53 protein-coding genes (2 of these 53 cut by a window edge) are annotated in these 55,857 nt (G+C 71.4%); 31 read left to right on the forward strand and 22 right to left on the reverse strand.

What is annotated here, in order from left to right; all coding sequences use genetic code 11:
• Together A6A29_RS09575 and A6A29_RS09580 are read left to right on the forward strand one after the other, a co-directional pair.
• Nucleotides 1–482 carry the end of an ABC transporter permease gene (locus A6A29_RS09575; protein ID WP_073719565.1) on the forward strand. It extends 2,014 nt beyond the left edge of the window, so only the last 482 of its 2,496 coding nucleotides appear in the window; its start codon lies beyond the left edge, outside the window; it ends in the stop codon at nt 480–482.
• A 110-nt stretch (nt 483–592) separates the two neighbouring features.
• On the forward strand, nt 593–1,261 hold the full coding sequence (locus A6A29_RS09580) for a class I SAM-dependent methyltransferase (RefSeq protein WP_107468173.1): 669 nt from the start codon (nt 593–595) through the stop codon (nt 1,259–1,261).
• Here A6A29_RS09580 and A6A29_RS09585 read toward each other — a convergent pair.
• A complete protein-coding gene (locus tag A6A29_RS09585) occupies nt 1,182–2,141 on the reverse strand; it encodes an AfsR/SARP family transcriptional regulator (RefSeq protein WP_073719567.1) in 960 nt (319 codons plus the stop codon). The two genes, A6A29_RS09580 and A6A29_RS09585, sit on opposite strands and share 80 nt — an antisense overlap.
• The gene (locus A6A29_RS47490) at nt 2,142–2,276 is read right to left on the reverse strand and encodes a hypothetical protein (protein ID WP_274535793.1); all 135 of its coding nucleotides are present in this window, start codon (nt 2,274–2,276) and stop codon (nt 2,142–2,144) included.
• 937 nt (nt 2,277–3,213) lie between these two features.
• On the opposite strand from A6A29_RS47490, the gene A6A29_RS09590 reads away from it, so the two are divergent.
• Nucleotides 3,214–4,230, forward strand: a complete 1,017-nt coding sequence (locus A6A29_RS09590) for a sulfurtransferase (RefSeq protein WP_079182672.1) — start codon at nt 3,214–3,216, stop codon at nt 4,228–4,230.
• Nucleotides 4,231–4,363: 133 nt separating this feature from the next.
• Here A6A29_RS09590 and A6A29_RS09595 read toward each other — a convergent pair whose 3' ends face one another.
• Entirely contained in the window at nt 4,364–5,137 is a 774-nt protein-coding gene (locus tag A6A29_RS09595; protein WP_073719568.1) for a phosphotransferase, read from the reverse strand.
• Between the two features lie 275 nt (nt 5,138–5,412).
• Here A6A29_RS09595 and A6A29_RS09600 point away from each other — a divergent pair, with 275 nt between their 5' ends.
• The 3 genes from A6A29_RS09600 to A6A29_RS09610 all read left to right on the forward strand — a co-directional run bounded on the left by A6A29_RS09600 (nt 5,413) and on the right by A6A29_RS09610 (nt 8,469).
• Nucleotides 5,413–6,825 (forward strand): carbohydrate-binding protein, encoded by a 1,413-nt coding sequence (locus A6A29_RS09600; protein ID WP_073719569.1) that lies wholly within the window; start codon nt 5,413–5,415, stop codon nt 6,823–6,825.
• Between the two features lie 117 nt (nt 6,826–6,942).
• The gene (locus A6A29_RS09605) at nt 6,943–7,785 is read left to right on the forward strand and encodes a dioxygenase family protein (RefSeq protein WP_073719570.1); all 843 of its coding nucleotides are present in this window, start codon (nt 6,943–6,945) and stop codon (nt 7,783–7,785) included.
• A gap of 273 nt (nt 7,786–8,058) precedes the next feature.
• The gene (locus A6A29_RS09610) at nt 8,059–8,469 is read left to right on the forward strand and encodes a hypothetical protein (protein WP_073719571.1); all 411 of its coding nucleotides are present in this window, start codon (nt 8,059–8,061) and stop codon (nt 8,467–8,469) included.
• Between the two features lie 3 nt (nt 8,470–8,472).
• Here the strand turns inward: A6A29_RS09610 and A6A29_RS09615 are convergent, their stop codons facing one another.
• Nucleotides 8,473–10,197: a bifunctional 3'-5' exonuclease/DNA polymerase gene (locus A6A29_RS09615; protein WP_073719572.1), complete on the reverse strand. Its 1,725-nt coding sequence runs from the start codon at nt 10,195–10,197 to the stop codon at nt 8,473–8,475.
• A gap of 87 nt (nt 10,198–10,284) precedes the next feature.
• Between A6A29_RS09615 and A6A29_RS09620 the strand changes: the two genes are divergently transcribed.
• The 3 genes from A6A29_RS09620 to A6A29_RS09630 all read left to right on the forward strand — a co-directional run bounded on the left by A6A29_RS09620 (nt 10,285) and on the right by A6A29_RS09630 (nt 15,150).
• Entirely contained in the window at nt 10,285–11,199 is a 915-nt protein-coding gene (locus tag A6A29_RS09620) for an NADP-dependent oxidoreductase (RefSeq protein ID WP_073719573.1), read from the forward strand.
• A 408-nt stretch (nt 11,200–11,607) separates the two neighbouring features.
• Entirely contained in the window at nt 11,608–12,795 is a 1,188-nt protein-coding gene (locus tag A6A29_RS09625; protein WP_073719574.1) for a DUF2786 domain-containing protein, read from the forward strand.
• A gap of 36 nt (nt 12,796–12,831) precedes the next feature.
• Entirely contained in the window at nt 12,832–15,150 is a 2,319-nt protein-coding gene (locus tag A6A29_RS09630) for an FUSC family protein (RefSeq protein ID WP_073719575.1), read from the forward strand.
• Between the two features lie 9 nt (nt 15,151–15,159).
• Here the strand turns inward: A6A29_RS09630 and A6A29_RS09635 are convergent, their stop codons facing one another.
• Nucleotides 15,160–15,654: a hypothetical protein gene (locus A6A29_RS09635; protein WP_073719576.1), complete on the reverse strand. Its 495-nt coding sequence runs from the start codon at nt 15,652–15,654 to the stop codon at nt 15,160–15,162.
• Nucleotides 15,655–15,905: 251 nt separating this feature from the next.
• Here A6A29_RS09635 and A6A29_RS09640 point away from each other — a divergent pair, with 251 nt between their 5' ends.
• Nucleotides 15,906–16,148, forward strand: a complete 243-nt coding sequence (locus A6A29_RS09640; protein WP_073719577.1) for a DUF397 domain-containing protein — start codon at nt 15,906–15,908, stop codon at nt 16,146–16,148.
• 128 nt (nt 16,149–16,276) lie between these two features.
• Here A6A29_RS09640 and A6A29_RS09645 read toward each other — a convergent pair whose 3' ends face one another.
• A complete protein-coding gene (locus A6A29_RS09645) occupies nt 16,277–16,819 on the reverse strand; it encodes an ATP-binding protein (RefSeq protein ID WP_073719578.1) in 543 nt (180 codons plus the stop codon).
• 337 nt (nt 16,820–17,156) lie between these two features.
• On the opposite strand from A6A29_RS09645, the gene A6A29_RS09650 reads away from it, so the two are divergent.
• From A6A29_RS09650 to A6A29_RS09670, 5 genes are all read left to right on the forward strand, one after another.
• Complete coding sequence (locus A6A29_RS09650; protein WP_073719579.1) at nt 17,157–18,038, forward strand: helix-turn-helix domain-containing protein; 882 nt, start codon at nt 17,157–17,159, stop codon at nt 18,036–18,038.
• A gap of 58 nt (nt 18,039–18,096) precedes the next feature.
• A complete protein-coding gene (locus A6A29_RS09655; protein ID WP_073719580.1) occupies nt 18,097–19,554 on the forward strand; it encodes an aldehyde dehydrogenase family protein in 1,458 nt (485 codons plus the stop codon).
• Between the two features lie 156 nt (nt 19,555–19,710).
• Nucleotides 19,711–20,352: a PadR family transcriptional regulator gene (locus tag A6A29_RS09660; protein ID WP_073719581.1), complete on the forward strand. Its 642-nt coding sequence runs from the start codon at nt 19,711–19,713 to the stop codon at nt 20,350–20,352.
• Between the two features lie 76 nt (nt 20,353–20,428).
• Entirely contained in the window at nt 20,429–21,379 is a 951-nt protein-coding gene (locus A6A29_RS09665; RefSeq protein ID WP_073719582.1) for an ATP-binding cassette domain-containing protein, read from the forward strand.
• Nucleotides 21,380–21,528: 149 nt separating this feature from the next.
• Nucleotides 21,529–22,275: an ABC transporter permease gene (locus tag A6A29_RS09670; RefSeq protein WP_073719668.1), complete on the forward strand. Its 747-nt coding sequence runs from the start codon at nt 21,529–21,531 to the stop codon at nt 22,273–22,275.
• 95 nt (nt 22,276–22,370) lie between these two features.
• On the opposite strand, the gene A6A29_RS09675 is transcribed toward A6A29_RS09670, so the two are convergent.
• The 3 genes from A6A29_RS09675 to A6A29_RS09685 form a co-directional block, all read right to left on the reverse strand.
• On the reverse strand, nt 22,371–23,798 hold the full coding sequence (locus A6A29_RS09675) for a glutamate decarboxylase (protein WP_073719583.1): 1,428 nt from the start codon (nt 23,796–23,798) through the stop codon (nt 22,371–22,373).
• A 236-nt stretch (nt 23,799–24,034) separates the two neighbouring features.
• Nucleotides 24,035–25,315: an ion channel protein gene (locus tag A6A29_RS09680; RefSeq protein ID WP_073719584.1), complete on the reverse strand. Its 1,281-nt coding sequence runs from the start codon at nt 25,313–25,315 to the stop codon at nt 24,035–24,037.
• Between the two features lie 139 nt (nt 25,316–25,454).
• Nucleotides 25,455–25,820 (reverse strand): YbjQ family protein, encoded by a 366-nt coding sequence (locus tag A6A29_RS09685; protein ID WP_073719585.1) that lies wholly within the window; start codon nt 25,818–25,820, stop codon nt 25,455–25,457.
• Between the two features lie 146 nt (nt 25,821–25,966).
• Here A6A29_RS09685 and A6A29_RS09690 point away from each other — a divergent pair, with 146 nt between their 5' ends.
• Nucleotides 25,967–26,680: a DedA family protein gene (locus A6A29_RS09690; RefSeq protein ID WP_073719586.1), complete on the forward strand. Its 714-nt coding sequence runs from the start codon at nt 25,967–25,969 to the stop codon at nt 26,678–26,680.
• 156 nt (nt 26,681–26,836) lie between these two features.
• On the opposite strand, the gene A6A29_RS09695 is transcribed toward A6A29_RS09690, so the two are convergent.
• Together A6A29_RS09695 and A6A29_RS09700 are read right to left on the reverse strand one after the other, a co-directional pair.
• Nucleotides 26,837–28,567: a threonine/serine ThrE exporter family protein gene (locus A6A29_RS09695; RefSeq protein WP_073719587.1), complete on the reverse strand. Its 1,731-nt coding sequence runs from the start codon at nt 28,565–28,567 to the stop codon at nt 26,837–26,839.
• A 214-nt stretch (nt 28,568–28,781) separates the two neighbouring features.
• The gene (locus A6A29_RS09700; RefSeq protein ID WP_003968257.1) at nt 28,782–29,276 is read right to left on the reverse strand and encodes an inorganic diphosphatase; all 495 of its coding nucleotides are present in this window, start codon (nt 29,274–29,276) and stop codon (nt 28,782–28,784) included.
• Between the two features lie 86 nt (nt 29,277–29,362).
• On the opposite strand from A6A29_RS09700, the gene dacB reads away from it, so the two are divergent.
• From dacB to folE, 6 genes are all read left to right on the forward strand, one after another.
• On the forward strand, nt 29,363–30,862 hold the full coding sequence (dacB, locus tag A6A29_RS09705; RefSeq protein ID WP_073719588.1) for a D-alanyl-D-alanine carboxypeptidase/D-alanyl-D-alanine endopeptidase: 1,500 nt from the start codon (nt 29,363–29,365) through the stop codon (nt 30,860–30,862).
• A gap of 49 nt (nt 30,863–30,911) precedes the next feature.
• Entirely contained in the window at nt 30,912–32,048 is a 1,137-nt protein-coding gene (locus A6A29_RS09710; RefSeq protein WP_073719589.1) for a zinc-dependent metalloprotease, read from the forward strand.
• Nucleotides 32,049–32,233: 185 nt separating this feature from the next.
• On the forward strand, nt 32,234–33,343 hold the full coding sequence (gene tilS, locus A6A29_RS09715; RefSeq protein WP_073719590.1) for a tRNA lysidine(34) synthetase TilS: 1,110 nt from the start codon (nt 32,234–32,236) through the stop codon (nt 33,341–33,343).
• 99 nt (nt 33,344–33,442) lie between these two features.
• Nucleotides 33,443–33,982, forward strand: coding sequence for a hypoxanthine phosphoribosyltransferase (gene hpt, locus A6A29_RS09720; RefSeq protein ID WP_073719669.1), 540 nt, complete (start codon nt 33,443–33,445; stop codon nt 33,980–33,982).
• Between the two features lie 210 nt (nt 33,983–34,192).
• Nucleotides 34,193–36,250: an ATP-dependent zinc metalloprotease FtsH gene (gene ftsH / locus A6A29_RS09725; RefSeq protein WP_073719591.1), complete on the forward strand. Its 2,058-nt coding sequence runs from the start codon at nt 34,193–34,195 to the stop codon at nt 36,248–36,250.
• A 163-nt stretch (nt 36,251–36,413) separates the two neighbouring features.
• Nucleotides 36,414–37,019 carry a GTP cyclohydrolase I FolE gene (gene folE / locus A6A29_RS09730; protein ID WP_073719592.1) on the forward strand — a complete coding sequence of 202 codons (606 nt, stop codon included), beginning with the start codon at nt 36,414–36,416 and terminating at the stop codon, nt 37,017–37,019.
• 79 nt (nt 37,020–37,098) lie between these two features.
• Here folE and A6A29_RS09735 read toward each other — a convergent pair whose 3' ends face one another.
• The 6 genes from A6A29_RS09735 to A6A29_RS09760 form a co-directional block, all read right to left on the reverse strand.
• Nucleotides 37,099–37,581 carry a DUF3180 domain-containing protein gene (locus A6A29_RS09735; protein WP_073719593.1) on the reverse strand — a complete coding sequence of 161 codons (483 nt, stop codon included), beginning with the start codon at nt 37,579–37,581 and terminating at the stop codon, nt 37,099–37,101.
• Between the two features lie 72 nt (nt 37,582–37,653).
• A complete protein-coding gene (folK, locus tag A6A29_RS09740; RefSeq protein WP_073719594.1) occupies nt 37,654–38,265 on the reverse strand; it encodes a 2-amino-4-hydroxy-6-hydroxymethyldihydropteridine diphosphokinase in 612 nt (203 codons plus the stop codon).
• Entirely contained in the window at nt 38,262–38,621 is a 360-nt protein-coding gene (gene folB / locus A6A29_RS09745; RefSeq protein ID WP_003968268.1) for a dihydroneopterin aldolase, read from the reverse strand. The genes folK and folB overlap by 4 nt, the downstream gene beginning before the upstream one ends.
• 191 nt (nt 38,622–38,812) lie before the next feature.
• Entirely contained in the window at nt 38,813–39,286 is a 474-nt protein-coding gene (locus tag A6A29_RS09750) for a nuclear transport factor 2 family protein (protein ID WP_073719595.1), read from the reverse strand.
• A complete protein-coding gene (folP, locus tag A6A29_RS09755; protein WP_073719596.1) occupies nt 39,283–40,143 on the reverse strand; it encodes a dihydropteroate synthase in 861 nt (286 codons plus the stop codon). Before folP ends, A6A29_RS09750 begins: the two co-directional genes overlap by 4 nt.
• 30 nt (nt 40,144–40,173) lie before the next feature.
• Nucleotides 40,174–42,003 carry a phosphatidylglycerol lysyltransferase domain-containing protein gene (locus A6A29_RS09760; RefSeq protein WP_073719597.1) on the reverse strand — a complete coding sequence of 610 codons (1,830 nt, stop codon included), beginning with the start codon at nt 42,001–42,003 and terminating at the stop codon, nt 40,174–40,176.
• Between the two features lie 143 nt (nt 42,004–42,146).
• Here A6A29_RS09760 and A6A29_RS09765 point away from each other — a divergent pair, with 143 nt between their 5' ends.
• A complete protein-coding gene (locus A6A29_RS09765; RefSeq protein WP_073719598.1) occupies nt 42,147–43,268 on the forward strand; it encodes an alpha/beta hydrolase in 1,122 nt (373 codons plus the stop codon).
• Between the two features lie 14 nt (nt 43,269–43,282).
• Here the strand turns inward: A6A29_RS09765 and A6A29_RS09770 are convergent, their stop codons facing one another.
• Nucleotides 43,283–44,488 (reverse strand): ABC transporter ATP-binding protein, encoded by a 1,206-nt coding sequence (locus A6A29_RS09770; RefSeq protein WP_073719599.1) that lies wholly within the window; start codon nt 44,486–44,488, stop codon nt 43,283–43,285.
• Nucleotides 44,489–44,631: 143 nt separating this feature from the next.
• On the opposite strand from A6A29_RS09770, the gene A6A29_RS09775 reads away from it, so the two are divergent.
• The 4 genes from A6A29_RS09775 to A6A29_RS09790 all read left to right on the forward strand — a co-directional run bounded on the left by A6A29_RS09775 (nt 44,632) and on the right by A6A29_RS09790 (nt 48,381).
• Nucleotides 44,632–45,417 carry an ABC transporter permease gene (locus A6A29_RS09775; RefSeq protein ID WP_073719600.1) on the forward strand — a complete coding sequence of 262 codons (786 nt, stop codon included), beginning with the start codon at nt 44,632–44,634 and terminating at the stop codon, nt 45,415–45,417.
• Between the two features lie 3 nt (nt 45,418–45,420).
• On the forward strand, nt 45,421–46,095 hold the full coding sequence (locus A6A29_RS09780; RefSeq protein ID WP_073719601.1) for an ABC transporter permease: 675 nt from the start codon (nt 45,421–45,423) through the stop codon (nt 46,093–46,095).
• 65 nt (nt 46,096–46,160) lie between these two features.
• A complete protein-coding gene (locus tag A6A29_RS09785) occupies nt 46,161–47,132 on the forward strand; it encodes an ABC transporter substrate-binding protein (RefSeq protein ID WP_073719602.1) in 972 nt (323 codons plus the stop codon).
• Between the two features lie 196 nt (nt 47,133–47,328).
• A complete protein-coding gene (locus tag A6A29_RS09790; protein WP_079182674.1) occupies nt 47,329–48,381 on the forward strand; it encodes a hypothetical protein in 1,053 nt (350 codons plus the stop codon).
• 102 nt (nt 48,382–48,483) lie between these two features.
• On the opposite strand, the gene A6A29_RS09795 is transcribed toward A6A29_RS09790, so the two are convergent.
• Together A6A29_RS09795 and A6A29_RS09800 are read right to left on the reverse strand one after the other, a co-directional pair.
• Nucleotides 48,484–49,626: an NADH-quinone oxidoreductase subunit D gene (locus A6A29_RS09795; RefSeq protein ID WP_073719603.1), complete on the reverse strand. Its 1,143-nt coding sequence runs from the start codon at nt 49,624–49,626 to the stop codon at nt 48,484–48,486.
• A complete protein-coding gene (locus A6A29_RS09800; RefSeq protein ID WP_073719604.1) occupies nt 49,623–50,624 on the reverse strand; it encodes an SAM-dependent methyltransferase in 1,002 nt (333 codons plus the stop codon). The genes A6A29_RS09795 and A6A29_RS09800 overlap by 4 nt, the downstream gene beginning before the upstream one ends.
• Before the next feature lie 96 nt (nt 50,625–50,720).
• Here A6A29_RS09800 and A6A29_RS09805 point away from each other — a divergent pair, with 96 nt between their 5' ends.
• Both A6A29_RS09805 and A6A29_RS09810 read left to right on the forward strand, forming a co-directional pair.
• Nucleotides 50,721–51,923, forward strand: a complete 1,203-nt coding sequence (locus A6A29_RS09805; protein WP_073719605.1) for a sensor histidine kinase — start codon at nt 50,721–50,723, stop codon at nt 51,921–51,923.
• A 149-nt stretch (nt 51,924–52,072) separates the two neighbouring features.
• Complete coding sequence (locus A6A29_RS09810; RefSeq protein ID WP_073719606.1) at nt 52,073–52,747, forward strand: response regulator; 675 nt, start codon at nt 52,073–52,075, stop codon at nt 52,745–52,747.
• Between the two features lie 90 nt (nt 52,748–52,837).
• Here A6A29_RS09810 and A6A29_RS09815 read toward each other — a convergent pair whose 3' ends face one another.
• Complete coding sequence (locus A6A29_RS09815) at nt 52,838–53,950, reverse strand: DUF5937 family protein (protein WP_073719607.1); 1,113 nt, start codon at nt 53,948–53,950, stop codon at nt 52,838–52,840.
• Between the two features lie 103 nt (nt 53,951–54,053).
• Between A6A29_RS09815 and A6A29_RS45760 the strand changes: the two genes are divergently transcribed.
• Entirely contained in the window at nt 54,054–54,218 is a 165-nt protein-coding gene (locus A6A29_RS45760) for a hypothetical protein (protein WP_198953031.1), read from the forward strand.
• Between the two features lie 142 nt (nt 54,219–54,360).
• Here the strand turns inward: A6A29_RS45760 and A6A29_RS09820 are convergent, their stop codons facing one another.
• Nucleotides 54,361–55,515, reverse strand: a complete 1,155-nt coding sequence (locus A6A29_RS09820) for a threonine aldolase family protein (RefSeq protein ID WP_073719608.1) — start codon at nt 55,513–55,515, stop codon at nt 54,361–54,363.
• 166 nt (nt 55,516–55,681) lie between these two features.
• Here A6A29_RS09820 and A6A29_RS09825 point away from each other — a divergent pair, with 166 nt between their 5' ends.
• Nucleotides 55,682–55,857: the start of a Rossmann-like and DUF2520 domain-containing protein gene (locus tag A6A29_RS09825; RefSeq protein ID WP_073719609.1), read on the forward strand. 760 nt of this gene lie beyond the right edge of the window; the window shows 176 of its 936 coding nt (coding positions 1–176); it begins with the start codon at nt 55,682–55,684; the stop codon falls past the right edge of the window.

A 55,857-nucleotide genomic window follows, 5' to 3' on the forward strand; every position in this document is an offset into this window, starting at 1 on the left:
AGGCGGGCGCGGCCACCGGGACCGAGGTGCTCACGAAGAGCGCATGGGTGGACGAGCACTACCCGCGCTCCAGCGAGAACACCCGGCTCGGGCTGCTGATGATCCTGGGCATCGCCCTCGTCTACACGGGCATCGCCCTGGCCAACACCCTGGTGATGGCCACCTCCGACCGGGTCCGCGACCTCGCGGTGCTCCGCCTCTCCGGCGCCACCAAGGCCCAGGTCCTGCGCCTGGTCGCGGTGGAGGCGCTGGTGGTGGTCGCGGTGGGGGCCGTGATCGGCGGTGCCGTCGCCGGGCTCAATCTGCTCGGGGTGTGGGGCGCGCTGGGACTGCTGGACGTGTGGTCGGCGGTCGTCGTGCCCTGGGGGACCGTCGGCGCGGTCGTCGCGGCCAGCGCCGTACTGGCCACCGTGTCCGCCGTCCTGCCCGCCTCCTTCGCGCTGCGCGTCCGGCCGGTCGAACTGGCCGGGATGCGCGAGTAGTCCGGGCTCCGGCAGGGCCCGGAGCGGTCCGGGGCCGACGGCGGCCCCGGGCCGTCCGGGCCCGGGACAGCGAGCGGCCATCACCATACGAACCTGAGAGGCAGAGCACGTTGACGAGCGACACCGGGGTGATGCTCCATGAGTTTCTGCGGTCCCCCTTGCAGGTCGGCGCGGTGGCGCCGAGCTCGCGCAGGCTCGCTGCGGCGGTCACGGCACCCGTACCCGAGGCCGGTGACCCCGTGGTCGTCGAACTCGGCCCGGGAACCGGCGCGTTCACCGGAATGATCCAGGAGTTGCTGGGCGGACGCGGTCACCATGTGGCCGTGGAGATCAACCCCCGGCTGGCCGACTCCCTGCGCAGACGCTTCCCACGGGTCGAGGTGCTCACCGCCGACGCCTCCCGGCTGCCCCGGCTGCTGGCCGAGTGCGGCCACGGCACGGCGGACGTCGTCATCAGCGGTCTGCCCTGGGTGTCGCTGCCCGGACATGTGCAGCACGAGACGCTCTGCGCCGTCCGCGATGTGCTCCCGGTGGACGGGGCGTTCACGACCTTCGGATACGTCCACGCGATGCGGCTCGCGCCGGCCAGGCGGTTCCGCCGGATGCTCGGCGTGAACTTCGAGGAGGTGGTGGCGGGCCGCACCGTGTGGGGCAACCTGCCGCCCGCCTTCGTCTACCACAGCAGGCGTCCGCGCGACATCAAGCCGATCCGCCGGCTGTACGGGCCGGAGGGGCACGGCTGCACCTGCGTGGCCACGGGCGGCACGGGGCACTGCTGACCCCGTACCCGGCCCCGCCCCCCCGGGGCGCTGTCTGTGCGGGGGCGGGTGCGGGGGCCGGGGTGTGCGCGGGGGTGCGGGCCGGGGTGTGCGCGGGGGCGGCCGACATGCCCCGGTCCGCGTTCGTGTCCACGGTCGCGTCGGCGGGGGCGGGAGCGGGCGCGGGGGAGGCGGCGCGGAAAGGGGCGAGCGAGGGGAACAGGAGGGCGGCGGCGGGGGGTGCGGTGGCGGCGGGCCGCTCGCTGAACCCCTCCAGCTCGTTCGCGTCCTGAAGGATCTGCTGGTGCAGTTCCTGGAGCGCGGGTCCCGGTTCGATGCCCAGTTCGTCGACGAGGGCCCGGCGCCCCTCCCGGTACACCTGGAGAGCCTCGGCACGCCGTCCCGCCAGGTTGTGGGCGTGCATGAGGTGGGCCCTGGCCTGCTCGCGCAGGGGGTGCTCCTTGACCAGAGCGGTGAGCCGGGTGATGACCGAGTGGTGTCCGCCCAGGCGCAGTTGCAGTGCGGCGTATTCCTCGTTGATGTCCAGTCGAAATTCGGACAGTTGCGTGACCGTGTCGTCGATCCGGTCGCCCGCCAGTCCCTCCAGTACGGGCCCCCGCCACAGGGCCAGGGCGTGCTCGAAGAGAGCGGTGGCCTCGTCGAGGCGTTCGTCGTGCGCCGAGGTCAGACGGGCGCGGGCGACGGATTCGCTCAGATCCTGAAGATCGATATAGCAGTTCTTCGAATGGAGGATATAACCAGGATGCCGCGTCTCGATCAGATCTTCGACCGAAGCCTTTTCCCGGAAAAGCTTACGAAGCGTAGTAATGCAAATGGCGATTTGGTTACGTGCGGTGGTCGGCGGAGTCCCCTGCCACACGGCCTCCGTCAGGGCCGCCACCTATACGGTGCGGTCCGGGGAGAGCAACAGCGTTGCCAGTACGGCCCGTTGGCGCGCGCTGCTCACCCGGATCGTCTCGCCGTCCGCCGAAATCTCCAACGGCCCCAGCAGTTTGAAGGACAGCGTGCGGGTCACTGCATGTTCCCATCCCGGTCGTATGCCCCACGGCATTCGGGCGCCATGAACCGTTCCTGTACGAGGTGGCTGGAACGCGCACGCGGACGGTCGGGCTCCGGAATCGTGATGCACTGCTGCGTCCGGGAGCCGGTGCGACCACCGGGTATCGCCCCTGACACTCCGGTCCCCTGGCCGGTCGGCCCGTAACTCGCGGACGGCCGAGCGGCGTTGGTCGAAAGCGGGCAATGGGCAACAGGAAGCATGTTTCCAATGATCACTACATGCGGCACAAAGTCAATGCAGATTCCTCGCATCAATGCGTGTCGCGTTTCTCGGCATAATTTGAGCATAGTGGGCGTCGGGTGGGCGGGCCGGTCTCCGGGTGGCCTCTCCGGCCGCGGCCCGCCGCGAGCCGTCGGATGGGGCACGCGTACGCCCCTGAGCAGGTACGACGAGGTCGTCGTCGCTGTCCGGCGCGCGGCGGCAAGATCGTTACCGTACCTGCCCCGGGTGGATTTCGTGCGGTGGGGTCCAATCCGGCGGGGAATCCTGTGAACCGGTATTGCGGAAGCCGGTCACGCGGCGGAGACCTCGGGCGCGGTTACCCGGAATGCAATAGTCCGCAGCCTGTTTCGGTCGCTTTATCCGGTATCTTTCGATGAATCGATGCAGGGTGTTCGGCGGGCCGGATATCGGTGACGGATAGTGATCCCACGGGGTTCCGCGCAGGGTTCCCCGCCGGGCTCTCCCCGGAGCTGCTCACAGGTATTGTCGGCTCCCCAACGGCGCGGAATGAAAGGGCTGTTGGAGCGGATTCTCCGGACCCTTCGGCCGGTATAGCGCAATGGCCGGTGCCGTCGTTCCCCGGAGTCCGCACGCCCGCGCGGCGTGGTAATTGGCGGGCGGATATGGCGGGGCGAGCACCGCGCCGGAGAGCGCGGGGAGCACGCGCGGTATGTTCCTGGACCTGGACGATGTCCCCGGGCCCGGACGCCGGTCCTGCCCGGACGCCGGTCCTGCCCGGACCGGTACGCCTGGAGTGATCGTGGTCGAGGACGAATCGCCGTACGCCCGCCCGAACGGCGGCGCCGTGCCCCCGCTGCCCGGAGCCCTGCCCGGAGCCCTGCCCGGACCTCTGGTCGCTGTCGGCTGGCTCGCGCCGCGCCTGGGGACGCCGGGCCTGGTGGTGCTCGACGCGTCGGTGGGCGCCCACCGCGGGGCGGACCGGCGCATCCCGGGCGCGCGGACCTTCGACATCGACGGGGCGCTGTCCGACCCCTCCTCACCGGTGCCCCATACGATGCCCGGCGCCGACCGGTTCGTACGGGAGCTGCGCGCCCTCGGCGTAGGTGACACGGACACCGTCGTCGTCTACGACGCGGCGGGTGTCTACTCCAGCGCCCGCGCCTGGTGGATGCTCCGCGCGATGGGCTTCGACCGGGCCGCCGTGCTCGACGGCGGGCTGCCCGCCTGGGTGGGGGCCGGGCTGCCGGTGGAGGAGGGCGCCCCTGGCCCCGCACCGGCCCCGGGAGACTTCACGGCGCGACCGCGCGCGGGGCTGTTCGCCGACAGCGCGGACGTGGTGGCGGCCCTGGCCGAGCCGGGGACGGCGGTCCTGGACGCCCGCTCCCGGGAACGGTTCTCGGGCACCGCCCCCGAGCCCCGTGCCGGGCTGCGCGGGGGCCATATGCCGGGGGCGGTGAACCTGCCCTTCGGGGAGCTCCAGCACGAGGGCCGGATGCGCCCGGCGGCGGAACTGCGGGCCGTCTTCGGGGACCTGGTGGGGGAGCGGGAGCGGCTGGTCCTCAGCTGCGGGTCCGGGGTGACCGCCTGTGTGCTGGCGCTGGGGGCCGAGCTGGCGGGTTACCGCGGGACGGCCGTGTACGACGGATCGTGGAGCGAGTGGGGCCTGCCGTCCCCGCTCCCGGTCGTCCGGGAGCAGGGCGGGACGGAGGCCCCGCGCGGCATGTGAGGGCGCGAGGGCGTCCGGGGAAGGGGAGAGCGCCGGCCCGGCACGTGAGCGGTCGCGGACCGGCCCACCGGCGGCTGCAAGTCACCGCCCACCGCCCGCACGTCCACCCCGCCCCTCCCCCCCCGTATCCGGATCACGGCACATGGCTCCGTACGAGCGCCACCGCCTCGTCCAGCGCCCCTGCCTCGGGCTCCGTCAGCCGTGGGTCCGCCGCCCGGCGGGCCCGTGCGCGGGCCAGGTCGGCGACGGACACACCGCCGTCGGCGGCCAGTTCCGTCAGCAGCGCCGTGAGCAGTGACCGGACGCCCGTGGCCGCGGGCGCTGCCGGAGTCCGGGGCGCTCCCGTCGCCGTCCCCGCTGCCTCCGCCGGGTTCGCCGCCTCCTGTGCCGCCGGCCCCTTCCCCGCCACCAGGAACGCGGGGTCGAGGGCGACCTGGGCCAGGATCAGGGCCGACATGGCCCGGTCGAGCCCCGGCGGGCCCTCCACGGTGTTGCTCCAGTCGATGACCACCGGCCCCCGGTCCGTCAGCATCACGTTCTCCGGATGCAGGTCGAGGTGGAGGATGCGCTCCTCCGGGTCCGGGGAGAGGCGGGCCGGTATGGCGTGCAGTTCGCGCAGGAGCCCGGCGAGCAGCGCGCCGCCCTCCGCCGCCTCCAGCGCGCCCGTCAGCAGGGCCTCGGCCATCGTCGGACCGGTCAGCCGTTGCAGCACCAGATCGGTGGCGCGGGCCCCGTCGGCGCGCGGGCCGATGCGGGGGACCGGGAAACCGAAGGCGCAGAGATAGGACATCACGGCCAGTTCGGGGGTGGTGTCGGTGCTGTCGCGGTAGCGGCGAAGGACCCAGGAGCCGTCGAGTGCGTACACATCGGCGGTGCGTCCCGAGCCCAGAAGTTGGCCTGTGTGCATGGGGCCGAACCTACCCGTGCGTACTCGCGAAAGGGAGCCGCCGGAGGTCCCCGGTGCTGATCGGGCGCGTAATCGCCGGTCGGCCGGGGACTCCGGGGCCCGCCCCATAACGCGAAGTGAGGGGGTGAACGGGATCTCCTCGGCCCTCCGGTGCGCGACTACGGTTTCGGCAATTCCCGAGACCGGCTCACCCCGGGTTCCCCACCCGGGAGCCCGGCACTCCCCTTGGGCCGCCACCCCCCGAGCCCAAGTGCCCCGACACCGAGGAGAGTTACGTGGACAACGCCAAGCTCCGAAGACGCGCCCTCGCCGCCTGTACCGCCACCGTCGCGGTGGGCGCGCTCGGTCTCGCCGGTCTGACCGGTGTCGCGTCGGCCGACCCCACCGGCGCCGCGACCCCGGCCGCCGCGGCCGGCCTCTCGCCCGGTCTGCTCCGGGCCATGGAGCGCGACCTGGGCCTGGACGCCGACGAGGCGAAGAGCCGGATCGGCAACGAGTACCGGGCCGCGGCCGTCGCCGCGGGGCTGGAGAAGTCGCTCGGCGCCAGCTTCGCCGGAGCCAGGGTGAGCGGCGACCGGGCGACGCTCACCGTCGCCACCACCGACGCCTCCGAGACGGCGAGCATCACGAAGGCGGGAGCGCGGGCCGAGGTCGTCGGCCACAGCCTGGACCGCCTCGACGCGGCCAAGGCCGCGCTGGACACGGTCGCCCTGCGCAAGGCGCCCGCGGGCGTGCCCGTCTGGTACGTCGACGTACGCGCCAACCGGGTCGTCGTCAACGCCGCGAACCCCCGGGCCGCCGACACGTTCCTCATCGCGGCCGGGGTCCGCCGTGATCTGGTGACCGTCGCCGCGTCCACCGAGCAGCCCCGTACCTACGCGGATCTGCGCGGCGGCGACGCGTACTACATGAACGGCTCCGGCCGCTGCTCCATCGGCTTCCCCGTGAAGCGCGGCACCCAGAACGGCTTCGTGAGCGCCGGTCACTGCGGCACCCCGGGGGTGAGCACGAGCGGGTACAACCAGCAGGCGCAGGGTTCCTTCCAGGGCTCCACCTTCCCCGGCCGCGACTACTCCTGGGTCGCCACCAACGCCAACTGGACGCCGCGCGCCCTGGTGAACGGGTACGGCAACGGCGATGTGACCGTCACCGGCTCCACCCAGGCCGTCGTCGGCTCGTCCGTCTGCCGCTCCGGTTCCACGACGGGCTGGCACTGCGGCACGATCCAGCAGCTCAACACCAGCGTCACGTACCCCGAGGGCACCATCTCCGGGGTGACCCGCACCAATGTCTGCGCCGAACCCGGCGACTCCGGCGGCTCGTTCCTCACCGGCAGCCAGGCGCAGGGCGTGACCTCCGGCGGTTCCGGCAACTGCTCCCAGGGCGGTACGACGTACTTCCAGCCGGTCAACCCCGCGCTCCAGGCGTACGGGCTGACGCTGGTCACCAGCGGCACGCCGACCGACCCGCCCACCGACCCGACCGATCCGCCGACCGACCCGACCGATCCGCCGACCGACCCGACCGATCCGCCGACCGAGCCGGGCGGTACCTGGGCGGCCGGGACGACCTACGCCACCGGCGCCACGGTGACGTACGGCGGATCGACCTACCGCTGTCTCCAGGGCCACCAGGCGCAGCCGGGCTGGACCCCGCCGAACGTCCCCGCGCTCTGGCAGCAGGTCTGACCGACCCCGCGCCTCCCCGCGCACCGCACTCCTTTCCCCTCCGTCCCGCCTCTCCTCGCTCTGCCTCGCTCTGCCTCCCCGTACCTCCCCGCTCCGAGGAACCCCGAGGAATCCGACATGACTCCAGAAGCAAGCGACGACCTCCCCCACAACCGCCGGATCAGCCGTAAGAGCATCCTGAAAGCCGCGCTCGTCGCGAGTGCCGCTCCGCTGCTCGCCGGAGGGGGCGTCGCGCTCGCCCGTGACGCCGGCTCCGGCGGTGCCCCGCTGACGCCCACCCCGGCCTGCGACGACGGGGACGACCCGACGCCGCCGCAGATGGAGGGCCCGTACTTCAAGCCCAACTCCCCGCTGCGCACCAGCCTGGTGACACCGAGCACCCCGGGCATACCGCTCACCGTCAGCGGCTATGTGTTCGGCCGGGCCTGCAAGCCCATCGCGGGAGTCCTCCTGGACTTCTGGCAGGCCGACACCAACGGTGCGTACGACATGTCGGGATTCGCCTTCCGCGGCCACCAGTTCACCGACAAGGGCGGGGCGTTCAGCCTCACCACGATCGTGGCGGGCCTCTACCCCGGCCGCACCCGGCACATCCATGTGAAGGTCCAGGCCCCCGGCGGCCGGGTCCTGACCACGCAGCTGTACTTCCCCGACGAGCCGCGCAACAACACGGACGCGCTCTTCGATCCGGCGCTGCTGATGAACGTGCGCAGCGTCGGGAACGGGCGGCAGGGCACGTTCGACTTCGTCCTCGACATCGCCCAGACACCGGACCCGACCGATCCGCCCACCCAACCCCCGACCGACCCGCCCACGGGCGGAACGTGGTCGGCCGGGGCCTCCTACCGCGCGGGAGACCGCGTCACCCACGGCGGGGTCGCCTACCGCTGCCTGCAGGCCCATGTGGCCATGGCGGGTTGGGAACCGCCGAACGTCCCCGCGTTGTGGGAACGCGGGTAGACGCGCGGCAGCAGGTGCGCACCACCGCCCAAAGGGCCCCGTCCACGTGAACTTCCGCGTGGACGGGGCCCTTCCGCCGTTCGTCTGAAACATTTCCGGGGACCCGTCGCGTCGAAGGGGTGCGGAGGCGGCGAACCGCTCGCCGAGCTGAGCAAGGCCGAGGAGTGGCGCCGGCTGGCCCTGGAGCTGAAGCCGGACAGGACGGACAGCGACAAGAGCCCAGGGACCCCGCCCGCGGGCGCCCCTTCCCCGGAGCTCGACTACACGAAGCTCATGCCCACCTTCCGCAAGCTCCTGCCCAAGGGCCTCCCGATCGTGGAGAAGCGGCACGAGGGCGACGAGTACGCCTATGTCGTCGCCGACGACGGCAAGGGCAGGTCCCTGGTGCAGATCAATGTGCAGCGGGACATGCGGGACGCCGCCGACGAGCTGTATGCCGGTGCGAAGACGCTGCCCGACGGCACGAAGCTCAAGACGGCCAAGCAGCCGGGGGAGAAGGGCGGCGAGGGCGTCGTCTGGTGGACGGCCGACACGATGCGCACGGACGGCATGCGCGTCGTCGTCTCCGCGTTCAACTCCGGCGAGCAGTCGACGCCCGCCACCCGCGCCGAGCCCGCGCTGACCATGAAGCAGCTCATCTCGCTGGCGACCAGTACCCAGTGGCTGAAGCTCCAGCAGAAATAGCGCTCACTTGGCGTCGGAATACCGCTCCACGACCGCTGTGGTGAACGGGAACCGCACCGGTGTCGTCCCGAAGGCGGTCCGCCCGGCCAGCTCCCCGGCCGCGCGGATCGCCTCGACGACCGTGTCGGCCTCCTCGGCCGGACAGTGCACGATCACCTCGTCGTGCTGGAAGAACACCAGCTCGGCCCGGAGACCGGCCGTGGACAGCGTCCGCCGCAGGGCGGCCAGGAGCAGCAGGGCCCAGTCGGCGGCGCTGCCCTGCACCACGAAGTTACGGGTGAAGCGCCCGCGGGCACGGGAGTTGGACGAGGCGTACCCGGGGATGAACTCGCCGTCGCGTTCTCCCGCACGTCCTCCCTCGGCGCCTTCCCCTTCCCCCTCCTCCTGAGGAATCCCGGCCTCGCCGTCCGCGTCGTCGTCCGCCCCGACGGCGGGCGGGCTGGTGCGGCCGAGCCACGTCCGTACGAGACGCCCCTCCTCGCCGGCCTTCGCCGCGTCGTCGACATAGGCGACGGCGCGCGGGAAGCGCCGCCGCAGGGCCGCCAGATTCTTCAGGCCGTCACCGGACGTCTGGCCGTAGATCGCGCCGAGCAGGGCGAGCTTGGCGTGCTCCCGGTCGCCGTGGAACGCCCGGTCGGACAGCGCCTTGTAGAGATCGCCGTCATGACCGGCCACCTCCATCAGACCCGGATCGCGGGAGATCGCGGCCAGCACCCGCGGCTCCATCTGATCGGCGTCGGCGACGACGAGGCGCCACCCGTCGTCGGCGACGACGGCCTGCCGGATCACCTTGGGGATCTGCAGCGCTCCGCCGCCATTGGTCGTCCAGCGCCCGCTGACCGTGCCACCGGGCTGGTACTCCGGACGGAAACGTCCGTCGCGCACCCAGTCCTGGAGCCAGCTCCAGCCGTGCGCCGTCCAGATCCGGTACAGCTTCTTGTACGCGATGAGCGGCTCCACCGCCGGATGGTCCAGCTCCGCGAGCTCCCAGCGCCGGGTCGACTTCACCTTGATTCCGGCCTGCGCGAACGCCTTCACGACATCGGCGGGCAGATCGGGGCGCACCCTCCTGCCGAACGCCGCCGACACCTCGTCCACCAGCTCGGCCAGTCTGCGGGGCTCCCCGCCGCCCGCGTACCGCTCGCCCAGCAGGTCGTTCAGCACGTCCCGGTGCACATCGGCCCGCCAGGGGAGGCCCGCCCGGTGCATCTCGGCGGCCACGAGCATCCCGGCCGACTCGGAGGCGGTCAGCAGCCGCATCCGCTCCGGGTGGGCGCTCGCGTCATGACGCCGCACCTGATCGGCGTAGACCGCCAGGAGCCCTTCGAAGGGCACATCGGTCCCCGAGGGCGGCTCGAAGAGCGAGGACTGCGAGCCCGGTTCGGCGGAACGGGGCGGTGGGTCGGGAGGTACCGGAAGACGGCTCAGACGGGCCCAGGCGGCGGCCGCGGACCGGGGCTCGCCCAGCCGCCCCGCGTGCCCGAGCAGCAGCAGCTCGGCGCACTCGATGTCGTAACACCGCTCGACCCGCACCCCGGCGGCGAGCAGCCGGGGATAGATCTCGCCGGTCGACCGCCATACCCAGCGCGCCACATCGGGCCGCGACCGGACCGCCTCGACGAGGTCGGGCTCGGCGAGGACAGGACCGGCGGGCGTGCCGTCCCGCTCCAGCGGCACGAGAAGCGCACCGCCGCCCTCTGCCGTGGCCAGAGCCCACCGTTCGGTCATGGCTCCGAGTCTGGCAGCCGCCACTGACAGCGGCCCGGACCTCACCTCCGGGTCGCCGGACGGAGGACCGGCCGCGAGGATCGAGAAATGGAAGCGATCCTTTACGAAGAGTTCGGCGGCCCCGAGGTCCTGCACCTGGCGCAGGTGGACGAGGTGCGCCCCGGCCCCGGCCAGGTACGGGTCAGGGTCCGGGCGGCCGGGGTCAACCCGATCGACTACAAGATCCGGCACGGCTGGATGGAGCCGGTCTTCCCCACGCCGCTGCCCGCGACGCCGGGCAGCGAGTTCGCCGGGGTCGTCGAGGAGACCGGCGAGGGCGTCACCGCCTTCGCGCCCGGCGACGAGGTCCTCGGCTGGAGTGCCACCGGCGCCTACGCCACCCACGCCCTGGCGGACGTCGGCTCCCTCGCCCCCAAACCGGAGGGCCTGGCCTGGGAGGAGGCCGCCGCGCTGCCCATCGCGACCGAGACCGCGTCCCGCGTGCTGGACGAACTGGCGGTGGCCGAGGGCGACACCCTCCTGCTGCACGGCGCGGCCGGAGCGGTCGGCTCCGCCGCGGTCCAGCTGGCGACGGCCCGCGGCGCCACGGTCATCGGCACCGCGTCCCCGGCCAACCACGACTACCTGCGGGTCCTGGGCGCGGTCCCGGTGGCGTACGGGGACGGCCTGGTCGAACGGGTCCGCGAGCTGGCACCCCAGGGCGTGGACGCGGTGTTCGACGCCTCGGGCCGCGGCGCGCTGCCCGACTCCATCGAACTGCGCGGCGGCACGACGGACCGGATCGTCACCATCGCGGACGCCGACGCGCAGAAGCTGGGCATCACGTTCTCCGCAGGCGGCACCGGCCCCTCCCCGACCCGCCTGACCCGCAACGCCCGCCTCGCGGCCCTGGGCGAACTCCGCGTACCGGTGGCGCGGACCTTCCCCCTGGCCGACGCGAGAACAGCCCACGAACTGAGCGAAGCAGGCCACGTCCGAGGAAAACTGGTCCTCCTCCCCTGAAGCCCGCCCGGAGCCCCAGGGCCGGCAACGCCAGCCCCTCCGGCCAACCTCAGCCCGCCCGGCGCTTGAGGGCATCCTTTCCCGAGCCCCGGGGGCCGGCGTCCCCATCCCAGCTCCGCCGCCCACCCCCGCACCCCCCAACCCCACTCCCGCCGCCCCAATCCCAGCCCGTCCGGCGTTTGAGGACACCGAGCCCCGGGGCCGGCGACCTCACCCCCAGCCCGTCCGGCGTTTGAGGACAGCCCGACCCCCGGGGCCGGCGACCCCACTCCCAGCCCCTCCGGCGTTTGAGGAGCGGGGCCCGGGGCAGCGCCCCGGTTTCGGGAAGGGGCGGGTAGGGGACAGGCCCGCCGCAGGCGCCCCACCCGCACCACGGCCGCGCCGCCCTCCCCCGCCTACCCTGACCGCATGGACCCGGTGATCGACCACGCATTCGCGGCAGCCCTCTACTCCGACGGCGACCCCGCCCTCGACACCGGCGCCTCCCTCCTCGCCGCCGCCCCCACGGCCGACGACGCCCTGCACCACCGCGGCGAGGAGTTCGTCCGCCGCGCCTGGGACCGCGGCTGGCACCCCGCCGACCTCGTCCGCTTCGTCCGGCGCGAGCTCGACGAGAGCCGTGCCGCCCTCGCCGCCACCCTGATCACGGCCGAGACCGCCCGCTACGCCGCCCTCCCGCCCCGCTGGGGGGCCCAGCTCGCCGACCTCCCCGCCCCCGTACCGCGCAACCGCCCCGACCGGTTCTCGTACGCCGTCGGCCTGCTGGAGCTGTACCGCGTACTGCTGCGGCTGCCCTCGATCGAGCCCGTAGGACCGCCGCCCGGCACGGTCACCGACCACCTGCACCTGCCGCCCGCCCACGACGAGCCCCGCATGCTCACCCGTATCCGGGCCCTGCTGGCGAAGGCGGAGGCGACCGGTTTTCCGGAGGAGGCCGAGGCGCTGACCACCAAGGCGCAGGAGCTGATGGCCCGGCACAGCATCGACGAGGCGCTGCTCGCCGCCCGGAGCCACAGCACACAGGCGCCCGGGGCCTGCCGGATCGGGGTCGACGCCCCGTACGAGACGGCGAAGGCGATCCTGCTCGACGCCGTGGCCTCCGCGAACCGCTGCCGGGCCGTGTGGAACAGCGACCTCGGCTTCACCACGGTCGTCGGCTTCGAGCCCGACCTGGAGGCGGTGGAACTGCTCTTCACCTCGCTGCTGGTGCAGGGCACGGCCGCGATGACCGCGGCGGAGGCGGGTCAGCGCGCCGGCGGCCGTAAGCGGACCAAGACCTTCCGGCAGTCCTTCCTGATGGCGTACGCCCAGCGCCTCGGCAGCCGCCTCGCCGCCGACACCGAACGGGTCACCGCGGCGGCGGACGCCGGCACCGCGGACGGCGACGGCGGCGGCACCGCGACGGGCGCCCCCGGCGGCCTGCTCCCCGTCCTGGCCGCCCGGGACGTCGCGGTCACCGACACCGCGGAGCGGATGTTCCCGCGCACCACCACCACCCGGGTCCGGGGCGCCACGGACATGGCGGGATGGACCCATGGCACGGCCGCCGCCGACCGCGCCCGGATGGGCAGACGCGAAGGTGAAATCGCCCCATAAGGGGGGCTTGTCCAAGATCCCGGCTAGGCTCGGGCCATGAGCTGGCTCCGGGCGCTGAAGGAGACCGCCCGCGCGGGCCTGACGATCGAGCGGCGCAGGCTGGAACCCTTCATCGCCCTCCGCGGCGCGGCCGGTCTCGCCCTCGTCGTCGGAGTCAGCCTCTCGCTGTTCGGGCCGGCGATCGCCGCCAGCTCCGCGTTCGGCGCGTTCCAGGCGGCCATCGCCACCTTCCAGCGCAGCTGGCGCCCGCGCCCCGTGCTCGCCCTGGTGTCCGGCGCCAGCCTCGCCGTGTCGACGTTCCTGGGCTATCTCACCGGCTCCCACACCGTCGTGTTCATGTGTCTGCTCGCCGTCTGGACGTTCGTCGCCGGGATGGCCTGGGCCGCGGGCCCGACGGGCGGCATCATCGCCGCGTCCAACGTCGCGATCATGCTGGTGACGGTCACCCTGCCCACCTCGGTCGCGGACGCCGCCGCGCACGCCGGGATGATCGCGGTCGGCGGGGTGGTCCAGGCGGCGCTGATCGTGCTGTTCCCGGTACGCAGATGGGGCGCCCAGCGCGACGCGCTCGCCGACGCGCTGGCAGCCGAGGCCGACTACGCCCGCAGGCTGCGCGACGACCCGGTCGCACCGTTCGACCCACTGCCCCTGATGACCGCCCGCAGCGCCGCCGCCGTCACCCCCCGCGAGGCCCGCCGCCGACCCGCCGACCTGCACGGCGCCCGGGGCGTCGCCGAACGGCTGCGCCCGGTGCTGGCCTCACTGGCCGACCCCGCGTTGGGGGTGCCCGCGGAAGGGCTGGAACGGGTCTGGGTGCGTGAGCTGCTGGGCGCCGCCGGTTCCGTACTGGACGCCGCCGCCCGCGCGGTACGGAGCGGGGACCCCGTCCACCTCGCCCCGACCGACCTGGGAGTCCTGAGGACCCCCGACAACGAGGTGATCCTCGTCGGGCCGGCCCGACGCGCGGCCGACCGGCTCGACGCGCTGCTCGCCGATGTCATCGAGATCGCCGAGGGCACCGGAACCCGCGAACCGACGGACCGGTCCGATCACACCGGACGGTCCAGGCCGCCCGACCCGCGTCACCGGCCCGACCCGCGTCACCGGCCCGACCCGCGTCACCGGCCCGACCCGCGTCACCGGCCCGACCGCGCCCACGAGCCCGACCCGGATCACCCGACCGACCGCGCCCACGAGCCCGACTGCGCCCACCCGGCCGGCCCCGTCCACCCGGCCGACCTCGCCCCCTCGGCCACGGACGGCCGGCACCGTCCCACTCTCCTGCGGCTGATCCCGGTGATCCTCAAGGCGATGCGCCGGGAACTGCACCACGGCTCCCCGATCCTGCGGCACGCGATCCGGGTCTCCGTGGTGGCCGCCGCCGGATTCCTCCTCGGTACCGCGCTGCCGTTCGGCCACGGCTACTGGGCGCCGATGGCCGCCGTCATGGTGATGCGGCCGGAGTTCTCGCAGACGTACTCGCGCTCCGTGGCCCGCTTCGGGGGCACCCTGGTCGGTGTCGGGGTCGCCACCGGCATCGTGCAGGCCGCGCACCCGGACGCGACGCTCTCCGCGATCCTCGCGGTGTTCTGCGCCTGGCTGATGTACCTGCTGATGGGCACCGGCTACGCGGTCGGCCAGGTCTGTGTCTCCGCCTACGTCGTCTTCCTGCTCGGGATGGCGGGCGACGATCTGTCCCAGACCGTCACCGAACGCGTGGTGCTGACCCTCGTGGGCGGACTGCTCGCGATGATCTCGTACGCCCTCTACCCGGCCTGGGAGACCCCGCGGCTGCGCAACCGGCTCGCCGACTGGCTGATCTCGGACGGGCGGTACGCGGCCACGGTCATCGAGCAGTACGCCGATCCCACGGCCAGGAGCCACGAGGACGTGCGGGCCGCCCTGCTCGCCACCCGGGAGGCGCGGGTCGCCTGGCAGGAGGCGCTGGCGACCGCCCAGCACGAACCCGTACGCCACCGGGGCATCTCCCGGGCGGCCGCCGCCGACGCCCAGCACGCGCTCTCCCAGCTCGGCCGGTCCGCCATGCTGCTGGAGGCCCATCTCCCGGCGGCCTCGGCCGCTTCCGTGCCCGGCGCGGCCGAACTGGCCGACGCGCTGCGCCGGGCGACGGAGAAGGGCGCGAAGGCGGTACGGGAGAGACGGGTCCCGGACTGGCAGCCGGTCGCCGAGGAGGTGGCGCGCTGGGACGTACCGGCCACCGCGGCCGACCCCGCCCCCGACCCCGTCGTACGCAAGGGCGCGACACTGCTCCTCGAAGCGCTGGAGGAGTTCTCGCAGGCGTTGGACTACCGGGGCGGCAGCAGACGCGCGGACATCGCCCCGCGCGCCGACTGAGCCCGTCCGTCAGGGGGTGGGCATGCCCGGCAGCCCGGTCGGCAGCTTGCCCGGCTCGGTCTTGGCCAGGGTGTCCTTGGCCCCGCCCTCCCACGAGACGACGACGGTCTTGCCGTCGTTGGACTCGATGGATCCCATGGTGCGGTCCTTGGTGCCGTCGGTGCACTTCAGCGCGAGCATCACCTCGCCCATGTCCTTCACCTCGCCCTGGCAGACGGCCTGGTCGGCGACGAGCGCGACCTTGCCGGAGGCGATGGAGAGGGCGACGGCCTTGCCGTCGGTCAGTCCCGCCCAGGTGCCCTCCAGCGCGGCGGCGTCCGTGCCGCCGGAGCCGGTGCCCTCACTGCCGCCGCCGGGCTTCTCGCTCTGCGCGGCGCCCGAACCGGCCCCCTTGCCCGGGTCGCTGTCACCGCCGCTGTCACTGTCACCGCCGCAGCCGGTCAGTGCGATCGTGGCGAGAAGACCGGCGGCGACGACGGCGCCGGTGCGTACGAACCTGTCCACGTAAAGTTCCCCCTTGCTGATTCATGGTCGAAAGACCGCGCCAAGCTACCAGGGCCCGCACGATCAACTCCGTTAAGCGGGAGCGGAATAGGCGTGCCGTTCGTCTCTCTTCCAGGACGTGCGAAGGAGAAGAAAAGCTGTAATCAAAGGAACACCCCGCGTGCACGTGCATCTGCTCATGCATTGGCATATGAACACAGCTATGATCCGAGCTAGTTGACACTTGCACCTTGCAACTCGGGGAGCGTCCTGTGCACCACGTGTACAACGGCATGGCGGCCACAGAGCTTCGCGGAGTCGTCTGGCAGAAGAGCAGACACAGCAACTCCCAGGGGTCCTGTGTGGAGTTCGCGAAACTGCCCGGAGGGAATGTGGCGATGCGGAACTCGCGCCACCCCGACGGGCCCGCCCTGGTCTATACGCCGGCCGAGATAGAGGCGCTGCTGCTGGGCGTCAAGGACGGGGAGTTCGACCATCTGGCGTCCGGCGGCTGATACGTCCGCACGTCCGGGGCCGCCCGCGCGGACGGCGCGGCGGGCACGGCATCAGGACATGCCGCGCCGCTGACCGCTGCTCCAGGCCGCCTCTGTCCGCCCCTGTCCGCCCTATCGGTAACTGTGTGTTACTCCGCGTAACTGACCGCGGGTTCCTGCGGCTTCGCGTTGTCCGTCAGCTCGTTGTCCGCGAGCCGGAAGAGCGCCCAGACCACCTTGCCGTACAGCGCGCCGGACGGGCTCTCGCCCATCGGCGTGGGGGCGGGGTGCCAGCCCCAGCTGTCGCTGAAGGACTCCACCAGGAACAGGCCACGGCCCGACTCGGCGGAGTCCGCCGCCTCGCCCGCCACCGGGCTCGCCTGACTGGGGTCACGTACCGCGCACACCAGTCGCGAGGTCCAGCGCATCAAATGCAGCCGCACCGGCGGTTCCTGGGGGTCCCGGGGGGTGTCGGCGGGCAGCGCGTGGCGCAGCGCGTTGGTGACGAGTTCGGACACGACGAGTGCGACATCGTCGAAACGGTCGGTCAGTTCCCACTGGCTGAGCGTCGTTCTGGTGAACTTCCGTGCCCCGCTGACCGCTTCGTAGCAGGCGGGCAGCATGCAGGATGCCGATCCGGCGACCGCCGAGGGGTCGATGGGGGGAAGCCCCTGCCGTAACGGCTCGAGCATCGTCGATCCATTCGTCCCCATACGAGGCACTCCCGGGATTCGCGGCTGTAGCGGCACTGCCTGTAGCGGTACTGCGGGGGGTACAGCGGCACAACACGAGCACGCAGGTGCGTGAGGACCATGGTTCCGAATGCGCAGGGCAGATGCAAGGGCAGATGCACGTGCACGCGCCGGACCTGCCCGATAGCGTGCCGGTTCTGCCGTATTTCTTCCGTCAGGTAGTTTCGGAGCTTTCAGGACGGCTTCTCATTTCCGTAATCGAATGAGTACGGGCTGAAGCGTTTTGGTGGCAGAATCCGGCTCCGGGGTTCGGGGGGACCTCGGTGCCCGGTAAGCGATGGGGAGGGTCGGACCAGTGTCGGCAGGCGAGTCGAGTGGATCTGTGGTGCGGCGCATCCTGCTGGGCTCACAGCTCAGACGCCTGCGTGAGTCGCGCGGCATCACCCGTGAGGCGGCCGGCTACTCCATCCGGGCCTCCGAATCGAAGATCAGCCGCATGGAGTTGGGACGGGTGAGCTTCAAGGCCAGGGACGTCGAGGACCTGCTCACGCTCTACGGTGTCGCGGACGAGGCGGAGCGTGACTCCCTCCTCGGACTGGCCCGGGAGGCCAACGTGGCGGGGTGGTGGCACAGTTACGGAGATGTGCTGCCCGGCTGGTTCCAGACGTATGTCGGTCTGGAGGGGGCGGCCTCGCTCATCCGTATCTATGAAGTCCAGTTCGTCCACGGTCTGCTGCAGACCGAGGCCTATGCCCATGCGGTCGTCTCCCGGGGCATGCGCGGCGCCCCCGCCGCCGAGGTCGACCGGCGGGTCGCGCTGCGGCTGGAGCGCCAGAAAGCCCTCGTCTCCGAGCGCGCGCCGCGTTTCCACGCGGTGCTCGACGAGGCGGCGCTGCGCCGTCCGTACGGCGAACGCGAGGTGATGCGCGCACAATTGCGGCATCTGATCGAAATGTCGGAGCAGCCGAACATCACTCTCCAAGTGATGCCCTTCAGTTTTGGCGGGCATGCGGGCGAGAGCGGTTCCTTTACGATGCTGCGTTTTCCGGAATCCGATCTGTCGGACATTGTCTATTTGGAGCAGCTGACGAGCGCGCTCTATGTGGACAAGCCGGAGGAGGTCGCACAGTACGAAAAGGCCATGGTGCGGCTGCACGAGGACAGTCCGGGACCGGAAGAGAGCCGGGATCTCCTTCGTGGACTCCTCCAACTGACGTGATTTGTCAGTACGATGACGTCGCATCAGGAGTCTGCGAACGCCTGCAGTAAGGGATTGCATGTCCTACTTCCACGCCTTGGCCCACCAGTACATCGACGGCGAGTGGCTGACCGGAAGCGGCTCGTGGGACATCATCGATTTCAATCCCTACAACGGTGAGAAACTCGGTTCCATCACCGTCGCCACGGCGCTGGAGGTCGACCGGGCCTACCGCGCCGCCGAACGCGCCCAGCAGCAGTGGGCCGCCACCAATCCGTACGAGCGCCGAGCCGTCCTCGAACGAGCGCTGCGTATCACCGAGGAACGCACCGATGAAATCGTCGAGGCGATCATCGACGAACTCGGCGGCACCCGGATCAGGGCGGAGTACGAGGTCCGCAGCGGCAGGGAATTCCTGAGCGAGGCGATCCGGCAGGCACTGCGTCCCACCGGGCGGCTGCTGCCGTCGGTGACGGACGGCAAGGAGAACCGCCTCTACCGGCTGCCCATCGGCGTCATCGGTGTGATCAGCGCCTTCAACTTCCCTTTCCTGGTGACCATGAAGTCGGTCGCACCCGCGCTGGCACTCGGTAACGCGGTCGTCGTGAAACCCCATCAGAACGCCCCGATCGTCGGCGGAGCGCTGATCGCCCGCATCTTCGAGGACGCCGGACTGCCGGCCGGGCTGCTCAATGTCGTGGTCACCGACAGCGCCGAGATAGGCGACGCGTTCATCGCGCACCCCGTGCCCAAGGTGATCTCCTTCACCGGCTCCGACCGGACCGGCCGCCATGTGGCAGCCACCGCCGCCGGGCTCTTCAAGCGGACCATCCTGGAACTGAGCGGCAACAGCGCGCTGGTGGTGCTGGAGGACGCGGACGTGGAGTACGCCGTCCAGGCGGCCGTGTTCAGCCGCTTCCTGTACCAGGGGCAGGTCAGCATGGCCGCCAACCGCATCCTGGTGGACCGCCGGGTGGCAGCGGAGTTCACCGAGCGGTTCACCGCCGAGGTGGCGGCGCTCAAGGCCGGTGACCCGCGCGACCCGGAGACCCGGATCGGCCCGGTCATCAACACCTTCCAGGCCGACGCACTGGCCGCCCTGGTCGAGGAGGCGGTCGCGGACGGGGCGACCGCGCTCGTACGGGGCCGCATCCGGGGCAATGTCGTGGAGCCGACCGTGCTGACCGGCCTCGCGGACGACTCGCCGCTGCTGGCACAGGAGATCTTCGGCCCGGTGGCGCTGCTGATGACGTTCGACGGCGAGGAGGAGGCCGTACGGCTCGTCAACAGCAGCCCGTACGGACTGAGCGGCGCCGTGCACACCGCCGACGCCGAACGCGGGGTGCGGTTCGCGCAGCGCATCGTCAGCGGGATGTTCCACGTCAACGACTCCACCGTGCAGGACGACCCGCTGGTCGCCTTCGGCGGCGAGAAGATGTCCGGGACCGGGCGGCTGAACGGCGAGGCGGTGGTGGAGGCGTTCACCACGCAGAAGTGGATGTCGATCCAGCACGGCCGGACGGTCTTCCCGCTCTGACGCCGCCTCTTTTGGGGCCCCGGCTCTTCGCGCTGCCCTCTCTCTGCCGGCCTTGCCCGCCCCGACCTTGCCTGGCCCGGCTTTTTGTGCCCCGACGCGGGATACGCTGAGGGCTGTCCTGTAGTCAAAGTTGAGTACGAAGGAAGGGCGGGTGGGATGTCCGCGATCCGGCTGCTCGTCCTCGGCGCCGTACGGCAGCACGGCCGCGCGCACGGCTACCAGGTCCGCAACGACCTGGAGTACTGGGGCGCGCACGAGTGGTCCAACGCCAAGCCGGGGTCGATCTATCACGCCCTGAAGCAGATGGCGAAGCAAGGGCTGCTGCGCGCGCACGAGACCGCTCCGTCCACGGCGGGCGGCCCGCCCCGCACGGAGTACGAGATCACCGACGAGGGCGTCCGGGAGTACCGCTCCCTGCTGCGCGCGGCCATCACCTCGTACGACCAGAAGATGGACGTGCTCTCGGCGGCCGTCGGCTTCATCGTCGACCTGGAGCGGGACGAGGCGGTCGCGCTGCTCCAGGAGCGGATCGCGGCCATCGAGGCGTGGCGGGCCTCGGTCACGGAGTACTACACCCCTGCGGACGGCCCCGAGTCGCTCGGGCACATCGGCGAGATCATGAACCTGTGGGTGCACTCGGCGGACGCGGGTGCCGAGTGGACCCGGGGGCTGATCGAGCGGATCGAGGGCGGGGCGTACACCTTCTCGGGTGAGGGCGAACCGTTCGTCGGGGTCCTCGCGGAGGGCGAGGAGAACCCGTACGCGACAGGGGTCCCCGATCCGGGGGACGATCACTAATCAAGTTTGACGAATGACCCTCGGCCGGTTACCTTTGCCCATCTAGTCAAGTTTGACTACAAAGGGTGGAGGGATTTTGACCGACGCGATCGTCGTGGACGGCGTACGCAAGCGGTACGGGGACAAGCACGCCCTGGACGGCCTGGACCTCACGGTCGGCAGGGGCACCGTGCACGGGGTGCTCGGCCCCAACGGGGCGGGCAAGACCACCGCCGTACGCATCATGTCGACGCTCCTGCGGCACGACGAGGGCCGCGTGGAGGTGGCGGGCCTCGACGTCCGCGAACGGGCCGGGGAGGTGCGGCGCAGGATCGGTCTGCTCGGGCAGCACGCGGCGGTGGACGAGGAGCTGGGCGGCCGGCAGAACCTGGAGATGTTCGGCCGGCTGTACCACCTGGGCGCGCGCCGGGCGGGCGCGCGCGCCGACGAACTTCTGGAGCGCTTCGGGCTGGCGGACACCGGGCGCAAGGCCGTCAAGCAGTACAGCGGGGGCATGAGGCGACGGCTCGATCTGGCCGCCTCGCTGATCACCGACCCGGAGGTGCTGTTCCTGGACGAGCCGACGACGGGCCTCGACCCGCGCGGCCGGGCCGAGGTGTGGGAGGCGGTTCGTTCCCTGGTCGGCGGCGGCACCACGGTCCTGCTGACCACGCAGTATCTGGAGGAGGCGGACCAGCTGGCCGACCGGATCTCGGTGATCGACAACGGCCGGGTGGCGGCGGAGGGCACCGCCGACGAACTGAAGGCGCTGGTCGGCGGCGACCGGATCGACGTGACCCTGCGCGACGCGGCCCGGCTGGCGGAGGCGGCGGCGCTCCTCGGCGGCACGGACCTGCGCGTCGACGAGGACCGGCGGCTGCTCAACGCCCCGGCCCCGGACCGGATGGCGACGCTGACCCGGACCGTACGGGCACTGGAGGAGGCGGGCATCGAGGCGGAGGACATCGCGGTGCGCCGCCCGACCCTGGACGAGGTGTTCCTGTCCCTCACCGACAGGAGCGCGGACCGCACGGAGGTGGCGGCATGAGCGCGGCGGCGATCAGCACGACGGATTCGGTCGGCAAGGACTCCTCCGGCAAGGACTCCTCGGGTACGGACTCCTCGGGTACGGACCCGTCGGGTACGGGCTCGTCGGGTTTCGCCGGGCTCGGCTGGGCCCTGGCCGATTCATGGACGATGACCCGGCGCGAACTGGCGCACTGGGCGCGGCAGCCGGTCCAGGTCGTCGTGGGCCTGGTCTTCCCGGTGATGCTGCTCCTGATGTTCAACTACCTGGTCGGCGGCGGCCGGGGCGTCGAGGGCGACCACACCGAGTTCCTGGTGCCCGGCATGCTCGCGCTCACCATGGCCTTCGGGCTGGAGGCGACGATGCTCACGGTCACCCAGGACCTGGGCAAGGGGGTCATCGACCGATTCCGCTCGATGCCGATGGTCTCGGGTGCCGTGCTGGTCGGGCGGAGTGTCGCGGACATGCTCCAGTCGGTGGCGGCCCTGGCCGTGATGATCGGCGTCGGCTACGCGGTCGGCTGGCGCTGGCACAACGGACTCGGCGCGGCCCTGGGGGCGGTGGGGCTGCTGCTCCTGCTGAGGTTCGCGATGCTGTGGGTCGGCATCCAGCTGGCGATGGTGGCGGGCCGGCCGGAGATGGTGCAGGCGGTGCAGATCCTCGTCTGGCCGGTGGGCTTCCTCTCCAACGTCTTCGCGACGCCGGAGTCGATGCCGGGGTGGCTGGGCGCGGTGGTCGAGTGGAACCCCATGTCGGCGACGGCCACGGCGGTACGCGACCTGTTCGGCAATCCGGGCGGTGCGACCGGCTCCTGGGCGGCCGGCCACGCCGAACTCCTGGCGGTGCTCTGGCCGGTGGCAATGGTCGCGGTGTTCTTCCCGCTGGCGGTACGGAGGTTCACCCGGCTGAACCGCTGATCGCTGCCGCGTCCGGCGGCCGGGCACCGGGGCCCGGCCGCCGGACGCCGGACGGGTGCCGGCCCTCGGCCCGGTCGGGCCACCCGCGGCGCTCCTCAGTGATGGAACGACGTGGGCACCGGCCGGTCGTGACTCAACGGGTGCCGCTGGGCACGGAGTTCCGGCAGCAGCACCCGCAGATCCTCCACCAGCAGCTCCGCCAGATCCGCCGAGAACCCGTTGCGGCACACCACCCGCAGCACCGACAGATCCTGCCGGTTGGCGGGGAACGTGTACGCGGGCACCAGCCACCCGTGCTCCCGCAGCCGCCGCGACACGTCGAACACGTCGTACGCACCGACCTCCGGCGTCGTCGTGAAGGCGAACACCGGCAGCTCGTCCCCCCGGGTCAGGAGCCGGAAGTCCCCCAGGTCCTCGATCGCGCGGGCGAGGCCGCCCGCGACATCCCTCGACGCCTGCTGGACGGCCCGGTAACCCTCCCGGCCCAGCCGCAGGAACGTGTAGTACTGCGCCACCACCTGCGCCCCCGGCCGGGAGAAGTTCAGCGCGAAGGTCGGCATGTCGCCGCCCAGATAGTTGACCCGGAAGACCAGCTCCTCCGGCAGCTCGGCGGCCGAACGCCACAGCGCCCAGCCGACCCCGGGGTAGACGAGTCCGTACTTGTGCCCGGACGTGTTGATGGACGACACCCGGGGGAGCCGGAAGTCCCACACCACGTCCTCGTCCAGGAACGGCGCCACCATCGCCCCGGACGCCCCGTCCACATGGACCGGGATGTCGAGCCCCGTACGCTCCTGGAGATCGTCCAGCGCCGCGCACAGCTCCGCGATCGGCTCGTAGGAGCCGTCGAACGTGGAGCCGAGGATGCCGACGACCCCGATGGTGTTCTCGTCGCACAGCTCCGCCGCGGCCTGCGGGTCCAGATGGAAGCGGCCGCCCTCCATCGGTACCTGCCGCGCCTCGACCTCCCAGAACGTGCAGAACTTCTCCCAGCAGACCTGCACATTGATGCCCATCACCAGATTGGGCCGCGCGGTGGCCGGGTAGCGGTCGGCGTTCCGGTTCGCCCAGCGCCGTTTCAGCGCCAGCCCGGCCAGCATGCACGCCTCGCTGGACCCGGTGGTCGAACACCCCACGGTCGCCGCCGGATCGGGGGCGTTCCACAGATCGGCGAGCATCGCCACACAGCGTCGTTCCAGCTCGGCGGTGCGCGGGTACTCGTCCTTGTCGATCATGTTCTTGTCCCGGCACTCGCCCATCAGCACCCCGGCCTGGGGTTCCATCCAGGTGGTGACGAACGTGGCCAGGTTGAGGCGCGAGTTGCCGTCGAGCATCAGCTCGTCATGGACGAGCCGGTACGCCGTCGAGGGCGGCAGCGGCCCGTCCGGCAGCCGGTGCCGGGGCGGCGCGGACTCCATCCCCGCCGCCGGGTCGGCCTCGCCGAAGAACGGGTTGAGGGCGAGCCTGCGCCGCTCCTCGGTGGGTTCGTCCTGGTGCGGATGGGCACCTCGGTGGAGCGCCATGGTGTCGCACCCTTCTCAGTTCTCGGCGGCGGGGCCGGACGGGATGGCCCGGGCGGACCCGATGACGGCGGCGTGGACGGGCATGGGCATACGGAGACCTCCGTCGAACCGAGTCGGCGATGAAGCCGGGCGTAACGATACGAAGGCGACGATACGGACATCGCGCGCAACCGGCGCGCCGGACACCGGACCCCGTCCGTACCCGCGAAGGGCGCCGTCCTCGCGCGTGCGCCCCCTCATCGCAGCGGTGTGCCGTCCTCGTGCAGCTGCATCTGGGGCCGCCCGGTCACCAGCAGCCAGGCGGGCAGCGTGGCCACGCAGAGCAGGGGCAGTACGGCCATGTCGCTGACGAGCACCGCTGCCGTGAACAGGCTCAGCCAGCCCTGCCGGGTGATGGCGAGCAGGACACCCAGCACCGCACAGGACACCGCGAGGGCGGGCGGCACCGCGTCGACCAGCGCATGGGCGCAGAGTCCGAGCGCCACCCCCACGAAGACGGCCGGGAAGATCCGGCCGCCCCGGAAGCCGCAGGTCGCCGCGATCACCAGGGCGGCTGTCTTCACCACCGCCATCACCGCGAAACCCCCGGCCGACCACCCGTCCGGGTCCGCGGCGAGCTCCTTCACCTCTTCGAGCCCCTTGAAGAGGGTGAGGTGCCCGCCCAGCGCACCCAGCAGCCCCAGCACCAGCCCGCCCGCGGTCAGTGCGAGGACCGGATGCCTCAGGGCCCTGAACGCCCGGTGCGCCACGGGGAAGGCGTACACCGCCACCAGGCCGAGCAGCGCTCCCGCCGAGGCGATCACCAGGGAGGCGAGCAGGTCGCCCCACCCCGGATGCGCGAAGTCCGGCAGCGACAGGTCGAAGCTCGGGTGGTCGATCAGCGTCATGGTCAGCGCCCCGGCCGCACCCGCCGCGAGCGGGGCGAAGAGCTTGTCCCAGAGCGCCCCCGGGCCGGGGCGTGTGGCGAGGGTCTCGGAGAGGATCAGGGCCGCGGCGACCGGGGTGCCGAACAGGGCGCCGATGGTGCCCGCCGCGGCGAGCGAGACCCACAGCTCGGCCGGCGCTCCGGGCGCGGCGCGGCGGCCGAGCCAGAAGGCGAGCGCGATGTTGGCGGCGGTGATCGGGTTCTCCGGCCCCAGGCTCACCCCGCCCGCCAGGGCCAGCAAGGTCACCAGGAGCAGTCCGGGGACGACGCCGGGTGCCATGGGGGCGTCGACCAGCCCGGTGGTGGCCGGGTCGGGCCCGCCGCGGCCGTGCACGGTGTGCACGACCAGGCCGACCGCGAGGCCGGTCGCGGTGAGCATCACGATCATCCACAGCGAGGAGTACCGGCCGACGCCGAGCGCGTCGGGAAGGGTCTCCCAGAGCACGTCCTGGAGCCGCTCCGCGAGGAGGCTGACGCCGAGCAGGACGAGCGCGGAGACCACGCCCACGACCAGCGCGGGCAGAACGACCGGCAGCAGCCGCCGGGCGGGGGTGGGCGCGGGGAGCGCGGGGGCGGCGGAATCGGGGGTCATCGGGTCACCATAACGACGTATAAGCCGCATATCGCCGAAGCTGGCGCGTGTGCGGAAACGGGACGAACTCCCCGCGCCCGCCGCCCCCGAGCCGTAACCCGCCGTGCCCCGCCGCCCCCGGCCCGTCGCCCCCGACCGGCTAGGTCTTGCTGATCACCGCCGCCGTGCCGTACGCGCACACCTCCGTGCCCACGTCTGCCGCCTCGGAGACGTCGAACCGCATCATCAGCACCGCGTTCGCGCCGCGTGCCTTCGCCTGCTCGACGAGCCGCTGCATCGCCTGGTTGCGGGTCTCGACCAGGGTCTTGGTCAGCCCCTTCAGCTCGCCGCCGATCATCGACTTCAGCCCGGCACCGATCTGGCTGCCGAGGTGGCGGGAGCGCACGGTCAGCCCGAACACCTCGCCGATCACCTGGGTGACCTGATGGCCGGGTACGTCATTCGTCGTGACGACCAGGACGTCGGCCTGGGCCGTCTGTCCGCCGCCGTAATCCTCAATGCCCATGGGTTGGCACCTCCTGAGGACAGCTTTGCCCCGGTTCGTACAGCGCGCATTTCCGCGGGGGCTACTGGAACCCGGAGCGGCGTCCGGGCGTTGATAGCTTGGGGCGGCCACGCAGCCGCCATCGAACGATCCTGGAGCCCGGACCCTTGAATACGCTTGCGCTCGGCCCGAGCTGGCTGGACCCGGACTATCTGCTCAACACCTTCGGACTTCCCGGCCTTCTTCTCATCGTCTTCGCCGAGTCCGGACTGCTGATCGGCTTCTTCCTGCCCGGCGACTCCCTGCTGTTCACCACGGGTCTGCTGGTGACCACGGGCGATCTGAAGTACCCGCTCTGGCTGGTCTGCACCCTGGTGGCGCTGGCGGCGATCATCGGCGACCAGGTCGGCTATCTCTTCGGCCGCAAGGTGGGCCCGTCCCTCTTCAGGCGCCCCGACTCCCGCCTCTTCAAGCAGGAGAACGTGGAGAAGGCCCACGACTTCTTCGAGAAGTACGGTCCGAAGTCGCTGGTCCTGGCGCGCTTCGTGCCCATCGTGCGGACCTTCACGCCGATCATCGCCGGTGTGAGCCGGATGAACTACCGCTCGTTCATCACGTACAACATCATCGGCGGCATCCTCTGGGGTGTCGGTGTCACGGTGCTCGGCGCCATGCTCGGCAAGATCGATTTCGTGCACGCGCACATCGAGCTGATCCTCATCCTGATCGTGCTGATCTCGGTGGTGCCGATCGTGATCGAGTTCCTGCGCGCCCGCAGCAAGTCGAAGAAGGCCGCCCGGGACCAGCAGGACGGCGACGGCGGTCCGTCGGCGGGCGGGAGCCCGTCCTCGGGCGGACGCGGCCGTCACGCCAAGCGCTGAGCCTCCCGCACGACGACACACGACGCGCGACCACCACGCACACGGCCCCACGCACACGGCACCACGCACATGGCCCCACGCACACGCATCCGTACGGCGCCCTCTCCGACACCGGAGGGGGCGCCGTACGCGTTTCGCAGCCACCCGTCACACGTATCAGAAGCCACGCGTCCGCTTGGCCGCACGGCGGTTCGCGCCCTCGACCGCGCCCGGCACCCGCATGAAGAGCCGGGAGATCTCGCTCCCCAGGTTCACGCCGATCGCGATGGCCAGCGCGGTCGCCACCGCCGTCGACAGCGAGGCCAGCCCGGTGTCCAACTCGCCCTGCGCCACACCCAGCAGCCCGAAGTACGTCGCCGAACCGGGCAGCAGCGGTCCGATCGCCGCCGTGATGAACGGCAGCGAGGACGTGTACCGGTAGCGCGAGAACAACTGCCCGAACAGGCCCACCAGACCGGCCGCCACCGCTGTGGCCGCCACCGCCGAGATGCCGCCGGTACGGGCCATCGCCCCGTAGATGATCCAGGCCACGCCCCCGTTGAGGGTCACCGCGAGCACGGTGGATCGTTCCTGCTGGAGCAGGACCGCGAACGCCAGGCTGAGGGCCATCGACGCCAGGATCTGCAGCACCGGCCGGTCGTTGGGCACGAACCGCGCTTCCGGGTTCAGCCCGACGCCCAGCTGGACCCCCAGATAGAGGATCAGCAGCACACCGGTGACGATGCCGATGAAGAAGTACATGACTTCGAGCAGCCGGGCCGCCGCGGTGATGTAGTAGCCGGTCAGGCCGTCCTGCACACCGGCGACCAGCGCCCGCCCCGGCAGCAGCGCGAACAGCCCACCGGTGATCACCGCGGACGGGCGGACATCCGTCGAATGGGTCAGGGTCAGCGCGACGCCCATCGCGGCGGGCGGCATGGCCGCGACCATGAACTGGTAGAACTCCGGCAGCCCGCGCCCGGCGCAGAGCCAGGCCAGCCGGTCCCCGAGCATCGCACCGGCCGCCGCCACGATGAAGACCAGCACACCACCGCCGACCAGCACCGATGCCGAACCGGCGAGCAGCCCGGCGGCGGCCGTCAGCACCCAGCCCGGGTACGGGTGCCGGTTGCGCCGGATCTCCGCGAGGCGCCGGTACGCCTCCTCCAGCGAGACGTCGATGTCCTCCGTGGCGATGTCGTCGATGAGCCGGAACACCGCGGCCAGCCGGGTGTAGTCGGTGCCCCGGCGGCGTACGGTGCGGCTCGCCGTCACCGGGTCCTCGACCAGCGACGGCTGGTGCGAGATGGACAGCAGGGTGAAGGTGACGGTCGGCTCGCACCGGTCGAGCCCGTACGAACGCGTCACCGCGAACATCGCCGCCTCGACGTCCTCGGCACCCTCACCGCCCGCCAGCAGCAGTTCCCCGATACGCAGCGTCAGGTCGAGCACCCGCGGCACGGCGGGGCCCGCGTCGTCGGTCCGCTGCACGCTCTCGGGGGCCGGGCGCTCGGTCACCGGCATCCGCAGCATCGTGCGCATCCGGTCCTGCCAGGGGGCTTCCTTGGTCAGCCGGATCATCGGGATGCCCTGCGCCGGGGTGAACGCGGGCGGCGAATGCTGGGCGCTGTAGGTCAGGGGCGGGGCGAAGGCCGAACTGAGCGTGTCGGAGTTCGAGCCGCTTCCCGGCCCGCCGCCCGAACCACCCCCGGAACCGGAACCGGAACCCGGCCCGGAGCCCCCCGGCGCGTCGGTCTGCAGACCGGGCGGCACGGCGAACTCCGACGTCGGCTGGTCGTCCTCGGACGGGGAGGTGGGCCGACCCGTACCGGCAGGCGGGACGAAGGCGCTGCGCGCCTCGTCGGACTGGGGCTTCTGGTCCTCAGGACCGCCCGATTCCGCCACCACTCGACCTCGTTCCTCGTCGCTGCACACCCTCGGCGGCTCGTGTGCCCAGTATGGCCGCGGACATGGGCGCGCACCCGGAACCAGCCCGCGCGCGAAACGGGCGCACCCAGCGGGCGGATGCGGCGGACACATGGAACGGGCGGCACACCCACGTGGGTGTGCCGCCCGTTCCCGTACGGCCGTCCGGCTCACAAACGGAACCGGAAGAGCTACGTCAGTGCGCGCCGCCCTGGGCCTCAAGACGCTTGTACGAAGCCTCGATCTCGGCCTCCGCCTCGGCGCGGCCGACCCAGTCGGCACCCTCGACGGACTTGCCGGGCTCCAGGTCCTTGTAGACCTCGAAGAAGTGCTGGATCTCCAGGCGGTCGAACTCCGACACGTGGTGGATGTCGCGCAGGTGCTCCACCCGGGGGTCGGACGCCGGGACACACAGCAGCTTGTCGTCGCCGCCGGCCTCGTCCGTCATACGGAACATGCCGATGGCGCGGCACTTGATGAGGCAGCCGGGGAAGGTCGGCTCGTCCAGGATGACCAGCGCGTCCAGCGGGTCGCCGTCCTCGCCCAGGGTGTTCTCGACGAATCCGTAGTCGGCGGGGTAGCTGGTCGAGGTGAAGAGTCGACGGTCCAGACGGATCCGACCGGTCTCGTGGTCCACCTCGTACTTGTTCCGCGAACCCTTCGGAATCTCGATGGTGACGTCGAACTCCACGGGTGGCTCCTCCATGATCAACACATACGACTGGTGATTAAGTGTCCCCCACGCAGAAGTGTGCTCGCGAAAGGGGCTGGTCAACGGTGGCCGAGCCGGTGGAAAGACCCTCGATCAAGCCGTTGAACAAATGGGGCAGGCTCAAAGACACGCTGAAGGACAAGCTGAAAGACCCGAAGAGAACACTCGGGTCGGACAACTGGCCGCTCGTCGCAGGCTCCGCCGTGCTCGGCCTGGTCGTCGCGGCCGGCGCCGTCATCGCCGCCGGTCCCTGGGACTCCGGTCAGCGTAAGGCCGAGCGGGACCGGGCCGCCGTCCGGGATCGTACAGGTGGCGCACATCACGGCCGGACCACGCCCGGCGGCGCGGATCCCGCCCCCAGCGCGCCCGCCGTACTCGGCGCGCTCGGCTCCACCGTCCCCCGTTCGGCCCCCGAGGGCGCGTCCGGTCTTCCGGACACCCTCGCCCCGCTGCTCGACTCACCCGCACTCGGCACCCGCAGCACGGCCGTCGTGATCGACACGGCCACCGGCAAGCAGCTGTACGGACACGGCGCCACCACCCCCATGACCCCGGCCTCCACCGTCAAGATCGCCACCGCGGCGGCCGCGCTCTCCGCCCTCGGCCCCGACCACCGCATCGCCACGACGGTCCGGGCGTCGCCCGACGGGCGCACCCTCACCCTCGTCGGCGGCGGCGACCCCACACTCGGCAAGGCCGCCCTGCGCGCGCTGGCCGCCGACACCGTGCGGGCCCTGCGCGCGAAGGGCGTCACCTCCGTCAAGCTGGCCTACGACACCTCCCGTTACTCCGGGCCCGCCCTGCACCCCATCGGCCCCAACGAGAACATCGCCCCCGTCAGCGCCCTGATGGTCGACGAGGGACGCCTCGACAGCACCGACCGCGGCCCGGCCCCGCGCACCACCGACCCGGCCGGGGACGCCGCCCGCGCCTTCGCCGGGTATCTCGACGACGACGGCGTCGCGACGAAGTCCGCCCCCCGTGCCGGACGCCCGGCCGCCGCGTCCGAGCCGGTGGCCACCCATCGCTCCGCCCCGCTGTCCTCCCTCGTCGAACGGGCCCTGACCAACAGCGACAACGACATCGCCGAGGCCCTCGCCCGGCAGACCGCCCTCGCTGCGGGCGAACCGGCCGACTTCAAGGGCTCCCGGCGCGCCGTCACCGCGCAGCTCAAGAAGCTGAAGCTGCCGGTGACCGGCGCCCGCCTCGCCGACGGCAGCGGCCTCGACCGCGAAGACCGGGTCACCGCGGGACTCCTCGCCGCCCTGCTGGCCCGCGCCGCCGACCCGGACCACCCCGAACTCCGCCCCGTCCTCACCGGCCTCCCGGTGGCGGGCTTCAGCGGCACACTCGGCAACCGCTACTCCGCGACCGACCGCGGCACCGGCGTGATCCGCGCCAAGACCGGCACCCTCACCGGCGTCAACGCCCTCGCCGGAACGGTCCTGGACCACCGGGGGCGGCTCCTCGCCTTCGCCTTCCTGGCGTCGGGCACCCCGTCCGCCGCCGAGGCCGAGCCGGCCCTCGACGCCCTGGCCACCGCGCTCACCGGGAAGACCCGATGAGCGGGGCAACACCCCGCCACCGGGCGCCCGCCTCACGTACGGTTGGCGCATGACGAGCATCGGTGGTGCCGAGATGGTCGACTGGAAACTCGCGACCGCGACCGCGACCCGACTTGTGCGGCCGGGCCCCGACATCAGCCGCGAGGAGGCCCGCGCCGTCGTCGCGGAGCTGCGCCGGCATGCCAAAGCCTCGGAGGAGCACGTACGCGGGTTCACCCGGATGATTCCGGAGGGGAGCAGGCCGGAGGACACCCCCGTCCTGGTCGTGGACCGCGCGGGCTGGATCAAGGCCAACGTCGCGGGCTTCCGCGAGCTGCTCCGCCCCCTCCTGGAGAAGATGCAGGACCGGCGCGGCGGTGGCCCCGGCGGCGCTGTCCTCGGTGCGGTCGGCGGCAAGGTGACCGGCGTCGAACTGGGCATGCTGCTGTCGTTCCTGGCCTCCCGCATCCTCGGCCAGTACGAGACGTTCGCCCCCGCCACCCGTGAACTGCCCGGCTCCGCCACCGGCGGCGGCCGACTGCTGCTGGTCGCCCCCAACATCGTCCACGTCGAGCGGGAACTGGACGTCGACCCGCACGACTTCAGGCTCTGGGTGGCCCTCCACGAGGAGACCCACCGCACCCAGTTCACCGGTGTGCCCTGGCTCCGCGACCATCTGCGGGGCGAGATCCAGTCGTTCCTCGACGAGACCGACATCGACCCGGTGACCGTCCTGGAGCGGCTGCGCGAGGCCGCCCAGACCCTGTCCGGCGGCAGCCGACCCGAGGGCGAGCAGGGCGAGGAGGGCGGACGCAGCCTCGTCGAGATCGTGCAGACGCCCGGTCAGCGCGAGACCCTCGGCCGCCTCACCGCCGTGATGTCGCTGCTCGAAGGCCACGCGGACTTCGTGATGGACGGCGTCGGCCCCGAGGTGGTCGGCTCCGTCGGCGAGATCCGCGAGAAGTTCCAGCAGCGCAGGGCGAACGGGGCGGGCCGCCTCGACCTGGCCCTGCGCAAGCTCCTGGGCCTCGACGCCAAGCTGCGGCAGTACCGCGACGGCGAGAAGTTCGTCCGGTCCGTGGTCGACGAGGTCGGTATGGACGGCTTCAACCGGATCTGGACCTCACCGAACACCCTGCCGACCAAGGCGGAGATCGCCAAGCCGGCGGACTGGGTCGCGCGGGTGCACCGTAAGGCAGAGTCGTGATCCCGCACCGCCCGACGACCGCGGAATGGCCCTCCAATCACCCATCCGAGGGACCATAGGGGCATGGGAAGGCGTGCAATGCTCGATGGACAGCTTGGCTCTGTCACCATCGACGCACTCTGAGTGACGGAACGCACCCGTTCCGGCGCTCGACGCACTTCCCAACTCCATGAAGGGCACCGGACATGGGTCCCCATCCTGCGGTCGCGGCGATACGCCTGGCGGTCCGCCGCGTACTCCACGACGTACTCACCGACTACCACCGGCACTCCGACCACGACCGGCACCCGGAACAGGCGCGGCGGTCCCCGCTCGCCGAACGCCCCCGGTTCGCCGAAGCCGGTGCGGGCAGCGGTCGCGCCGCACTCCCCGAACGGCCCGACACCCCCCTCGTGCTCGTCGCCTGCTCCGGCGGCGCCGACTCCATGGCGCTGGCCTCGGCCCTCGCCTTCGAGTCCCGCAAGCTCTCCGTCCGGGCCGGCGGGATCACCGTCGACCACAACCTGCAGGCAGGCTCCGACCTGCGTGCCGCCGAGGTCGTCGCCCGGCTCGCCGCCATGGACCTCGACCCGGTCGAGTCCGTCGCCGTGGACGTCGGCCGTGAGGGCGGCCCCGAGGCCGCCGCCCGCGACGCCCGCTACGCCGCCCTGGACGCCGCCGCCGAGCGCCACGGCGCTGCCGCCGTCCTCCTCGGCCACACCCGCGACGACCAGGCGGAGACGGTTCTGCTCGGCCTCGCCCGCGGCTCCGGGATCCGCTCGCTCTCCGGGATGGCCGCCGCGTCCGGGCCGGCCGGCCGCTACCGCCGCCCCTTCCTCCAGCTCGACCGGCAGACCGCCCGCAAGGCGTGCCTGGTCCAGTCCCTCCCCGTCTGGGACGACCCGCACAACATCGACCCCGCCTACACCCGCTCCCGGCTGCGCCACGAGGGCCTGCCCGCCCTGGAGAAGGCGCTCGGCAAGGGTGTCGTCGAAGCCCTCGCCCGTACGGCCCAGCTCTCCCGCGACGACGCCGACGCCCTCGACACCTGGGCCGCCGAGGCCGAGACCTCCGTACGCGACGACGACGGCCGGCTGGAGTGCGCCAAGCTCTACGTCCTGCCGCCCGCGGTACGCCGCCGGGTGCTGCGCCGGGCCGTGCTCGACGCCGGGGCGCCGGCCGGTTCGCTGTTCGCCCGGCACATCGAGGAAGTCGACCGCCTGATCACCGGCTGGCGCGGCCAGCGGGCCATCAACCTGCCCGGCCGCGTCGAAGCCCGGCGGCAGGGTGGCAGACTGGTGATTCGGCAGAGCTGAAGCACAAGCGGCTGAAGAGCAGGCGAAACAGCCGGGCCGGTCCGGGGTGCGCCCCGGGTCCGGCAGGCAAAGAAAGAGACGCGGGTGAACGAGAAGGACATGGGCACCGACCTTCAGTCGGTGCTCCTCACCAAGGAAGAGATCGACGCGAAGCTCGTCGAGCTGGCCGCGAAGATCGACGCGGAGTACGCGGGCAAGGACCTGCTCATCGTCGGCGTGCTCAAGGGCGCGGTGATGGTGATGGCGGACCTGGCGCGCGCGCTGTCCACCCCCGTCACGATGGACTGGATGGCCGTCTCCTCGTACGGCGCGGGCACCCAGTCCTCCGGCGTCGTCCGGATCCTCAAGGACCTGGACACCGACATCAAGGGCAAGCATGTCCTGATCGTCGAGGACATCATCGACTCCGGTCTGACGCTGTCCTGGCTGCTGTCCAACCTGGGCTCGCGGGAGCCGGCCACCCTTGAGGTCTGCACCCTGCTGCGCAAGCCGGATGCCGCGAAGGTCGCGATCGATGTGAAGTGGATCGGTTTCGACATCCCCAACGAGTTCGTCGTCGGCTACGGACTGGACTACGCGGAGAAGTACCGCAACCTTCCGTTCGTCGGCACGCTCGCCCCGCACGTCTACGGCGGCTGACAGCCCGCGAGGCCCCCACGGGCCCGAACCCGGCCGAACTCTGGGGAACCCTCACTGATTTCCCGCCGTTGAAGGCTTCGAAAGCGGGTTTGTCAGACGTCCCCGGCGGTCGCAGGTGACAATGCTGGGGTACCGTCCGAAGAACAGTCTTTATCTCACAGCAGCATTTACCTACGGGCAGGAGGGACGGGGCGTCTTCGCTCCGTATGGATGGACGTGAAGCGATACTTCCGTGGGCCGGTCATGTGGATCGTGCTGGCCGTCCTCGCCGTGGTCGTGTTGATGCAGGTCGTCGGCTCGTCTGGCGGCTATAAGACGGTGGACACCGGCAAGGTGATCCAGGCGATCAGCAAGGACCAGGTGGAGCAGGCCAAGCTGACCACCGGTGACGAACAGATTCTCAAGATTGAGCTGAAGGGCGGCCAGAAGCTCGACGGCGAGTCCGGCAGCAAGTTCCAGGCGAGCTACATCGGCAACCAGGGTGTCGAGCTTGCCGACACGCTGCAGAAGAAGTTCGAGAGCGGTGACATCGAGAAGGGTTACACCGTCTCGCCGTCGAAGCAGTCCCCGTTCGTCTCGATCCTCCTCTCGCTGCTGCCCTTCGTCCTGATCGTGGTCGTCTTCCTGTTTCTGATGAATCAGATGCAGGGCGGCGGATCCAAGGTCATGCAGTTCGGCAAGTCCAAGGCCAAGCTGATCACCAAGGACACCCCGAAGACGACGTTCGCCGATGTGGCGGGGTCCGACGAGGCTGTCGAGGAGCTCCACGAGATCAAGGAGTTCCTCCAGGAGCCGGCGAAGTTCCAGGCCGTCGGCGCCAAGATCCCCAAGGGTGTCCTGCTGTACGGGCCGCCCGGCACGGGCAAGACGCTGCTCGCTCGCGCCGTCGCGGGCGAGGCGGGTGTGCCGTTCTACTCGATCTCCGGTTCCGACTTCGTCGAGATGTTCGTCGGTGTCGGTGCCTCCCGAGTGCGTGACCTCTTCGAGCAGGCCAAGGCGAACGCCCCGGCGATCGTCTTCGTCGACGAGATCGACGCCGTCGGCCGGCACCGCGGTGCGGGCATGGGCGGCGGTCACGACGAGCGCGAGCAGACCCTCAACCAGCTGCTCGTCGAGATGGACGGCTTCGATGTGAAGGGCGGCGTCATTCTGATCGCCGCCACGAACCGGCCGGACATCCTCGACCCGGCGCTGCTGCGTCCAGGACGTTTCGACCGGCAGATCGCGGTCGACCGTCCGGACATGCTGGGCCGTCTCGAAATCCTCAAGGTGCACCAGAAGGGCAAGCCGGTAGCGAAGGACGTCGATCTCGGCGCCGTCGCCCGCCGTACGCCCGGCTTCACCGGTGCCGACCTGTCGAACGTGCTGAACGAGGCCGCGCTCCTCACGGCGCGCGGCAACAAGACGCTGATCGACAACAGCATGCTCGACGAGGCCATCGACCGCGTCGTGGCGGGCCCGCAGAAGCGGACCCGGATCATGTCCGAGCGGGAAAAGAAGATCACCGCGTACCACGAGGGCGGCCACGCCCTGGTCGCGGCGGCTTCTCCCCAGTCGGACCCGGTCCACAAGATCACGATCCTCTCCCGCGGCCGCGCCCTCGGTTACACGATGGTGCTCCCGGAGGAGGACAAGTACTCCACGACGCGCAACGAGATGCTCGACCAGCTCGCTTACATGCTGGGCGGGCGCGCGGCCGAGGAACTGGTCTTCCACGACCCGACCACCGGTGCCGCGAACGACATCGAGAAGGCCAGTGCCACGGCCCGCGCGATGGTCACGCAGTACGGCATGACGGAGCGGCTCGGCGCGATCAAGTTCGGCGGCGACAACACCGAGCCCTTCGTGGGCCGGGAGCTGGGTCACCAGCGCGACTACTCGGAAGAGGTCGCGGCGCTCGTCGACGAAGAGGTCAAGAAGCTCATCGAGACCGCGCACAACGACGCGTGGGAGATCCTCGTCGAGAATCGCGACATCCTCGACGCCCTCGTGCTCGAACTCCTTGAGAAGGAGACGCTCGGCAAGGAGCAGATCGCCGAGATCTTCGCCCCGATCGTGAAGCGCCCGGCCCGCCCGGCGTGGACCGGTTCCGTCCGGCGCACCCCGTCGACGCGTCCGCCGGTGCTCTCGCCGAAGGAGCTGGCCCTCACCAATGGCGCTTCCACCGCCAACGGTTCGGCCACTCCGGCGGAGATCGCCCCGACGGACCTGACGAAGGATGCCGCCCCGTCCACCGAGGCGACACCGGAAGAGCGTCCGGAGAGCTAGCCCCGTACCGACCTCGGTGTGGCCCCTGTCACGGGAGTCCCACCGGGCCCGGAATGGATGCCGCGCCCCCCAGGTTTTAGCCTGTGGGGGCGCGGCTTTTCCGTATGCCTGCGAGTTCTGCGCGCAGCCCGCGCTTGTGACAGCACAGAGGAACGAGGCACAGATGACCGACCCGGTGACGTTGGACGGCGAGGGTCCGATCGGCGAGTTCGACGAGAAGCGGGCCGAGGCGGCGGTACGCGAACTTCTCCTCGCGGTCGGCGAGAACCCGGACCGCGAGGGCCTGCGGGAGACGCCGGGGCGCGTGGCACGGGCGTACAAGGAGATATTCGCCGGCCTGTACCAGGAGCCCGAGGACGTCCTGACGACCACGTTCGACCTGGGTCACGACGAGATGGTGCTCGTCAAGGACATCGAGGTGTTCAGTACCTGTGAGCACCACCTGGTGCCGTTCCGGGGCGTCGCGCACGTCGGCTACATCCCCGCGGCCACCGGAAAGATCACCGGTCTGTCGAAGCTGGCCCGGCTGGTCGACGTCTATGCCCGCCGCCCCCAGGTCCAGGAGCGGCTCACCACACAGGTCGCCGACTCGCTGATGCAGATACTGGAGCCGCGCGGCGTCATCGTCGTCATCGAGTGCGAGCACATGTGCATGTCGATGCGGGGCATCCGCAAGCCCGGTGCGAAGACGATCACCTCGGCGGTACGCGGCCAGCTCCGCGCCCCCGCGACGCGCGCGGAGGCGATGAGCCTCATCATGGCGCGCTGACGCCGGGGCGGACGCGGATACGGCGCCGGGGACGGATGCTCACGGCGCCGGGGAGCTACGGAGGAGCGCGGCGGACCGCTTACGCGGCTGCCGCGCTCTTGTCGTCGTCGTGGTCCTCCGGGAGCTTGCAGACGCGCTCCAGGAACAGGGCGGACGCGATGACCGCGATCCCGGCCACGACCGAGAGGCCCGCGTAGATGGCCTGGTCGCGGCGGGGCGGGATGTCGAGGAAGCCGAGCAGGAAGACGCCCGTGCCGCCGTACATCCCGGCGACCAGGGCGGCCACGAGAGCGCTCGCCTGACCGAAGACGACCGAGCGGGCCGCCATCAGCGGCTCGACGCCCTTCGCCCCCGGACGGCGCTCCCGCTGGGCGCGCAGCCGGGCACGGATGGAGAGCGCCGTGGCGAGCAGGACGACCGCGATCACCGCGAGCACGATGGGGGCGGCCAGCGGGACGCTCGGCAGGCTGTCCAGGGAGTCCCAGAGCCTGGCCGCGCCCCAGGAGAGCACTCCGGCGGCGGCGAAGAAGCCCGCCAGTACCCCGAGCCGTAGTTCCTTCACCGTGTGAGCCGCCCTTCTCCGTCCTGATGACCGGGCCGCCCGTGCCGGCCCGGTGTCCTTCGAGCCTAACGACTACTCGGGCAGCCGGAGTTCCAGATCGGCCCGGGGCAGTACGCCGTCGCGTCCGACACCGGCCAGCAGGTCGGCGACCGCACCGGCGCCCGGCAGCTGGGCCTCGGGGTCCACGTCGTGCCACGGTGCGAGCACGAAGGCCCGCTCGTGGGCGCGGGGGTGGGGGAGGGTGAGCAGCGGGTCGTCGGAGACCACATCGGCGTACGCCACGATGTCGACGTCGATCGTGCGCGGGGCCCAGCGCTCGTCGCGGACCCGGTCGAACGCCTCCTCGATGGCCTGACCGCGCTCCAGCAGGGAGGACGGGGGCAGGGTCGTCTTCACGACGATCACCGCGTTGAAGTACGAGGGCTGGGAGCCGGCCTCGACGCCCCAGGGCTCCGTCTCGTAGACCGGGGAGACCGCTTTGACCCGCAGGCCGGGGGTGTCCTCCAGCGCGTCGATGGCGCCCTGGAGGGTCTCCAGGCGGTTGCCCAGGTTCGAGCCGAGCGAGATCACGGCGCGCTTGGGGTTGGAGAGGGTGATGTCCGCGGCGTCCACCTGCTCGACCACGGCGGCGGGCACCGGCTGTACGGTCGGGTCGCTCTGCCCCCCGGTGGAAAATGCGGTCATGCTCGGCTCCGGGTGATGGTGATGGTCACGTCGTCGAAGGGGACGGTGATCGGGGCGTCCGGCTTGTGCACGACCACCTCGACCTCCTGGACGCCTTCGTGCTTGAGGCACTGCTGGGCGATGCGCTCGGCCAGTGTCTCGATCAGATCGACCGGTTCGCCCGTGACGACGTCGACGACCTCCTCCGCGACCACGCCGTAGTGCACGGTGCGCGCCAGGTCGTCGGTGGCCGCCGCGGGGCGGGTGTCGAGGCCGAGCACCAGATCCACGATGAAGGTCTGGCCCTCTTCCCGTTCCCGGGGGAAGACGCCATGGTGCCCACGGGCCTTGAGGCCGCGCAGCGCGACACGATCCACGCGAATCACTCCTGCTGTCGTTGGTCGGCAAGGCACCCTGCCGCGTGCGGGCGGCGGGACGACTTGCTTCGAATCTACCTGCGAGCACCGACAGTGCTCGCCCGTGGGGGCTATGGACGGGACCTCACGGGGCTGGTAGCCGCCCCTACCCCGTGGTTCCGGAGCCCAACCCCTCCTGGGCGGGTACCCGCTCAGGAGGGTGTTTCCTCGTCCTCTTCCTCATCGGTTTCGGTGAGCACGGGGGAGCCGTGGTGCGACCAGAGCTTCCAGCCGTCGGGGGTACGCCGGAACACGTTGGTGGCGACGACGAGCTGGCCCACGAGCGGGCCCAGGGCGTTGCCGTCCTCGGCCGGGCCGCCGCTGAGGATGTTCTCCGTACAGGTGACCAGCGCGGTGTCACCGGTCATGGCGACCGAGACATCGGTCAGGAAGAACTGGATGTACTCGGTGTTCGCCATGATCAGCGCGTAGCTGCGCAGCACCTCGCCGCGGCCGGTGAGGACCGGCCAGCCCGGGTGCACGCAGGAGACGGTGAGGTCCTCGCCCGGCAGCCAGAGGCCGGAGAGCTCCTCGAAGTCGCCGCGTTCCATCGCCTCGTAGAAGGCCGTATTGGCCTGTTCGACCTCCGCGATGTCCTCGGCGGCCCGTGCGCGGTCGTCGTTCACGCGGCTCCTTCCACGGCGCGGGCGACCCGCACGGCGTCGGCGGTGGCCCGCACCTCGTGGACCCGGACCGCCCAGGCACCCGCCTGTGCGGAGAGGGCGGAGATCGCGGCGGTGGCCGCGTCGCGCTCGCGGGCGGGTGGCGGTGCGGAGTCCGGCCCGGCCAGGACATGGCCGAGGAAGCGCTTGCGGGAGGCGGCCACCAGCAGCGGGCGGCCCAGATCGCGCAGGTCGGAGAGGTGCGCGACGAGTGCGAGGTCGTGGGAGGCGTCCTTGGCGAAGCCGAGGCCGGGGTCGATCACCAGGCGCTCCGGGTCCACGCCGCCCGCTGTCACGGCTTCCATGCGCTCGCGCAGTTCGGCGACGACTTCGGCGACGACGTCCTCGTACACCGCCCGGCTGTTCATGGACTCGCTGAAGCCGCGCCAGTGCATGACGACGAACGGGACACCGGCGGCGGCGACCACCGGGATCATGTCGGGGTCGGCGAGGCCGCCGCTCACGTCGTTGACGAGGGCCGCCCCGGCGGCGACGGCCTGCTCGGCGACGCGGGCCCGCATGGTGTCCACGGAGACGGTGACGCCCTCGGAGGTCAGGGCCCGCACGACGGGGACGACGCGCCGCAGCTCCTCCGACGCGTCCACCCGGCTGGCGCCGGGCCGGGTCGACTCACCGCCGACGTCGACCAGGTCCGCGCCCTCGGCCACCAGATCGAGGCCGCGCTTGATCGCGGCCCCGGTGTCGAACCAGCGGCCCCCGTCGGAGAAGGAATCGGGCGTCACATTGACGACTCCCATGACCGCACAGCGGTCCCAGTCCGGCAGGCCTCGCACCGTGCCCCGTCCGCGCAACGTACTCATACGACCAGCGTAGGCCCGTACGGCGGCTCGCTATGCCGCGCGTACCCCCTGCTCCGGGCCGCGCTGGGGCGGATGGGCGCAGGGGCGCGGCCGGCGGGCCGGGAACGGCCGGGGGAGCGAGAGGTTCACGAAGCCCTCCGCCTGCATCGCCGCGAAGCCGATGCGGGGCAGGTCACGGCTGGTGCGGAAAACCACGAAGCGGGGCTCCCAGCGCGGCCGGAACTTGGCGTTGAACTTGTACAGCGACTCGATCTGGAACCAGCGCGAAAGAAAGATCAGGAGCCCGCGCCAGCAGCGCAGCACCGGCCCCGCGCCCAGCCGCTCACCCCGCGCGAGCGCCGAGCGGAACATGGCGAAGTTCAGCGACACACGTTCGACACCGAGCTTCGGGGCGGCCTGGAGGGAGGCGACGATCAGCAGCTCGTTCATGCCGGGGTCGGCGGAGCGGTCGCGGCGCATCAGTTCCAGGGACATCCCGTCGCGCCCCCAGGGCACGAAGTGGAGGACGGCCTTCAGGTCCCCGTACCGGGAGTCCTCGGGGCCGGAGCCGGCCAGGTGCGCGGTGGCGATGACGCAGTCGCCGTCGCCGGGGTCGCCGATCCGGCCGAGCGCCATGGAGAAGCCGCGCTCGGTGTCGGTGCCGCGCCAGTCGGCGGCGGCCGCCCGGATGCGTTCCAGTTCGGTGTCGCCGATGTCACGTACGCGCCGGACCCGGGTCTCGTAGCCGTTACGTTCGATGCGCTTGACCATCTGGCGCACGTTCCGCATCGCCCGCCCGGCGAGGGAGAAATCCGCGACGTCCACCACCGCCTCGTCGCCCAGTTCCAGGGCCAGGAGTCCGGTCTCACGGGTCCAGACCTCGCCGCCGGTCTCGCTGCAGCCCATCACCGCGGGGGTCCAGGAGTGCGCCTTCGCCTCGTCCATGAAGCGTTCGATGGCGCCGGGCCACGCCTCCACGTCGCCGATCGGGTCGCCGCTGGCCAGCATCACCCCGGACACGACCCGGTAGCAGACGGCCGCCTTGCCGCTGGGGGAGAAGACGACGCCCTTGTCGCGGCGGAGCGCGAAGTGGCCGAGCGAGTCACGGCCGCCGTGCCGCTCCAGCAGCGCCCGCAGCCGGGCCTCGTCGTCCTCGGTGAGGCGGGCGGCAGGATGTTCGGGGCGGAAGGCGAGGTACACGGTGGTGACGGCGGTCAGCAGGCCCAGGGCGCCGAGTGAGTACGCCACGGTCCAGGAGGTCCGCCCGGCGTAGTCGACGGGCCCCTCGAAGCCGAACAGTCCGTACATCACGTGCTGGAGGCGGTCGGCTATGGACGGGTTCCCGACGACCCGGCCGGGGTGGACGCTGACGATGACCAGACCGAGCACGAGGGAACCGGCGCCGAGCAGGACGAAGTTGGCCAATGCCCTCCAACGGCTCCGGGGGTCGGGGAGAGCCCGGAATTCACTCCGGTGGCGCACCAACAGGTAACACAGCGTCAGGGAGACGAGGACGCCGACGATCGAGTGCCGGTACGCGAACTGGGCCACGGCCCCCGCCGGAAGCAGCACCACGGCGGCGCGCCAGGCCCTCCGCTTGTGCCGCTTCAGCCCGTGCGCGAGCAGGAGCAGCAGCATGCCCGCGCTCAGCGAGAGCGCTGCGGCGAACGGGCCGAGGGCGCCGGGGAGCACCTCGGCGACGGTGTGCATCCGGCTGTGCCGGAAGCGCGGGAAGACCCCTGCGGCGACGTCGATCAGGCCGACGACGGCGCAGGCACCGCCGACCAGGGCCGGTACGGATTCGGGGCGGGGCCCGCGTACGAACTGACGTACGCGATGCGGAACCGACCCTGTTTTATCCCCATCTACCGTGACAGACATCGCTTCCCGTGGCTCCGCGAGAGATTCTTAGGTCCGTCGGCCGAAGCCTCTACGGACGATGTGCGCCCTCTAGGACGAGGCTTCCGGGGAGTAGGTTCCCCCACATTCCGGAAAATTCATGCACAGAAAGCTCTACTTCACTCATGGGTCTCACCAGTAACGCAGTTCTGGCGCTGGCGGCATCACTGGCCGTCGTGCTGTTCGCCGCCACGATCTGGCTGTGGCCGCGGCTGGCGCGGCGTGGCGTCCGTGCGGTCTCGGGCCGGATCGGACTGCTGCTGGCGACCCAGGTGATGGTGTTCGCCTCGGTCGGACTGGCGGCCAACAACTCGTTCCTCTTCTACGGCTCCTGGGCCGATCTCTTCGGGCAGAAGCAGGACCTGGGTGTGGTCAACGACCACGCGGACGGCGCGGCGGGGTCCACGAACATGGTCCGGGTGGGCACCCAGCGGCCGGACGGGCCCGGCGGCACCCGTCCCGCCACCGGCGGACGGCTCGACAAGGTCGTCGTCTCCGGGCAGCTCTCGGGCATCGAGAGCTCGGCGTACGTCTATCTGCCGCCGGAGTACTTCCAGCCCGCGTACGCGCGGCGGAGCTTCCCGGCCGTCGTCGTGCTCACGGGCTACCCGGGTACGGCGGAGAACCTGTTCAAGGGGCTGCGCTATCCGCAGACGGCCCTCGCTCGGGTGAAGGCGGGCAAGGCCCAGCCGATGATCCTGGTGATGCTGCGGCCGACGGTGGCGCCGCCGAGGGACACCGAGTGCGTGGACATTCCCAAGGGCCCGAAGACGGAGACGTTCTTCGCGAAGGACCTGCCGCAGGCGATCTCGGAGTCGTACCGGGTCGGGAACCGGGCCCGTAACTGGGGCATCATCGGCAACTCGACCGGCGGCTACTGCGCGCTGAAGATCGGGCTGCACCACCCGGACCGGTTCACGGTGAGCGCCGGACTCTCCGCGTACTACCGGGCGGCCGAGGACCCGACGACGGGCGATCTGTTCCACGGCGACGAGGCGGCGCGCAACCGTGCCGACCTGCTGTGGACCCTGGAGAACCGGCCGCCGCCCGGCGGGTCCTTCCTGGTCACGACGTCCCGGCAGGGCGAGGGGAACCTCAAGGCGACCAAGGAGTTCATCAAGCGGGTGAAGGCTCCCGCCCGGGTGTCGTCGATCGTGCTCGACAGCGGCGGGCACAACTTCACCACCTGGCGGCGGGAGATCCCGGCGGCCCTGGACTGGATGAGCGGCAGGCTCAGCGAGAACTGAGCGGGCGGTCCGGGTCACCCCGCCTTCGCGCCCGGTGCCCCGGCCGTCTCCACCTTCGCCACGGTCTCCACGGCGACCTCCGCACGCGGTACGTCCTGGGCGTCCGCGTCGATCGAGCGGCGCAGGGCCTCGTGCAGCCGGGCCGGGGTGAGGACGCCGAGGAAGCGGCCGGCGCTCTCCTTGTCGATGACCGCGATCCAGCCCGCGTCGTGCTGGAGCATCGTGGCGAACGCCTGCTTGAGCGGGGCGCCGAGCGGGAGCCACGCCTCCATGCGGCGGGCGTGCTCGCGGACCGTGCCCCCGGCGGTGGCCGACGCGGCGCTGGTGGCGGAGATCCAGCCGTGCAGGTTGTCCCGGCTGTCCAGGACGACCGCCCAGCGCGCGCCCTCGGACCGGAGCCGTTCGGTCGCCGTCGCGAGCGGGTCGTCGAGGTGGACGACGGGCGGCTGGTCGAGGTCGCTCTCCTCGATGGGCGTCACCGAGAGCCGCTTCAGTCCCCGGTCGGCGCCGACGAAGTCCGCGACGTACGGGGTCGCGGGGGCGCCGAGCACGGTGGCGGGGGAGTCGAACTGCTCGATGCGGCCCTGTCCGTAGACGGCGATACGGTCGCCGAGCCGGACGGCCTCCTCGATGTCGTGCGTGACGAACAGCACGGTTTTACGGACCTGGGCCTGGAGTTTCAGGAATTCGTTCTGCAGCCGTTCACGGACGACCGGGTCGACCGCCCCGAAAGGTTCATCCATCAGCAGGACCGGAGGGTCGGCGGCCAATGCGCGGGCCACCCCGACGCGTTGGCGCTGACCCCCGGAGAGCTGTTCCGGATAGCGGCCGCCATAAACGGAAGGATCAAGTCCGACCAGGTCGAGGAGTTCGGCGGCGCGCTCGCGCCCCTTTCCGCGATTCCAGCCGAGGAGATGAGGGACGGTCGCGGTGTTCTCCAGGACCGTTTTGTGCGGGAAGAGGCCGACCTGCTGGATGACGTAGCCGATCCGGCGCCTGAGCCGGACGGGGTCGATGGCGGATATGTCGTCCCCGTCGAGGAATATCCTCCCCTCGGTCGGTTCGATCAGCCGGTTCACCATCTTCATGGTGGTCGTCTTGCCGCAGCCGGAAGGTCCGACGAGCGTGACCAGTTCGCCCTCGCCGACCTCGAAGGAAAGGTCGTCGACGGCGGTGGTGCCGTCCGCGTACCGCTTGGTGACGTGCTCGAAACGAATCATGATTCCCCATGGTGACGGGCGTTCTGTGAAGGACATGTTGCCGGAATGCGACAGCCTCGGCGATTGTCAGTGGTCGAGGATAGGCTCGCCAGACATCAGTTCGGGGCGGCATCACGAAGGAAAGCTGTGGGGGTGGGGGACGGATGGCCGGAGAGAACTGCCTGGTGGCGAACGACTGGATCTGTGGGGAGTATCTGCGCTCCCGCAGCCAGGAGTTGACCGACGCCACCGTGCAGCACATCTGGATCACCGCGGTTTCGGTGCTGATCGGGCTCGCGGTCGCCTTTCCGCTGGCGCTGCTCGCACGCCGCGGACGGCATTTCGCGGGGCCGGTGCTGGGGCTGACGACCGTGCTCTACACCGTGCCGTCGCTGGCGATGTTCTCCCTGCTGCTGCCGCTGTTCGGACTCTCCGCGGCGCTGGTCGTCACCGGCCTGGTGCTCTATTCGCTGACCATCCTCGTACGGAACATCCTCGCGGGGCTCGAAGCGGTGCCGCAGGAGGCGAAGGATGCCGCCAAGGGCATGGGGTACGGCCCCGCCCGGCTGCTCTGGGAAGTGGAACTCCCGCTCGCGCTGCCCGCGTTGATGGCGGGCCTGCGCATCGCCACGGTGTCGACGGTCGCGCTGACGACCGTCGGCTCACTCGTCGGCAAGGGCGGGCTCGGCAATCTCATCGAGGACGCGCTGCCGAGCTTCTTCAAGGCCCAGGTGCTGACCGCCTCGGTGCTCTGTGTACTGCTGGCGGTGGCGGCGGATCTGCTGCTGCTCGGTCTCCAGCGACTGCTGACGCCCTGGACCCGAATACGCCCGACGACGGGTGCGGCGGGACGGACGGGGTCGGCGGGGTCGGCGGGACAGGGTGGAACGACCGGCGGCCCGGCGGGTACGCCGGGATCGCCCGTCGTCGCGAAGGTGGAGGCGGGCTGACCCGTGGGAGTCATCGAGGGGGCCTGGACCTGGCTCACCACCGGGGCCAACTGGTCGGGGGAGAACGGGGCCGCACACCGGCTTTCCGAGCATCTCTACGTCAGCGGGGTGGCGCTCGCGGTGGCCTGTGCCATCGCCCTGCCGCTCGCCCTGTATCTGGGGCACATCGGCAAGGGGGGTGCGCTCGCGGTCAACATCTCCAACGTGGGCCGGGCGATCCCCGTCTTCGCGGTGCTGGCCCTCTTCATGGTCACGCCCCTGCGCAACTCCGGCTATCTGCCCACGATCATCGCGCTGGTCCTGTTCGCCGTGCCCCCGCTGCTGACCAACGCCTACGTCGGGATGACGGAGGTGGACCGGTCGGTGGTGGAGGCCGCGCGCGGCATGGGGATGTCCGGCGGGCAGCTCTTCGTGCGGGTCGAGCTTCCGCTGGCCTACCCGATGATCATGACCGGGCTGCGGTCCGCCGCGGTCCAGGTCGTGGCCACCGCCTCGATCGCCGCGATGGTCGGCCTCGGCGGCCTGGGCCGGATCATCACCGCCGGATTCAACACGTACGACACCGCGCAGGTCTTCGCCGGTGCGGTGCTGATCGCCCTGCTGGCCCTGCTGGTGGAGGGGGTGCTGGTGGCGCTGGACCGGCTGCTGTCGCCGCAGCGCCGCCGCAGGACCGTATGACCTCGTGCCGTACGTGACCTTTTCTTGATGGTTTGTCACCCCATTTCGTTCGGACGGAGAACAACATGAGCAGGACCTCGCGCATAGCGGGTGCGGTCATCGGCATGGTGGCGCTGGCCGGGTCGCTCGCGGCCTGCGGCGGCGACAGCCTGGAGAAGGAGAAGGGGGGCTCCGGCACATCGGCCGGCTCGGGCAGGAAGGGCACGCTCGTCGTGGGCTCCGCCTCGTTCACCGAGTCCAAGGTGCTCGCCGAGCTGTACGCGCAGATCCTGGCCGACGCCGGTTACAGCACCTCGATCACCACGGTGAAGAACCGCGAGCTGTACGAGCCCTCGCTGGAGAAGGGCGAGATCGACGTCGTCCCGGAATATGCCGCCACGATCGCCGAATTCCTCAACGCCAAGGTGAACGGGGCCGCGCAGGCGGAGAAGAAGCCGGTCGCCTCCGGGGATGCCACGGCCACGGTCGCCGCCCTGGAGAAGCTCGCCACTCCGCTCGGTCTGAAGGTGCTCCCGGTCGGCGCCGCCGTCGACCAGAACGCCTTCGCGGTGTCCAAGGAATTCGCCGGGAAGAACAACCTCAAGACGCTTTCCGATCTTGGTAAGTCGAAGCTCAAGGTGAAGATCGCGGCGGGCGACGAGTGCGAGGTGCGGCCCTTCTGCGCACCGGGTCTGAAGAAGACGTACGGCATTGACGTCACCGGTATCGACCCCAAGGGCGTCGGCACCCCGCAGTCCAAGCAGGCGGTCAAGGACGGCAAGGACCAGTTGGTCCTGACGACCACCACGGACGCGGTGCTGGACGGGCTGGTGTTCCTGGACGATGACAAGAAGCTCCAGAACGCCGACAACGTACTTCCGGTGCTCAATGCCAAGGACGCGGGCGCCCAGGACATCGCCGACGCGCTCGGGAAGCTCACCGACACGCTCACCACGGAAGATCTCGCGGAACTGAACCGCAAGATCGACGCCGAGCGCGCCAAGCCCGCCGATGTGGCCAAGGACTATCTGCAGTCCAAAGGTTTGATCAAGAAGTAGGTCGGTACGCGGAACGAACGGGCGCCCGATTGAACCGGAATCGGGCGCCCGGAGCGTGCTTTTCGGGCTTCCGCCGACCTTTTCGGACTTCCGCCGACACTCGCGGAAGCCCTTTCCGGCGCCGCCAGGTCACCGGCGGGGAACAGATTGCCGGGTGGCCCCCCAAGGCGCCCGTACACACGGTAAATTTCAGGCCATGCCACGTGGACGCCACCGCCATTCGCCACCCCTTCACAGAATCCTGCCGCCCTCCGTGGTCGCCGGAGTGTCGGTCGTCGGTGCCGCCGGCGCCTTGCTGCTCGCCGAACCCCTCGTCCTGCGCGGACTGGTGGCCGCCGTGGCGGCCACCGCCGTCACCGGCGCGTATCTGATGCGCAGCTGGGACCGGGCCGCCGGGCTGCGGGTCGCCGAGCTGACGCGCGCCCGCGCCGGTGACGAGTGGCGCGCCGAGGAGCGGATAGCCGAGCTGGAGCAGGACCTGGAGGAGGCGCGCGAACTGCGCACCCGGCTGGAGACGAAGCTGCGCCGCAAGCGCGTGGAGCTCGCCGGACTGCGCGGGGAGCACGCCGCACTGCTGCGCCGGTACGCGAACGCGGAGACCGAGCGGGCCAGCGCGCTGGAGGGCCGCCGGCAGCTCGCGATCGAAGCGGCCGCCACCCCCCGGGAGCTGCCCGCCGCCCGCTCCACGCCGACCCCGGCCGCGTATCTGCGCGCCGCCCAGGCCCTTTCGGACCTCACGCGCAACGCCGAGCTCCAGAAGACCCGCCGCGCCGCCGAGCAGGCCAGGCAGCGCGATCTCGCGGAGCGGGCGAAGGCACGGAACACGGAGGCGGAGGGCCCGCAGGGGAAGCACGCGGCGGCCACCGGCGCGGGCGACCACCAGCACCGCCGTCCGTCGGCCGCCCTGCCCGCCCCGCAGCCCGCCGCCCTGCCCGCCCCGGCGTCGTCCACCACACCGGTCCATGTGCCGCGCACCGTACCGGCGGCCTCTGCCGTCGTCCCGTACGCCGCCGCGCGCCGCCACCTGGTCCCGCAGGGAAGCTTCGACTTCTTCGGTACGCAGAAGGCCGGCGCCGCGATCGAGGCCGTGCAGAACGAGGACCTCGCGGACGTGGTGGGCGAGGAGGCGCTGGCCGCTCATCGCACGGGCGCCGCCGAGAACCGCGCCGTGGGCAAGGTCATCGACCTCACCGCGCACGACGAGACCGAGCAGCTGGACCTGGTGGAACTGCGCACCGCCATCTCGTAGCGGGCCCGCTCGCCCGACGCGGGGCGGGGCCGCTCACTCGGCGGCCCCGCGGGGTCGGCCCGCAGGTCCGTGCGCCGGGCGTCTGCGGGGGTGGCGCGGGGGCTACTTGTCGATGTCCCCGACGACGAAGAAGAGCGAGCCCAGGATCGCCACCATGTCGGCGACCAGCGTGCCCGGCAGCAGTTCCGTGAGCGCCTGGATGTTGTTGAACGAGGCGGAGCGCAGCTTCAGCCGGTACGGGGTCTTCTCGCCCTTGGACACCAGGTAGTAGCCGTTGACGCCGAGCGGGTTCTCGGTCCAGGCGTAGGTGTGGCCCTCCGGGGCCTTCAGCACCTTGGGCAGCCGCTGGTTGATCGGCCCGGGCGCCAGGTTGTCCATCCGGTCCAGACAGGCGTCCGCCAGGTCCAGCGAGTTGGCCGTCTGCTCCAGCAGGCACTCGAAGCGGGCCAGGCAGTCGCCCTCGGTACGGGTGACGACCTTCAGGGTGTCCTGGAGCTCCCCGTACGCGAGATACGGCTCGTCGCGCCGCAGGTCGAAGTCGACCCCGGAGGCGCGGGCGATCGGCCCCGACACCCCGTAGGCGTGCACCGCCTCGGCCGACAGGACGCCCACACCGCGGGTACGGCCCCGGAAGATCTCGTTGCCGAGGACCAGATCGTCGTACACGCCCATCCGGGACCGGACCGAGGCGACCGCGTCCCGGGCCCGGCCGAGCCAGCCCGCCGGAAGGTCCTCCTTGAGGCCGCCGACCCGGTTGAACATGTAGTGCATCCGGCCGCCGGAGACCTCCTCCATCACCGCCTGGAGCTCCTCGCGCTCCCGGAACGCGTAGAAGACCGGGGTGATCCCGCCCAGTTCGAGGGGGTACGAGCCGAGGAACATCAGATGGTTGAGGACCCGGTTCAGTTCGGCGAGGAGCGTGCGTGTCCAGACTGCGCGCTCGGGGACCTCCATGCCGAGCATGCGCTCGACGGCCATGACGACGCCCAGCTCGTTCGAGAACGCCGACAGCCAGTCGTGGCGGTTGGCGAGCATCACGATCTGCCGGTAGTCGCGGGCCTCGAAGAGCTTCTCCGCACCGCGGTGCATATAGCCGATGACCGGCTCCGCGTGCCGGATCCGTTCACCGTCCAGGACGAGCCGCAGACGGAGCACGCCGTGGGTGGAGGGGTGCTGTGGCCCGATGTTGAGCACCATATCGGTGCTCTCCGCCGCGCCGCCGATGCCGACTGTCGTCTCCGTCATGCGGGACAGTATTCCCTGACCGGTGGCACCACCCGGTGCGTCAGCCATCCGAAGTCGCCCAGACCGCCCCGCGCGGTCAGTTCCGCCGCCTCGCCCGCCGCCGACAGCGCCCGGACGTAACCGGCCGGATCGGTGGAGGCCATCGCCAGGGGCGGCCGTTCCCCGGCGATGCCCAGCTCGCGCAGGGCCGCCCGCTGATCGGTCAGCTCCGGCAATACGGCTCCCCGCGCCACCTCCACCGCCGCCGCACACGCGTCCAGCGCCACATGCGAGGTCAGATCGCAGGAACCGTCCGGCACCGGCCGGACCTCCCGCCCCGCCCGGAAGCCGGTCAGGGTCCCGTACGGCGGCCGCGCGCCCCGTACATGCGCGTAGTCCACCGCCACCGCGAGACCGCCGGACAGCGACCCGACCGCGCGCGCCCACGCCTCGTCGCGGGTCCGGCCGATCTCCGCCCGCTCGCCGGGCCGGGACAGCGGCCACCAGCGTCGCAGCCATCGCGCGTCCGCGCCGGTCACCGGCTCGCCCAGCCGCTCCGTACCGTCCGAGGGGCGGACGAGGACGTACCGGGCGATCCCGTCCCCGTCCGCCTCCGCGATCTCCGTGGGCACGTTGTCCAGCCACTCGTTGGCGAACAGCACCCCGGTGGTTCCCCGCGGCGGCTCGGCGCACCACTCGATCCGGGGATCGAGGCCCGCGGGGCGCGCGGCGACCTCCACGGCGTACGCCCGTACTGTCAGACCGTCCGGGACGGCGGCCAGCACCCCGGTCACCAGCTCGCCCCGGCCCGCGCCCACGTCCACCAGGTCGACGGTGTCGGTCCCCAGCTCACGCGCGGTTCCGGTCAGCAGCCGGGCGACGGCGGTGGCGAACAGCGGTGAGGCATGGACCGAGGTGCGGAAATGGCCCGCCGGTCCTTCCGAGCTCCGGTAGAAGCCCCCGTCTCCGTACAAAGCGGTCTCTGTCGCTTCCCGCCACCCACGCCACTCATCCGTCACGTTGGCAAGTCTCCACCTTGGGGAGTACGGTCCCCGGACCTGGATCGGTCCTCCGGTTGACCCGGGCACGGGTCGGCTGTCCCTACGCTGGATTACGTGCAGCGCCTCTACGCTTTCATCCGCAGACACCCGACGGGCGTCGACAGCTTCTGGGCCGTCTTCCTCCTCGGGATCTCCGGCGTGTCGATCGTCGTGGACGACTTCGGTTCCGCCCGGGAGCGCGTGCTGCTGGTTCCGGTCGCGATGGGCCTGTGCACCGTCGTCGCCCTGCGCCGCCGCGCACCCGAGAAGATGCTGCTCCTCACCATCCTGGTGGGCGTCGTACAGCTGGTCCTCGGCATCCGGCCGAGCTTCGCGAACTTCGCCATGCTCGTGATCATCTTCACCGTGGCCACGGTCGGGGAGCGCTGGGCGTCCAGGCTCGCCCTGGTCTGCAGCCTGGGCGCGGCCGGTCTGGCGCAGCTGCGCTGGCCGGAGGGGAACACGGACACCTGGGTCCAGTCGGTCGTCGTCGCGATCATCATGACGGTGCCGTTCGTGCTCGCCTGGGTGCTCGGCGACTCGATGCGGACCCGGCGGGCCTACTTCGATCAGCTGGAGGAGCGCGCCGCCCGGCTGGAGCGGGAGCGCGAGGCGCAGTCCAAGGTCGCCGTCGCCGCCGAACGGGCCCGGATCGCCCGTGAGCTGCACGATGTCGTCGCGCACAACGTCTCCGTGATGGTGGTGCAGGCCGACGGCGCCGCCTATGTCATGGACGCCGCACCCGACCAGGCCCGGCAGGCACTGGAGACCATCTCCAGCACCGGCCGCCAGGCGCTCGCCGAGATGCGCCGGCTGCTCGGGGTCCTGCGGACGGGGGACACCCGGGAGAGCGGCGAGTATGTGCCGCAGCCCGACGTCGAGCAGATCGAGGACCTGATCGAGCAGGTCAGGCAGACCGGCCTGGCCGTGGACTTCAAGATCGAGGGCACCCCGCGCCCCCTGCCGAGCGGCGTGGAGCTGACCGCGTACCGCATCGTGCAGGAGGCCCTCACCAACACGCGCAAGCACGGCGGTCCGGACGCCGGCGCCAGTGTGCGGCTGGTCTACTTCGACGACGGGCTCGGGCTGCTGGTGGAGGACGACGGCCGGGGCGCGGCGCACGAACTGTACGAGGACGGCGGCGCCGACGGTGCCGGGCACGGGATGATCGGTATGCGGGAGCGGGTCGGCATGGTCGGAGGCACGCTGGACGCGGGACCGCGGCCGGGCGGCGGCTTCCGGATCAGCGCGCTGCTGCCGCTCAAGCCCGCCAGCTGAAGGGCCGGGCGGCCTCGCCCGCCCGTTCCGTCCACCCGGCCGGTCCGCCTGGTCCGCCCGCCTGGTCCGTCCGTCCAGCCCATCCGTCCAGCCCGTCCGTTCCGCCCGCCCACCGACCGCTGAACCTCGATCGCAAGACAAGGACCCTCATGGCCATCCGCGTGATGCTCGTCGACGACCAGGTGCTGCTGCGCACCGGCTTCCGGATGGTGCTCGCCGCCCAGCCGGACATGGAGGTCGTGGCCGAGGCCGGTGACGGCGCCGAGGCGATCGAGGTCCTGCGCTCCGCGGCCGTCGACGTGGTGCTGATGGACGTCCGGATGCCGAGGCTGGACGGTGTCGAGGCGACCCGTCGCATCTGCGCCCAGCCGGACCCGCCCAAGGTGCTCATCCTGACCACGTTCGACCTGGACGAGTACGCCTTCTCGGGGCTGAAGGCGGGCGCCAGCGGGTTCATGCTCAAGGACGTGCCGCCGGGCGAGCTGCTGGCCGCGATCCGTTCCGTGCACAGCGGGGACGCCGTCGTCGCCCCGTCGACCACGCGCAGGCTCCTCGACCGGTTCGCGCCGATGCTGCCCAGCAGCGGCAGGGAGCCGCAGCACAAGCATGTCGAGAAGCTCACCGAACGCGAGCGCGAAGTGATGCTGCTGGTCGCCCAGGGACTGTCGAACGGGGAGATCGCGGCGCGGCTCGTGCTCTCGGAGGCGACCGTGAAGACACATGTCGGCCGCATCCTCACCAAGCTGAACCTGCGCGACCGGGTCCAGGTCGTCGTCCTCGCGTACGAGACCGGGCTGGTCCGGGCGGGCGGCGGCACGGGCTGAGCACCGACCGTCACCCTCCGGCCGCCGCCCCCGGCCCCCGAGGCGCTGTACCGCGTACCGCAGCACACCCTCCGGGAAGTCGCTGCCGCGTTACCGCAGCACGCCCTCCAGGAAGTCGCTGCCGAGCCGTGCGACGACGGTCAGGTCCAGCTGGTGCAGCACATAGCGGCCGCGCCGCCGGGTCGTCACGAGACCGGCCTTCTTGAGCAGCGACAGATGGCGGGAGACCTCGGGGGGCGTGATGCCGTGCGAGTCGGCGAGTTCGCCCGTGGTGTACGGGGAACGGGCGAGGTTGCGGCACAGCCGCATCCGCATGGGGTGGGCCAGCGCCTCCATCCGGAGCTGGAGCAGCTCGACGGAGGCGGGGGAGGGCAGTTCGGGAAGGTGCACCGGGTAGTGGATCACCGGCCGCCACCCCGGGGCGTGCAGCACCATCAGATGCGGCCAGCCGAAGGTGCTGGGGATCAGGGTGAGGCCGGGGCCGACCGCGGGGTCGGCGGCGTTGGTCCGGCCCTCGGTCAGCTTGTCGATGCTGATCCGGCTCGCGTCCTCGTTCAGCGACAGTGCGGCGGAGACCGCTCCCAGTGCCTCCCCGAGTCCCTTGCGCCGCAGCAGTTCCGTCTTGTACCGGGCGTCGGCGACCAGCTGGACCCGTACCCGCCGCCAGGTGTCCGAGAAGAACGCCTGGTCGCAGTCCTCGAAGAGGCGGCGTATCCAGCTCCGTACGGTGGCGGGGTCGGTCAGCAGCCGCTTCGTGAACTCCACCTGCTGCGGGCCGCGGGCGGCCGCCAGCTCCAGGGCGCGGGCCCGCATGGCCGCGCTCGCGAGCGGGGACGGTGCCCCGATCCCGTACAGGCCGGCGCAGGTGAACTCCAGCGCGGCGGAGACGAACCGCTCGTCGTCCAGCCGGTCGAGGATGTCCAGGTCCTCGGCGAGGCTCGCCCCGGTCCTGCCGTCGCCGCCGTGGACACCGGCGAACGGCATGAAGATGTCGGAGAACGTGTTGCGCCAGAGGAACTCCGCCTCCAGCATCCGGTCCGCGAGGTCCGGTTCCAGTCCGGCTGCGGTCGCGGTCGCCCAGCCGTGCAGCCCCGGGTGGTGACCGGGCTCGGAGAGCGCATGCAGAGCCAGCCCCAGCTCGGCGAGGGGCGAGGTCTCGAAGACGATGCGTTCCGGGGGCAGGCCCGCGATGTCGATGTTCACGCTCACCCCTCCATAGTGGGGCTACGTGAACGGGGCCGGGCGCCACTTGACGGCGGTCGTCAATCGGCGGGCCGAACGGCCGTGATCTGCGCAGTCTGAGGGCATGGACGCCATTCAGCAGCAGATGTTCGACACCTACCGCGCGGCCCGGCTGGGCGAGATCCCGCCCCCGCTGCCGGGACGCCACGACTGGGACGTACTGCGCACCCTCCGCGACCACTGGCGCTCGCGCCACACCCTCCGCGCCAACGACCATGACCACCCGTAGCCCCACGCGCCGAGGCCCGCGCCGTGACCCCGCCGTACTCGCCGAGCCCCTGCTCGCGGCCGTGAGCCCGCCGTACCTGCGGAACGCCACTCACCGAGCCCCGCCGCCGTGAGCCCTGCGGCCGGGAGCACCGCACCCCCGCCTACCCCAACCGCGCCACGAACTCCCCCACGGCCTCCCGGACATCCCCCGCGGTCCACTCCAGCCCCTCGGCTCCCACCGTCACCTCGGTGAACGACACCCCCGGCGGCAGACCCGCCCCCGCCGCCCCCTCGAACCACTTCCGGAACAGGGCCACCCCCGTCTCCTCCGCCTGCCGCACCGAAGCCTCGTTCAGCGCCTCGGCGCCGTACGGCAGCCAGACCACGAACTGGTGCGTGTGCGGCGGCTCCGGATGCACCCGGAACCAGGGCACCCCGGAGCCCGCGAAACCCTCCGCCAGCGCCCCGGCCACCACCTTCGCCCGCGCCACGTAATCCGGCAGCCTCGGCAGCTCCCGCTCCAGGCCCAGCAGCGCGGACAGCGCCGCCGGATACTGCTGGAAGACCTGGCCCCCGTACCGGTGGCGCCACGTGCGCGCCTCCTCGACCAGCGTCTCCGGACCGGCCAGCACCGCCCCGGACAGCCCGTTGAGCGACTTGTAGAACGAGACGTACACGCTGTCCGCGAGCCCCGCGATCTGCGACAGCTCCCGCCCGAAGTGCGGGCCGCACTCCCAGAGCCGCGCCCCGTCCAGATGCACGACCGCGTCCCGTTCGCGGGCGGCGGCCACGACGGCCTCCAGCTCCTCCCAGGTGGGCAGGACGAAACCGGCGTCCCGCAACGGCAGCTCCAGCATCAGCGTGCCGAACGGCTCGGGGAAGTCGCGGATCTCGTCCGCCGTGGGGAGCCGGGGGGCGGACGTCGGATGCACCGTGCGCAGTCCGCTCACCACCGCGAGCGCACCCCGCTCGTGCACCTCCGGATGGGAGAGCGGATGCAGCGCCACCGTCGCGTTGCCCGTACGCCCCGCCCAGCAGCGCAGGGCGACCTGCTGGGCCATCGTCCCGGTCGGGAAGAACGCCGCGTCCTCCATGCCGAGGAGCGCCGCGACCCGCCGTTCGACCTCGGCGACGACCCCGTCACCGTAGATGTCCGTCCACTCGTCCAGGTCGTGGACGGCTCCCGCGTCGGCCACCAGCGCGGCCAGCCGTCCGCCGAGCGTGCCCTCCGCCGAAGCCCGCGCCAGGACCCGGTGGGATCGCCGCCAAGCGGTCAGTCTGCGCTGCCGCTGCTCCTGCTCATCGGTGACTGCCATGGGACGATCATCGCCCGGACCACTGACATCGCCCAGCCGGTTTCCGCTCGGGCCGCAGAGTTACCCACAGGCTGTGGACAGCCGGGAGGTCTCCCGAAACGCTGGCGTAGCATGCAGAGAAATCGTCCGGTACCCCCCGCGGACTGGAACGGAAGGCCATCGCCGCGTGAATACGACAGCTTCGAAGGAACCCCTCGACGCGAGGGACCGCCCCGCCCGCCTCACCGTCGGGGTCGTCGGCGCGGGCCGGGTCGGTCCCGCCCTCGCCGCCGCGCTCCAGCTCGCCGGGCACCGCCCGGTGGCCGTGTCGGGCGTCTCCGACGCGTCCGTGCGCCGTGCGGC

Origin of the sequence: Streptomyces sp. TSRI0281, assembly GCF_001905125.1 — a bacterium.
Lineage (GTDB): Bacteria > Actinomycetota > Actinomycetes > Streptomycetales > Streptomycetaceae > Streptomyces.

What these genes read in the sequence shown, in the direction of transcription:
- A6A29_RS09625 (WP_073719574.1), top strand. Translation starts at nt 11,608, where the DNA reads ATGGACCCGGTGATCGACCACGCATTCGCGGCAGCCCTCTACTCCGAC.
- A6A29_RS09710 (WP_073719589.1), top strand. Translation starts at nt 30,912, where the DNA reads ATGACGAGCATCGGTGGTGCCGAGATGGTCGACTGGAAACTCGCGACC.
- A6A29_RS09605 (WP_073719570.1), top strand. Translation starts at nt 6,943, where the DNA reads ATGACTCCAGAAGCAAGCGACGACCTCCCCCACAACCGCCGGATCAGC.
- A6A29_RS09685 (WP_073719585.1), bottom strand. Translation starts at nt 25,820, where the DNA reads ATGGGCATTGAGGATTACGGCGGCGGACAGACGGCCCAGGCCGACGTC.
- A6A29_RS09660 (WP_073719581.1), top strand. Translation starts at nt 19,711, where the DNA reads ATGTCCGCGATCCGGCTGCTCGTCCTCGGCGCCGTACGGCAGCACGGC.
- A6A29_RS09615 (WP_073719572.1), bottom strand. Translation starts at nt 10,197, where the DNA reads ATGACCGAACGGTGGGCTCTGGCCACGGCAGAGGGCGGCGGTGCGCTT.
- A6A29_RS45760 (WP_198953031.1), top strand. Translation starts at nt 54,054, where the DNA reads ATGGACGCCATTCAGCAGCAGATGTTCGACACCTACCGCGCGGCCCGG.
- A6A29_RS09770 (WP_073719599.1), bottom strand. Translation starts at nt 44,488, where the DNA reads ATGATTCGTTTCGAGCACGTCACCAAGCGGTACGCGGACGGCACCACC.
- folP (WP_073719596.1), bottom strand. Translation starts at nt 40,143, where the DNA reads ATGAGTACGTTGCGCGGACGGGGCACGGTGCGAGGCCTGCCGGACTGG.
- A6A29_RS09820 (WP_073719608.1), bottom strand. Translation starts at nt 55,515, where the DNA reads ATGGCAGTCACCGATGAGCAGGAGCAGCGGCAGCGCAGACTGACCGCT.
- A6A29_RS09775 (WP_073719600.1), top strand. Translation starts at nt 44,632, where the DNA reads ATGGCCGGAGAGAACTGCCTGGTGGCGAACGACTGGATCTGTGGGGAG.
- A6A29_RS09790 (WP_079182674.1), top strand. Translation starts at nt 47,329, where the DNA reads ATGCCACGTGGACGCCACCGCCATTCGCCACCCCTTCACAGAATCCTG.
- A6A29_RS09670 (WP_073719668.1), top strand. Translation starts at nt 21,529, where the DNA reads ATGACCCGGCGCGAACTGGCGCACTGGGCGCGGCAGCCGGTCCAGGTC.
- A6A29_RS09650 (WP_073719579.1), top strand. Translation starts at nt 17,157, where the DNA reads ATGGGGAGGGTCGGACCAGTGTCGGCAGGCGAGTCGAGTGGATCTGTG.
- hpt (WP_073719669.1), top strand. Translation starts at nt 33,443, where the DNA reads ATGGGCACCGACCTTCAGTCGGTGCTCCTCACCAAGGAAGAGATCGAC.
- A6A29_RS09655 (WP_073719580.1), top strand. Translation starts at nt 18,097, where the DNA reads ATGTCCTACTTCCACGCCTTGGCCCACCAGTACATCGACGGCGAGTGG.
- A6A29_RS09590 (WP_079182672.1), top strand. Translation starts at nt 3,214, where the DNA reads ATGTTCCTGGACCTGGACGATGTCCCCGGGCCCGGACGCCGGTCCTGC.
- A6A29_RS09785 (WP_073719602.1), top strand. Translation starts at nt 46,161, where the DNA reads ATGAGCAGGACCTCGCGCATAGCGGGTGCGGTCATCGGCATGGTGGCG.
- ftsH (WP_073719591.1), top strand. Translation starts at nt 34,193, where the DNA reads ATGGACGTGAAGCGATACTTCCGTGGGCCGGTCATGTGGATCGTGCTG.
- folK (WP_073719594.1), bottom strand. Translation starts at nt 38,265, where the DNA reads ATGACCGCATTTTCCACCGGGGGGCAGAGCGACCCGACCGTACAGCCG.
- A6A29_RS09680 (WP_073719584.1), bottom strand. Translation starts at nt 25,315, where the DNA reads ATGACCCCCGATTCCGCCGCCCCCGCGCTCCCCGCGCCCACCCCCGCC.
- A6A29_RS09795 (WP_073719603.1), bottom strand. Translation starts at nt 49,626, where the DNA reads ATGACGGAGACGACAGTCGGCATCGGCGGCGCGGCGGAGAGCACCGAT.
- tilS (WP_073719590.1), top strand. Translation starts at nt 32,234, where the DNA reads ATGGGTCCCCATCCTGCGGTCGCGGCGATACGCCTGGCGGTCCGCCGC.
- A6A29_RS09760 (WP_073719597.1), bottom strand. Translation starts at nt 42,003, where the DNA reads ATGTCTGTCACGGTAGATGGGGATAAAACAGGGTCGGTTCCGCATCGC.
- A6A29_RS09595 (WP_073719568.1), bottom strand. Translation starts at nt 5,137, where the DNA reads ATGCACACAGGCCAACTTCTGGGCTCGGGACGCACCGCCGATGTGTAC.
- A6A29_RS09630 (WP_073719575.1), top strand. Translation starts at nt 12,832, where the DNA reads ATGAGCTGGCTCCGGGCGCTGAAGGAGACCGCCCGCGCGGGCCTGACG.
- A6A29_RS09765 (WP_073719598.1), top strand. Translation starts at nt 42,147, where the DNA reads ATGGGTCTCACCAGTAACGCAGTTCTGGCGCTGGCGGCATCACTGGCC.
- A6A29_RS09645 (WP_073719578.1), bottom strand. Translation starts at nt 16,819, where the DNA reads ATGCTCGAGCCGTTACGGCAGGGGCTTCCCCCCATCGACCCCTCGGCG.
- A6A29_RS09620 (WP_073719573.1), top strand. Translation starts at nt 10,285, where the DNA reads ATGGAAGCGATCCTTTACGAAGAGTTCGGCGGCCCCGAGGTCCTGCAC.
- folE (WP_073719592.1), top strand. Translation starts at nt 36,414, where the DNA reads ATGACCGACCCGGTGACGTTGGACGGCGAGGGTCCGATCGGCGAGTTC.
- A6A29_RS09610 (WP_073719571.1), top strand. Translation starts at nt 8,059, where the DNA reads ATGCCCACCTTCCGCAAGCTCCTGCCCAAGGGCCTCCCGATCGTGGAG.
- A6A29_RS09675 (WP_073719583.1), bottom strand. Translation starts at nt 23,798, where the DNA reads ATGGCGCTCCACCGAGGTGCCCATCCGCACCAGGACGAACCCACCGAG.
- A6A29_RS09810 (WP_073719606.1), top strand. Translation starts at nt 52,073, where the DNA reads ATGGCCATCCGCGTGATGCTCGTCGACGACCAGGTGCTGCTGCGCACC.